The organism is Pseudomonas sp. SWRI50, assembly GCF_014269095.1.
Lineage (GTDB): Bacteria > Pseudomonadota > Gammaproteobacteria > Pseudomonadales > Pseudomonadaceae > Aquipseudomonas > Aquipseudomonas kermanshahensis.
The window spans coordinates 114,438-169,323 of record NZ_JABWRW010000002.1; the positions used below are offsets into that span (position 1 = coordinate 114,438).

The 54,886-nt window shown below is 63.3% G+C and carries 57 protein-coding genes and 1 pseudogene (2 of these 58 only partly in view); 28 read left to right on the top strand and 30 right to left on the bottom strand.

Annotated elements, in window-relative coordinates; translation table 11 throughout:
• The 11 genes from HU750_RS02650 to ureG form a co-directional block, all read left to right on the top strand.
• Positions 1–989, top strand: the 3' portion of a protein-coding gene (locus HU750_RS02650; protein ID WP_186676421.1) for a VRR-NUC domain-containing protein. Its footprint begins 661 nt before the window's first position; 989 of the gene's 1,650 nt are visible here — the last part of the coding sequence; its start codon lies beyond the left edge, outside the window; its stop codon occupies positions 987–989.
• On the top strand, positions 986–3,247 hold the full coding sequence (locus HU750_RS02655; RefSeq protein ID WP_186676423.1) for a helicase C-terminal domain-containing protein: 2,262 nt from the start codon (positions 986–988) through the stop codon (positions 3,245–3,247). The genes HU750_RS02650 and HU750_RS02655 overlap by 4 nt, the downstream gene beginning before the upstream one ends.
• A gap of 261 nt (positions 3,248–3,508) precedes the next feature.
• Positions 3,509–4,423, top strand: a complete 915-nt coding sequence (locus HU750_RS02660) for a site-specific integrase (RefSeq protein WP_027594757.1) — start codon at positions 3,509–3,511, stop codon at positions 4,421–4,423.
• A 369-nt stretch (positions 4,424–4,792) separates the two neighbouring features.
• Complete coding sequence (locus HU750_RS02665) at positions 4,793–5,626, top strand: urease accessory protein UreD (RefSeq protein WP_085273500.1); 834 nt, start codon at positions 4,793–4,795, stop codon at positions 5,624–5,626.
• A gap of 10 nt (positions 5,627–5,636) precedes the next feature.
• Positions 5,637–5,939 (top strand): urease subunit gamma, encoded by a 303-nt coding sequence (locus tag HU750_RS02670; protein ID WP_027594759.1) that lies wholly within the window; start codon positions 5,637–5,639, stop codon positions 5,937–5,939.
• Positions 5,940–5,958: 19 nt separating this feature from the next.
• Positions 5,959–6,276 (top strand): urease subunit beta, encoded by a 318-nt coding sequence (locus tag HU750_RS02675; RefSeq protein WP_085273499.1) that lies wholly within the window; start codon positions 5,959–5,961, stop codon positions 6,274–6,276.
• Positions 6,273–7,976 (top strand): urease subunit alpha, encoded by a 1,704-nt coding sequence (gene ureC, locus HU750_RS02680; protein ID WP_027594761.1) that lies wholly within the window; start codon positions 6,273–6,275, stop codon positions 7,974–7,976. Before HU750_RS02675 ends, ureC begins: the two co-directional genes overlap by 4 nt.
• Positions 7,977–7,986: 10 nt before the next feature.
• The gene (gene ureE, locus HU750_RS02685) at positions 7,987–8,484 is read left to right on the top strand and encodes an urease accessory protein UreE (RefSeq protein WP_085273497.1); all 498 of its coding nucleotides are present in this window, start codon (positions 7,987–7,989) and stop codon (positions 8,482–8,484) included.
• 18 nt (positions 8,485–8,502) lie between these two features.
• Complete coding sequence (locus HU750_RS02690; protein ID WP_099429542.1) at positions 8,503–9,048, top strand: HupE/UreJ family protein; 546 nt, start codon at positions 8,503–8,505, stop codon at positions 9,046–9,048.
• Positions 9,048–9,722, top strand: coding sequence for an urease accessory protein UreF (locus HU750_RS02695; RefSeq protein ID WP_186676425.1), 675 nt, complete (start codon positions 9,048–9,050; stop codon positions 9,720–9,722). Before HU750_RS02690 ends, HU750_RS02695 begins: the two co-directional genes overlap by 1 nt.
• Before the next feature lie 11 nt (positions 9,723–9,733).
• Positions 9,734–10,357, top strand: coding sequence for an urease accessory protein UreG (gene ureG / locus HU750_RS02700; RefSeq protein ID WP_010953755.1), 624 nt, complete (start codon positions 9,734–9,736; stop codon positions 10,355–10,357).
• 138 nt (positions 10,358–10,495) lie between these two features.
• Here the strand turns inward: ureG and HU750_RS02705 are convergent, their stop codons facing one another.
• The 11 genes from HU750_RS02705 to mcpP all read right to left on the bottom strand — a co-directional run bounded on the left by HU750_RS02705 (position 10,496) and on the right by mcpP (position 22,243).
• Positions 10,496–11,221: a DUF899 domain-containing protein gene (locus HU750_RS02705; protein ID WP_186676427.1), complete on the bottom strand. Its 726-nt coding sequence runs from the start codon at positions 11,219–11,221 to the stop codon at positions 10,496–10,498.
• Positions 11,222–11,317: 96 nt separating this feature from the next.
• Positions 11,318–13,519, bottom strand: a complete 2,202-nt coding sequence (locus tag HU750_RS02710; RefSeq protein WP_186676430.1) for a sulfatase-like hydrolase/transferase — start codon at positions 13,517–13,519, stop codon at positions 11,318–11,320.
• Between the two features lie 138 nt (positions 13,520–13,657).
• Complete coding sequence (gene fapF / locus HU750_RS02715) at positions 13,658–14,938, bottom strand: fibril amyloid transporter FapF (protein ID WP_027594767.1); 1,281 nt, start codon at positions 14,936–14,938, stop codon at positions 13,658–13,660.
• Positions 14,939–14,984: 46 nt separating this feature from the next.
• Entirely contained in the window at positions 14,985–15,743 is a 759-nt protein-coding gene (gene fapE, locus HU750_RS02720) for a fibril amyloid subunit FapE (RefSeq protein WP_186676433.1), read from the bottom strand.
• A gap of 44 nt (positions 15,744–15,787) precedes the next feature.
• Entirely contained in the window at positions 15,788–16,468 is a 681-nt protein-coding gene (gene fapD / locus HU750_RS02725) for a fibril amyloid maturation endopeptidase FapD (RefSeq protein ID WP_027594769.1), read from the bottom strand.
• Between the two features lie 64 nt (positions 16,469–16,532).
• Positions 16,533–18,032, bottom strand: a complete 1,500-nt coding sequence (gene fapC / locus HU750_RS02730; protein ID WP_186676434.1) for an amyloid-like fimbrin subunit FapC — start codon at positions 18,030–18,032, stop codon at positions 16,533–16,535.
• A 51-nt stretch (positions 18,033–18,083) separates the two neighbouring features.
• A complete protein-coding gene (gene fapB / locus HU750_RS02735) occupies positions 18,084–18,656 on the bottom strand; it encodes a fibril amyloid subunit FapB (RefSeq protein ID WP_027594771.1) in 573 nt (190 codons plus the stop codon).
• Position 18,657: 1 nt separating this feature from the next.
• Entirely contained in the window at positions 18,658–19,095 is a 438-nt protein-coding gene (fapA, locus tag HU750_RS02740) for a functional amyloid chaperone FapA (RefSeq protein ID WP_027594772.1), read from the bottom strand.
• A gap of 298 nt (positions 19,096–19,393) precedes the next feature.
• Positions 19,394–19,945 (bottom strand): ATP/GTP-binding protein, encoded by a 552-nt coding sequence (locus HU750_RS02745; RefSeq protein ID WP_186676436.1) that lies wholly within the window; start codon positions 19,943–19,945, stop codon positions 19,394–19,396.
• On the bottom strand, positions 19,942–20,508 hold the full coding sequence (gene pnuC, locus HU750_RS02750) for a nicotinamide riboside transporter PnuC (RefSeq protein WP_027594774.1): 567 nt from the start codon (positions 20,506–20,508) through the stop codon (positions 19,942–19,944). Before pnuC ends, HU750_RS02745 begins: the two co-directional genes overlap by 4 nt.
• A 100-nt stretch (positions 20,509–20,608) precedes the next feature.
• Complete coding sequence (mcpP, locus tag HU750_RS02755; RefSeq protein WP_027594775.1) at positions 20,609–22,243, bottom strand: methyl-accepting chemotaxis protein McpP; 1,635 nt, start codon at positions 22,241–22,243, stop codon at positions 20,609–20,611.
• A 296-nt stretch (positions 22,244–22,539) separates the two neighbouring features.
• Here mcpP and HU750_RS02760 point away from each other — a divergent pair, with 296 nt between their 5' ends.
• Positions 22,540–23,370: an undecaprenyl-diphosphate phosphatase gene (locus HU750_RS02760; RefSeq protein WP_099455835.1), complete on the top strand. Its 831-nt coding sequence runs from the start codon at positions 22,540–22,542 to the stop codon at positions 23,368–23,370.
• 1 nt (position 23,371) lies between these two features.
• Positions 23,372–23,776, top strand: a complete 405-nt coding sequence (locus HU750_RS02765; RefSeq protein WP_186676438.1) for a DUF1294 domain-containing protein — start codon at positions 23,372–23,374, stop codon at positions 23,774–23,776.
• Between the two features lie 3 nt (positions 23,777–23,779).
• Here the strand turns inward: HU750_RS02765 and HU750_RS27095 are convergent, their stop codons facing one another.
• Together HU750_RS27095 and HU750_RS02770 are read right to left on the bottom strand one after the other, a co-directional pair.
• Positions 23,780–24,139, bottom strand: a complete 360-nt coding sequence (locus tag HU750_RS27095) for an MmcQ/YjbR family DNA-binding protein (RefSeq protein WP_186702706.1) — start codon at positions 24,137–24,139, stop codon at positions 23,780–23,782.
• Positions 24,140–24,142: 3 nt separating this feature from the next.
• Positions 24,143–25,033 (bottom strand): annotated as a pseudogene (locus HU750_RS02770) (LysR substrate-binding domain-containing protein); the annotation flags it as partial.
• A 132-nt stretch (positions 25,034–25,165) separates the two neighbouring features.
• Here HU750_RS02770 and HU750_RS02775 point away from each other — a divergent pair.
• Positions 25,166–25,777 (top strand): FMN-dependent NADH-azoreductase, encoded by a 612-nt coding sequence (locus HU750_RS02775; RefSeq protein WP_027594780.1) that lies wholly within the window; start codon positions 25,166–25,168, stop codon positions 25,775–25,777.
• Between the two features lie 120 nt (positions 25,778–25,897).
• On the opposite strand, the gene HU750_RS02780 is transcribed toward HU750_RS02775, so the two are convergent.
• From HU750_RS02780 to HU750_RS02795, 4 genes are all read right to left on the bottom strand, one after another.
• Positions 25,898–27,103, bottom strand: coding sequence for an NAD(P)/FAD-dependent oxidoreductase (locus HU750_RS02780; protein WP_186676442.1), 1,206 nt, complete (start codon positions 27,101–27,103; stop codon positions 25,898–25,900).
• Between the two features lie 81 nt (positions 27,104–27,184).
• Positions 27,185–28,240 carry a GlxA family transcriptional regulator gene (locus HU750_RS02785; RefSeq protein WP_186676449.1) on the bottom strand — a complete coding sequence of 352 codons (1,056 nt, stop codon included), beginning with the start codon at positions 28,238–28,240 and terminating at the stop codon, positions 27,185–27,187.
• A 38-nt stretch (positions 28,241–28,278) separates the two neighbouring features.
• On the bottom strand, positions 28,279–28,881 hold the full coding sequence (locus HU750_RS02790) for a cupin domain-containing protein (RefSeq protein WP_186676452.1): 603 nt from the start codon (positions 28,879–28,881) through the stop codon (positions 28,279–28,281).
• A 38-nt stretch (positions 28,882–28,919) separates the two neighbouring features.
• On the bottom strand, positions 28,920–30,872 hold the full coding sequence (locus HU750_RS02795) for an oxidoreductase (protein WP_186676461.1): 1,953 nt from the start codon (positions 30,870–30,872) through the stop codon (positions 28,920–28,922).
• A gap of 177 nt (positions 30,873–31,049) precedes the next feature.
• On the opposite strand from HU750_RS02795, the gene HU750_RS02800 reads away from it, so the two are divergent.
• From HU750_RS02800 to HU750_RS02825, 6 genes are all read left to right on the top strand, one after another.
• Complete coding sequence (locus tag HU750_RS02800) at positions 31,050–32,093, top strand: ABC transporter substrate-binding protein (protein WP_186676464.1); 1,044 nt, start codon at positions 31,050–31,052, stop codon at positions 32,091–32,093.
• 41 nt (positions 32,094–32,134) lie between these two features.
• On the top strand, positions 32,135–32,890 hold the full coding sequence (locus tag HU750_RS02805; RefSeq protein WP_186676467.1) for a class II aldolase/adducin family protein: 756 nt from the start codon (positions 32,135–32,137) through the stop codon (positions 32,888–32,890).
• 141 nt (positions 32,891–33,031) lie between these two features.
• Positions 33,032–33,919: an EamA family transporter gene (locus tag HU750_RS02810; protein WP_085273494.1), complete on the top strand. Its 888-nt coding sequence runs from the start codon at positions 33,032–33,034 to the stop codon at positions 33,917–33,919.
• A 61-nt stretch (positions 33,920–33,980) separates the two neighbouring features.
• Positions 33,981–34,301 carry a YbjQ family protein gene (locus HU750_RS02815; protein WP_027594788.1) on the top strand — a complete coding sequence of 107 codons (321 nt, stop codon included), beginning with the start codon at positions 33,981–33,983 and terminating at the stop codon, positions 34,299–34,301.
• A 139-nt stretch (positions 34,302–34,440) separates the two neighbouring features.
• Positions 34,441–34,629, top strand: a complete 189-nt coding sequence (locus HU750_RS02820; protein WP_027594789.1) for a hypothetical protein — start codon at positions 34,441–34,443, stop codon at positions 34,627–34,629.
• A gap of 144 nt (positions 34,630–34,773) precedes the next feature.
• Positions 34,774–35,079 (top strand): hypothetical protein, encoded by a 306-nt coding sequence (locus HU750_RS02825; protein WP_186676470.1) that lies wholly within the window; start codon positions 34,774–34,776, stop codon positions 35,077–35,079.
• Positions 35,080–35,125: 46 nt separating this feature from the next.
• Here HU750_RS02825 and HU750_RS02830 read toward each other — a convergent pair whose 3' ends face one another.
• Together HU750_RS02830 and ampC are read right to left on the bottom strand one after the other, a co-directional pair.
• Complete coding sequence (locus tag HU750_RS02830; protein ID WP_027594791.1) at positions 35,126–35,458, bottom strand: hypothetical protein; 333 nt, start codon at positions 35,456–35,458, stop codon at positions 35,126–35,128.
• Positions 35,459–35,782: 324 nt separating this feature from the next.
• Positions 35,783–36,925, bottom strand: a complete 1,143-nt coding sequence (ampC, locus tag HU750_RS02835; RefSeq protein WP_186676473.1) for a class C beta-lactamase — start codon at positions 36,923–36,925, stop codon at positions 35,783–35,785.
• Between the two features lie 119 nt (positions 36,926–37,044).
• On the opposite strand from ampC, the gene HU750_RS02840 reads away from it, so the two are divergent.
• Complete coding sequence (locus tag HU750_RS02840; RefSeq protein ID WP_099429524.1) at positions 37,045–38,037, top strand: bile acid:sodium symporter family protein; 993 nt, start codon at positions 37,045–37,047, stop codon at positions 38,035–38,037.
• Between the two features lie 195 nt (positions 38,038–38,232).
• On the opposite strand, the gene HU750_RS02845 is transcribed toward HU750_RS02840, so the two are convergent.
• Positions 38,233–38,826: an eCIS core domain-containing protein gene (locus tag HU750_RS02845; protein WP_186676476.1), complete on the bottom strand. Its 594-nt coding sequence runs from the start codon at positions 38,824–38,826 to the stop codon at positions 38,233–38,235.
• Positions 38,813–39,376 carry a TetR/AcrR family transcriptional regulator gene (locus tag HU750_RS02850; protein WP_186676479.1) on the bottom strand — a complete coding sequence of 188 codons (564 nt, stop codon included), beginning with the start codon at positions 39,374–39,376 and terminating at the stop codon, positions 38,813–38,815. Before HU750_RS02850 ends, HU750_RS02845 begins: the two co-directional genes overlap by 14 nt.
• An 89-nt stretch (positions 39,377–39,465) precedes the next feature.
• Here HU750_RS02850 and HU750_RS02855 point away from each other — a divergent pair, with 89 nt between their 5' ends.
• Positions 39,466–40,197: an SDR family oxidoreductase gene (locus HU750_RS02855; RefSeq protein ID WP_186676482.1), complete on the top strand. Its 732-nt coding sequence runs from the start codon at positions 39,466–39,468 to the stop codon at positions 40,195–40,197.
• 26 nt (positions 40,198–40,223) lie between these two features.
• Positions 40,224–40,838: a 2-hydroxychromene-2-carboxylate isomerase gene (locus HU750_RS02860; RefSeq protein ID WP_186676485.1), complete on the top strand. Its 615-nt coding sequence runs from the start codon at positions 40,224–40,226 to the stop codon at positions 40,836–40,838.
• Here HU750_RS02860 and HU750_RS02865 read toward each other — a convergent pair.
• The 5 genes from HU750_RS02865 to HU750_RS02885 all read right to left on the bottom strand — a co-directional run bounded on the left by HU750_RS02865 (position 40,811) and on the right by HU750_RS02885 (position 44,610).
• Complete coding sequence (locus HU750_RS02865) at positions 40,811–41,110, bottom strand: DUF7693 family protein (protein WP_338109071.1); 300 nt, start codon at positions 41,108–41,110, stop codon at positions 40,811–40,813. The genes HU750_RS02860 and HU750_RS02865 overlap by 28 nt on opposite strands.
• A gap of 2 nt (positions 41,111–41,112) precedes the next feature.
• Complete coding sequence (gene relB / locus HU750_RS02870; protein WP_027594799.1) at positions 41,113–41,658, bottom strand: type II toxin-antitoxin system RelB family anti-toxin; 546 nt, start codon at positions 41,656–41,658, stop codon at positions 41,113–41,115.
• A 78-nt stretch (positions 41,659–41,736) separates the two neighbouring features.
• Positions 41,737–42,942: an MFS transporter gene (locus HU750_RS02875; RefSeq protein WP_186676488.1), complete on the bottom strand. Its 1,206-nt coding sequence runs from the start codon at positions 42,940–42,942 to the stop codon at positions 41,737–41,739.
• Positions 42,943–43,027: 85 nt separating this feature from the next.
• Positions 43,028–43,561: a cytochrome b gene (locus tag HU750_RS02880; RefSeq protein ID WP_186676491.1), complete on the bottom strand. Its 534-nt coding sequence runs from the start codon at positions 43,559–43,561 to the stop codon at positions 43,028–43,030.
• Positions 43,558–44,610, bottom strand: a complete 1,053-nt coding sequence (locus HU750_RS02885; RefSeq protein WP_186676494.1) for a catalase family peroxidase — start codon at positions 44,608–44,610, stop codon at positions 43,558–43,560. Before HU750_RS02885 ends, HU750_RS02880 begins: the two co-directional genes overlap by 4 nt.
• Positions 44,611–44,734: 124 nt before the next feature.
• Here HU750_RS02885 and HU750_RS02890 point away from each other — a divergent pair, with 124 nt between their 5' ends.
• Entirely contained in the window at positions 44,735–45,256 is a 522-nt protein-coding gene (locus HU750_RS02890; RefSeq protein ID WP_186676503.1) for a sigma-70 family RNA polymerase sigma factor, read from the top strand.
• Positions 45,253–46,005, top strand: a complete 753-nt coding sequence (locus HU750_RS02895; RefSeq protein ID WP_186676506.1) for an anti-sigma factor family protein — start codon at positions 45,253–45,255, stop codon at positions 46,003–46,005. The genes HU750_RS02890 and HU750_RS02895 overlap by 4 nt, the downstream gene beginning before the upstream one ends.
• A gap of 143 nt (positions 46,006–46,148) precedes the next feature.
• On the opposite strand, the gene xthA is transcribed toward HU750_RS02895, so the two are convergent.
• Positions 46,149–46,961 (bottom strand): exodeoxyribonuclease III, encoded by an 813-nt coding sequence (gene xthA / locus HU750_RS02900; protein WP_027594805.1) that lies wholly within the window; start codon positions 46,959–46,961, stop codon positions 46,149–46,151.
• A gap of 163 nt (positions 46,962–47,124) precedes the next feature.
• Here xthA and HU750_RS02905 point away from each other — a divergent pair, with 163 nt between their 5' ends.
• From HU750_RS02905 to HU750_RS02915, 3 genes are read left to right on the top strand one after another with little or no spacing between them, the layout of a single operon-like run.
• Positions 47,125–47,775, top strand: a complete 651-nt coding sequence (locus HU750_RS02905; protein WP_027594806.1) for a GNAT family N-acetyltransferase — start codon at positions 47,125–47,127, stop codon at positions 47,773–47,775.
• A gap of 51 nt (positions 47,776–47,826) precedes the next feature.
• Positions 47,827–49,569, top strand: a complete 1,743-nt coding sequence (locus HU750_RS02910; RefSeq protein WP_027594807.1) for an autotransporter assembly complex protein TamA — start codon at positions 47,827–47,829, stop codon at positions 49,567–49,569.
• A complete protein-coding gene (locus HU750_RS02915) occupies positions 49,566–53,240 on the top strand; it encodes a translocation/assembly module TamB domain-containing protein (RefSeq protein ID WP_186676509.1) in 3,675 nt (1,224 codons plus the stop codon). The genes HU750_RS02910 and HU750_RS02915 overlap by 4 nt, the downstream gene beginning before the upstream one ends.
• A gap of 9 nt (positions 53,241–53,249) precedes the next feature.
• On the opposite strand, the gene HU750_RS02920 is transcribed toward HU750_RS02915, so the two are convergent.
• The 3 genes in view from HU750_RS02920 to HU750_RS02930 are tightly spaced (at most 60 nt apart) and all read right to left on the bottom strand, a layout consistent with a single transcriptional unit that may run on beyond the window.
• Positions 53,250–53,810 (bottom strand): DUF2589 domain-containing protein, encoded by a 561-nt coding sequence (locus HU750_RS02920; protein WP_186676512.1) that lies wholly within the window; start codon positions 53,808–53,810, stop codon positions 53,250–53,252.
• Between the two features lie 60 nt (positions 53,811–53,870).
• The gene (locus HU750_RS02925; protein ID WP_186676516.1) at positions 53,871–54,569 is read right to left on the bottom strand and encodes a DUF2589 domain-containing protein; all 699 of its coding nucleotides are present in this window, start codon (positions 54,567–54,569) and stop codon (positions 53,871–53,873) included.
• Positions 54,570–54,609: 40 nt separating this feature from the next.
• Positions 54,610–54,886 carry the 3' portion of a Mor transcription activator family protein gene (locus HU750_RS02930; protein WP_186676518.1) on the bottom strand. The gene runs 131 nt beyond the window's last position, so 277 of the gene's 408 nt are visible here — the last part of the coding sequence; its start codon lies off the right edge, out of view — the gene reads right to left on this strand; its stop codon occupies positions 54,610–54,612.

Below are 54,886 nucleotides of genomic sequence, written 5' to 3' on the forward strand. Positions count from 1 at the left end.
TGGAGCAGGGCGATGATCCGCTGTCGATTCTGGGGGCGATGGCAGGGCTGCACAGTGACAACCCTTGGTTGGCCCGGCGCCATGCGCGCCTGCTGTTTGCCCTGGGCCAGCAATGCGAGCGCCAGGGCGACTGGGACCAGGCCATGGCTGTCTACGGCCAGTGCAGCCATGCGCAAGCGCGAATCCGTCAGGTGCGTGTACTGGAACGTAGCGAACAATGGCCGCAGGCCCATGCACTGGCACAGCAGCTGGCCGCGGCCCCGGCCAATGCGCTGGAGGTGCAGGCGCTCGAACGCATGCTGCCGCGCCTGGCCCGCAAACTTGGCGGCCCGCCACAACGTCGTCAGCGTGCTGCGCCGCTGCATTTGATCGAACTTGAGCTGCCGCGTGAACACGCAGCCCTGGGTGTGGAGGAGGCTGTGCGCCAGCACTTGGCCGAAGCCGGCGGGCAGGTTCATTACGTGGAAAACACACTGTTCAACAGCTTGTTCGGCCTGTTGTGCTGGGAGGCTATTTTCGCGCCGGTACCGGGTGCCTTTTTCAACCCGTTCCAGGCCGCGCCACAAGACCTGCACGACAGCGACTTCCAGCAACGGCGCAGTGCGTTGTTCGACCGCTGCCTGGGGCGGCTCGACGAGGGTAGCCACCGCCAGGCCATTCTCGATTGCTACGCCGCCAAGCACGGCCTGCAGTCGCCGTTCGTGTTCTGGCCGATGCTCAGCGAAGCCTTGCTCGAACAGGCACTGGCCTGCCTGCCGGCCGCGCACCTGAAGCAGTGCTTTCTGCGCCTGTTGCAGGACATCCGCAACAACCGCGCCGGGATGCCTGATCTGATCCAGTTCTGGCCCGAGCAGGGCGGCTACCGCATGGTCGAGGTCAAGGGGCCGGGCGACCGCCTGCAAGACAACCAATTACGCTGGCTAGAGTTTTGCCGTGCCCAAGGTTTGCCCGTTGCAGTGTGCCATGTGCGCTGGAGCGAGGCGGCGTGAGCTACAGCGTGGCGGTGCGTGCCCTGTGCGAGTTCAGTGCCAAGGTTGGCGACCTGGACCTGCGCTTTACCCCGTCGCCCACGGCCCAGGAAGGCATCGAGGGGCACCGTCGGGTAGTGGCGCAGCGTGCGGCCGATTACGAGTCGGAGGTGGCCCTTGAGGGGCAGTTCGAAAGCCTGCGGGTGCGAGGCCGAGCCGACGGTTACGACCCCAGTTGCAACCGCTTGGAAGAGATAAAGACCTACCGCGGCGACCTTACGCGCCAGCCGGCCAACCATCGCCAACTGCACTGGGCCCAGGCCAAGGTCTACGCCTGGTTGATGTGCCAAGCGCGGCAATTGCCGGCCATCGAAGTGGCCCTGGTCTACCTGGACGTGGACAGCGACGGCCAGACGCTGATCAGCGAGCACCACACGGCTGCCGCGCTGCAAGCGTTCTTCGATACCCAGTGCCGCTGCTTTCTGGCTTGGGCGCAGCGTCAGCAAGGCCGACTGGCCGAGCGTGACCGCGATCTGCAGGCGCTGGGGTTTCCCTATGCGCAATTCCGCCAGGGCCAGCGGCAATTGGCCGAGACCCTGTACAAGGCTGTCAGCACCGGCCGATGCCTGATGGCTCAGGCCAGTACCGGTATCGGCAAGACCCTGGGCACCTTGTTCCCGTTGCTCAAGGCGATGGTGCCGCAGCAGCTCGACAAAGTGTTCTTTCTGACGGCCAAGACGCCGGGCCGTGCGCTGGCCCTCGATGCCATGCGCCAGATCACCGATGCCACGCCGCAACCGGCCTTGCGCACCTTGGAGCTGATCGCCCGCGACAAGGCCTGCGAGTACCCCGACAAAGCCTGCCATGGCGAGTCCTGCCCGTTGGCGCAAGGCTTCTACGACCGCCTGCCCGCCGCGCGCGAGGCAGCAGCAGGGGTGCCGTTGCTGGACCGTGCCAGCCTGCGCGAGGTGGCCTTGGCGCATCAGGTTTGCCCTTATTACCTGGGCCAGGAAATGGCCCGCTGGGTCGACCTGGTGGTGGCCGACTACAACTATTACTTCGATGCCCATGCCTTGCTGTTCGGCTTGGCCCAGGCTAACCAATGGCGGGTGGCGGTGCTGGTGGACGAAGCGCACAACTTGGTCGAGCGCGGTCGCGGCATGTACAGCGCCAGCCTCGATCAAAGCCAGTTGCTCGCCTTGCGCCAGAGCAAACCGCAAGGGCTGACCCGTGCGCTGGACCGCCTCAACCGGCAGTGGAACGCGTTGTACAAAGAGCAGCGTGCACCGTATCAGGCCAGCGAGCAGTTGCCGGAGGCCTTCATACGCGCCCTGCAGCAGTGCATCGGGCTGATCCAGGAGCGCATGAATCAGGCACCAGCCGAGGTAGATGCGCAAGTGCTGCAGTTCTTCTACCAGGCGTTGCAGTTCAGCCGGGTGGCTGAATTGTTCGACGAGCATTTCATCTTCGACATCAGCCAGCGCGAAGGCCAGCGCAAGCGGCGCCTGGCCACCCTGTGCCTGCGCAATGTCACCCCGGCGCGGCTGCTGGCCCCACGCATGCAGGCGGCGCGCAGTGTGACGCTGTTTTCCGCCACGCTGAGCCCTCGGCATTTCTACAGCGACTTGCTCGGCATGCCGGCCGACACGGCCTGGTTGGAGGTGGCAGCGCCGTTTCGCGCCGAACAACTCGAAGTACGCATCGCCAGCCAGGTCTCGACCCGTTACCGAGAACGCCAGGCTTCGCTGGCGCCAATCGTCGAGCTGATCGCCGAGCAGTACCAGCGCATGCCCGGTAACTACCTGGCCTTTTTCAGCAGCTTCGAATACCTGCAGCAGGTGGCCGGCTTGCTGGCAGAGCGGCATGCCGACATTCCCCTGTGGGCGCAGGCGGCAGGCATGGATGAAGAGGCGCGTCAGGCATTTCTCGACCGCTTCGTAGCGGATGGCTGCGGGGTGGGTTTTGCGGTGCTGGGGGGCGCGTTCGGGGAAGGGGTCGATTTACCCGGCACGCGCTTGATCGGGGCGTTTGTCGCGACCCTCGGGCTGCCCCAGGTCAACCCCGTCAACGAGCAGTTCAAGCAGCGCCTGGGGCGCCAGTTTGGCGCAGGCTTTGATTACGCCTACCTCTACCCAGGCGTGCGCAAGGTCATTCAGGCGGCGGGCAGGGTCATTCGGGGGGACCAGGACCAAGGCGTGCTGGTGTTGATCGACGAACGCTTTGCCGAACCACGGGTTCAGCAAATGTTTCCCAGTTGGTGGCGGTCGGGCGGTGCGTGACGCTTGCCGCTGCCCTTGGCGCCGTTCACCGCTGGTCAAACTGTGGACGGGTAGGCGGGCTTGGGTTCGTTATGCGGGCGTCAGTTGGGGTAACATTACCCTCCGCGCCGTCTTCAAACCCCTTGAATATCAAGGTGATGGCACTGCTCCAAGCCCGAATGGCCATGCGTTGTCATTTGGGCTTGCTTTCATGTCGAATAGACTCGCTTCACGCTTTGGCTGTCCCCGTACCGGTCCAAGCGTCGCTACAGGATTCACGTTGTGACCGATCTCTCGAAAAATCCGCTGCTGCAGTACATGGCCCGCCTGGCGCCGTCGAGCCAGCAAACCATGCGCTACATCCTTCAGGACGCGGCCGACCGGCTGGGTTTCGTCGACTGCAACCTTGTCGATGTACCGTGGCACTTGCTCGAACCTGGGCATGTGATCGGCTTGGTAGCGGCATTGCGCGAGGATGGGTACGCCCCTAACAGTTCGTCGCTGTATGTGAATGCGGTGCGTGGGGTGATGAACGAGGCGTGGCGCCAGGGCCTGATCGACCATGAGCAGCTGTTGAGGATCCGCGAGGTCAAGCCGGCGACCGGTAGCCGCCTGCCACCGGGGCGCAACCTGCGGCGCAGCCTGATCCGTGAGTTGATGGACGTGTGCGCGGCCGACCCTCGGCCGCAAGGTGTGCGGGACGCGGCGATCATTGCCTTGCTGTACGGCACCGGCATGCGCAAGTCGGAGTCGGTCGACATCGACCTGGACCAGGTCGACTTCGACGCTCGCAGCCTGCAGGTACTGGGCAAGGGCAACCGGCAGTTGATCAAGTATGCGCCGCCTTGGGCGTTCGAAAAGCTGCAGGCGTGGCTGGACCTGCGTCGCAACGATTTGCCGGAGGGGGCAGCGGACGACCCGTTCCTGTTCAACCGCATTCGCCGGGGCAACCACATTACCCGCGCCCGCATCACCAAGCATGCGATCTACTACATTGCGCGCCAACGCGGTGCCCAGGTGGGTGTGAAGATCATGCCCCATGATTTTCGCCGTGCATTCATCACCCGGGTTATTGAAGAGCACGACCTGTCGATTGCCCAGAAGCTCGCGCACCATGCCAATATCCAGACCACGGCCAGTTACGATCGCCGGGATGACAACGAACGGCGGCGGGCGGTAGACCGCTTCGATTACTGAAGCCTCACTGCCTAGCTGTCTGTAGGAGCAGCCTTGTGCTGCGAAGAGGCCGTTGTAAGCAGTGGAGATTGCAGGTGCTTACACCGGCCTCTTCGCAGCACAAGGCTGCTCCTACAAAAAACAAAGCTGATTACATTCGGGCACCGAAACAGGGCCTTCGTGCGCCCTCGCTTTGTGCGCGCCACCCCTGTGTGCCCGATGCCAGAGCGGTCGCGCTGACGATTTCATTTTTGTTCACCTGCGTAGTTGGCCCGCAACCTGCTATATCCAGCCTGAGAATTTGATCGAGTGGTCAGGCTGGCAGCCCTCAAGCGCCGCCTGCCTGGCCCTCTAAACGGCCACCAGGCCACGGATATCAGGGGCCGCAGGATGTCGCTCGCGGAGCAGATCGAACAACAACAAGACGACGCAGGCTGGAGCGCCTTCCTGCAGTTGCGCTTTACCCATCGCGATGGTGTGACCCGCCTTGGTGCGCGGCGGCATTTTGGACCTCTTTTGGTGCAGCGGCCTTTCTATCCCGAGGGCGCGCCGTGCCATGTCTATGTGCTGCATCCGCCCGGCGGCATCGTTGCCGGTGACCGGCTGGAACTCGACATCCACCTTGAACCTGGCAGCCACGCCTTGCTGACCATGCCCGGCGCGAGCAAGTTCTACCGCAGCATTGGCCCCACCGCACGGCTGGCCCAGCGTTTTCACCTGGCCGCCGACAGCACCCTGGAATGGCTGCCTCAAGACAGCATTTTCTTCGCCGGTGCCCGTGCCAGCCTCGACAGCCGCTTCACCCTGGCGCCAGGCGCCCGGTTGCTGGCCTGGGAAACCCTGTGCCTGGGCCGCCCGGTGATGAATGAGCGCTTCGATCACGGCGCCCTCGACAGCCGCTTGCACATCGAAATGCCCGATGACCCAGGCCTGTACGAGCGCCTGCGCATCGAAGGCGGGCAATTAGGCAAGCTCGGTGGGCATCCCTTGGTCGCCACCTTTTGCGCCGCCCCGGCGGACCCTGCGCTGCTGGAGCACGTCCGGGCCTTGCTCGATGAGCTGGACAACCCCGCTGGCGCCACCCTGATCGGCTCGCTGCTGGTCATCCGCCTGCTCGACCACGACAACCAACACCTGCAACACACCTTGCAACGCCTCTGGCATGCCTTGCGCCCGGCCGTCCTCGGCCTGCCGGCATGCCCGCCGCGTATCTGGGCTACCTGAGAGAAGCGCCATGGAGCTGACCCCAAGAGAGAAAGACAAACTGCTGCTGTTCACCGCCGCGTTGCTGGCGGAGCGGCGCCTGGCCCGCGGCCTGAAACTCAACTACCCGGAAGCGGTGGCGCTGATCAGTGCCGCCGTGCTCGAGGGCGCCCGGGATGGCCGCACGGTGGCCGAGCTGATGAGCCTGGGCCGTGAAGTGTTGAGCCATGAGCAAGTTATGCCCGGCGTCGCTGAAATGATCCACGACGTGCAGGTCGAGGCGACCTTCCCCGATGGCACCAAACTGGTGACCGTGCATGACCCTATCGTCTGATACAGCCCAGGAGCCCAGCATGATCCCAGGTGAAATCCAGGTCGCCGCCGGCGACATCGAGCTCAACAGCGGCCGCGCGACGGTGAGCGTCAGCGTGGCCAACCACGGCGACCGGCCCGTGCAGGTCGGCTCGCACTACCACTTCTACGAGGTCAACGACGCACTGGTGTTCGAGCGTGCGCCTACCCTGGGCTTTCGCCTGGACATTCCAGCCGGCACCGCCGTGCGCTTCGAACCGGGCCAGGCCCGCACCGTGCAACTGGTTGCCTATGCCGGCAAGCGCGAGGTCTATGGCTTCCAGGGCAAGGTGATGGGCGCACTGGAGGGCAGGGCATGAGCCGTATTTCCCGCCAGGCCTATGCCGACATGTTCGGCCCCACCGTGGGCGACCGCGTGCGACTGGCCGATACCGCGCTGTGGGTGGAGGTCGAGAAAGACTTCACCGTGTATGGCGAAGAGGTCAAGTTCGGCGGTGGCAAGGTCATCCGCGATGGCATGGGGCAAGGCCAGATGCTGGCGGCCGAAGCCATGGACCTGGTGCTGACCAACGCGTTGATCATCGATCACTGGGGTATCGTCAAGGCAGACATTGGCGTCAAGCACGGCCGCATCGCTGCCATTGGCAAGGCCGGCAACCCCGATGTGCAACCAGGGGTCACCGTGCCAGTCGGCCCAGGCACCGAGGTGATCGCTGCGGAAGGCAAGATCGTCACCGCTGGCGGCATCGACTCGCACATCCACTTCATCTGCCCACAGCAGGTGGAGGAGGCCCTTACCAGCGGCGTCACCACCTTCATCGGTGGCGGCACGGGGCCGGCCACCGGTACCAACGCCACCACCTGCACCCCTGGCCCGTGGTACCTGGCGCGCATGCTCCAGGCCGCCGACAGCCTGCCCATCAATATCGGCCTGCTGGGCAAAGGCAATGCGTCGCGCCCCGAGGCATTGCGCGAGCAGATCGCGGCGGGCGCCGTCGGCCTGAAACTGCACGAGGACTGGGGCTCGACCCCGGCAGCCATCGACTGTTGCCTGGGCGTGGCCGAGGAAATGGACATCCAGGTGGCGATCCACACCGACACCCTCAACGAGTCCGGTTGCATCGAAGACACCCTGGCGGCCATTGGTGACCGCACCATCCACACCTTCCATACCGAGGGCGCAGGCGGTGGCCATGCGCCAGACATCATCCGCGCTGCAGGGCAGGCCAACGTGCTGCCGTCCTCGACCAACCCGACCTTGCCGTACACCGTCAACACTGTCGACGAGCACCTGGACATGCTCATGGTCTGCCACCACCTGGACCCGAGCATCGCCGAGGACGTGGCGTTCGCCGAGTCACGCATCCGCCGCGAGACCATCGCTGCCGAGGACATCCTGCATGACATGGGTGCGTTCGCCATGACCTCGTCCGACTCCCAGGCCATGGGCCGCGTGGGGGAAGTGGTGCTGCGCACCTGGCAGGTGGCGCACCAGATGAAGCTGCGCCGTGGGCCTTTGGCGCCGGACAACAGCTACAGCGACAACTTCCGAGTCAAGCGCTACATCGCCAAGTACACCCTCAACCCAGCGTTGACCCACGGCATTGCCCATGAAGTGGGTTCCGTGGAGGTGGGCAAGCTGGCTGACCTGGTGCTGTGGGCTCCGGCCTTTTTTGCGGTCAAGCCCGCCTTGGTGATCAAGGGCGGGATGATCGTCACCGCGCCCATGGGTGATATCAATGGCTCGATCCCGACGCCGCAACCCGTGCACTACCGGCCGATGTTCGGCGCCTTGGGCGCGGCGCGGCACGCCACGCGGATGACCTTTCTGTCGCAGGCCGCCATGGACAGCGGCCTGGCCGAAGCACTCAACCTGCGCAGCCTGATCGGTGTGGCCCACGGCTGCCGACGGGTGCGCAAGGCCGACATGGTCCACAACACCTTGCAGCCGGTCATCGAAGTCGATGCGCAGACCTACCAGGTGCGTGCCGACGGCGAGTTGCTGGTGTGCGAACCGGCCAGCGAACTGCCGCTCGCCCAGCGTTACTTCCTGTTCTGAAGGAGCACAGATGATAGTCCTGACTCGCCGGGTCACCGAACCCGGCTCGCTTGCCGAAACCGGCACCGTCACCCTGGATGTGGACAGCCGCATCAAGAGCCGCCTGCGGGTAACCCTCGACGACGGCCGCGACGCCGGGCTGATGCTCGCACGCGGCCACCTGCTGCGCGGCGGTGAACTGCTGGCCGATGCCGATGGCAGCCAGGTCATTCGCGTGCTGGCCGCACCAGAAACGGTGTCGACGGTACGTTGCGCCGACCCGCACTTGCTGGCACGGGCCGCCTACCACTTAGGCAACCGTCATGTGCCGCTGCAGATCGAACCTGGCCTGCTGCGCTACCAGCACGACTATGTGCTGGACGACATGCTGCGTGGCCTGGGCATGACGGTGGAAACCGAACTGGCACCGTTCGAACCCGAGGCGGGCGCCTACCAGAGCGCGCCGCACAGCCATAGCCACAGCCATGGCAACGACCACCCATTCGTGCGCCTGCCTGCCCATTCCTGAACTGCCCTGGAGCTACTGATGAAAAAGACGTTCGCCCTGTTTCTGCTGATGCTGGCGGTGCCGGCCTTCGCCCACCCCGGCCACGACAGTAACCCGTTGCAGGACGGCCTGCTGCACCCGCTGACTGGCCTGGACCACTTACTGATGCTGCTGGGTACTGGCGTGCTCGCAGCGCTGACCCGACGCAACCTGACCTTGCCTTTGGCAACCCTGGCGGCGATGTTTGGTGGCGCGGTGTGCGGCCATCTGTTTGGGGATGTGTTGGGCATGGAAACGATGATCAGCGTGTCGTTGCTGGTCGCCGCCGGGGCCCTGTTGCTGCCTAGCCGCCAACTGTTGCTGGCGCTGGCCATGCCGGTGTTCGCCCTGTTTCACGGCTGGGCGCATGGCGTTGAAGCCACGCCCAGCGCGTTCTGGCAGTTCAGTGCTGGCTTCGTGACCGTCAGCGGCCTGCTGCTGGTGGCCGGGTTCGCGGTGGGTTGCTTGCTGCGCCGCCACAGCGGCCTGCAAAAAGCCTTCGGTGGTGGCCTGCTGGCCGGCGCCGCACTGGTACTGGCCGGTTGATGGACAGCGACCTGGCGCTGTTGCGCTTGCTGCAACTGGCCAGCCCGGGTTTGCCAGTGGGTGGGTTCACCTACTCGCAAGGCCTGGAGTGGGCCGTCGAAGCGGGTTGGGTGCAGGATATCGCCAGCTTCAGTGCCTGGCAGCGCGAGCAGTTGCACGACACCCTGGTCTGCGTCGACTGGCCCGTGCTGGCACGCCTGTATCAGGCCTGCCTGGCCACGGATGCTCAAGCATTCAGCCAATGGAGCCGCTTTCTGCTGGCCAACCGGGAAACCGCGGAGTTGCGCCTGGAAGAACAACAGCGTGGCTCGGCGCTGGCACGCCTGCTCGATGGCTGGCAATTGGGGCAGGACCCCGCCTGGCGGGCCAGCCTTGAACTCAGCCAACTGGGCGGTATGGCCTGGCTCGGCGCCTACTGGTCGATCCCGCTGCGTCAGTTGGCGCTGGGCATTGGCTTCGCCTGGCTCGAAGGCGCAGTGATGGCCGGGGTCAAGCTGGTGCCGTTCGGCCAGCAGGCGGCGCAAACCTTGCTGCGCGACCTGGGCCAGGACTTACCCGCCGTACTCGACCAGGCGCTGGCCCTGGGCGATGACCAGCTCGGTGGCGGCCTGCCATTGCTGGCGATTGCTTCATCGCGACATGAAACCCAATACACCCGTTTGTTCCGCTCCTGAGGACTGCCTTCATGCAAAGCTATCAACAACCCCTGCGCGTCGGTGTCGGCGGCCCGGTAGGTTCTGGCAAGACCGCGCTGCTCGAAGCCTTGTGCAAGGCCATGCGCGATCATTATCAGATCGCCGTGGTGACCAACGACATCTACACCAAAGAGGACCAACGCATCCTCACCGAGGCCGGTGCACTGGAGCCTGAGCGCATTGTCGGCGTGGAAACCGGCGGCTGCCCACACACGGCGATCCGCGAAGACGCCTCGATGAACCTGGCGGCGGTGGAGGCCTTGGCGCGCAAGTTCGGTAACCTTGAAGTGATCTTCGTGGAGAGCGGGGGCGACAACCTCAGCGCCACGTTCAGCCCAGAGCTGGCCGACCTGACCATCTACGTCATCGATGTTGCCGAGGGTGAGAAGATCCCGCGCAAGGGCGGACCGGGGATTACCAAGTCTGACTTCCTGGTGATCAACAAGACTGACCTTGCGCCTTACGTCGGTGCATCGCTGGAGGTGATGGAGCGCGACACCCAGCGCATGCGCCCGCAGCGGCCATGGACATTCAGTAACCTGAAAAAGGGCGAAGGGCTGCAGGCGGTGATCGATTTCATCGTTGAGCGCGGGATGCTTGGTGTGCGCGGCTAGCCGGCATGCAATACGCGTGTAGGAGCAGCCTTGTGCTGCGAAGAGGCCGGAAGCTACACAGTGAAATGTCGCTGCTTTCACCGGCCTCTTCGCAGCACAAGGCTGCGCCTACAGGGCAACATTCAGGGCAGGCTTGCATCAGTCATGGCAACAATGCGCCTTGCCGGTCTGCCCTTCATAGCGGTCATGGTGCCGCACCCAGTCCATGGTTCCGGCCTCGTTACGCCCCAACGGCGCAATGTCGAGGAAGTTGTAGGTATTGACCAGAATGTCCAGCCCGCGGGCATAGGTTGAGTACGTGTGGTACACGCTGCCGTCCGCGTCAAGGTAGAACGCACTCAGCCCCGGCAACTCGCTTTCGCTGCCTTCATAAGGCTCATAGTTGTACTGCCGAGGCGCGTCGCTGCCCACGCTGACGCCAAAGTCTTCATTGAACCCGCTACCTGCGGACGAGTACCACGAAAACTGCCAGCCCATGCGCTGGCGAAATGCCTGGAACTCGGCGTAGGGCGCCCGGGAGACGGCCACCAGCGATACATCGTGGTGCGCCAGGTGCAGGTTCGCGCCGTCAAAATGGTCGGCCAGGAAAGAGCAGCCTGGGCAACCTTCACGCCAGCCCTCGGCGAACATGAAGTGATAGAGCAACAGCTGGCTGCGCCCGGCGAACAGTTGGGCCAGGCTCAGTTCGCCCTCCGGCCCCTGGAATCGATAGGGTTGTTCGACCTTCACCCAGGGCAAAGCGCGACGTGCTGCAGCCAGCTCGTCGCGTTGATGGGTGAAGGCTTTTTCGTGCAGCCATAGCTGTCGGCGTGCTGCCAGCCACTGGCTGCGGGAGACCACCTCATGCCTGTTTTCACTGCTCATGGTGCTGACTCCAGGGTAGGGATTCAGCACTGGTCGAGCGGGGCAGGGCCAGATCGACAGGCATCGAAGGCGGTGCGATGAACGGTGGGCTTGGCGTCAGCCCGAATGGGCGATAGGGTCGTCGGTCAGTTCATCCGACGCGTCGCTTTCCCCAGGTAATGCGGTAATCACACTGAAGTCGCTGACTTCGACCGCACCGCCGCCATACCCCAGCAGGTGGAAGGAAAACGCCTTGCGCTCGGTCGGGTTGTCAAAGCTGAACTCCATTTCCAGTGGCTGATCCGCCGTCACGCGGATTTCTTCTGGTAGCCCCAATGGCACATCTTGCTCCAGTTGCTTGGCCTTGAGCTGAATGTAGGCCGCACGACGTGGGTCCAGCGAGCGCACCTTGACCCGTACACGGGTGTGCGAGCCGCCGGGCATCTCCAGGTACTGCGCACCGATCAGGTTGTCGGCCCAGTCATCGTGAATGCGCTTGCGCAACTTTATCGGTGATGGGCCGCCGAACTGGTAGCGCAGGTTGAGCGGCGTTTGCAGCAGCGACTGGTCGAGGGTGCCGGCCAGGGTAACGACCTGCTGGCCGAGCATGTCGTCACCGGTGCCGAGGTAGCGCGCCTGGTCGGCGATGAAACCTTCACTGGCATAGCGTCGGCAGCGCTGCTGGAAGTCGCATTCGGTGAACACGCCTTGGCCGTTGTGGTAACGCAGCATGCCGTTGGTGTAGGCGATCATCTCGCGGCCAGTGTCGTAATCGCGGTACAGCGAGCGGCCACCCAGTGCGACGGGGATCGGCAAGGCGAAGTAGTCGAGCAGCGACGTGGTCAGGTCGATATGGCCATAGGTGCCGCGCTTGATAGTGGGTAGCTCCGCCTGCTCCGGCGCCAGGGTGAGGTTGAAACCCCACGAGGATGCCAGGCGCACGCCGTCTATGCCGTGGGACTCGTCGGAAGTGACTACCACCAGGGTGTCCTTGAGCACACCCTGGCGTTCGAGGTTATCGAGAAACGCGCCGATTGCATCGTCCAGGTAGGCGACGGCAGCCTGCTTGGGCGTGTCGTAGCGCTCGAGGTAAGCCGCCGGTGCCGAATAAGGCTGGTGAGTGCCCACGGTCAGCAGGGTCAGCATCCAGGGTTTGTCTTGTTTCCTCAGCTGGCCGACATAGTCCAGGGCACCTTCGAAGAAAGCGCGGTCGTCCTTGCCCCAAGGGAATTCCAGGTAGTTCTTGTTGCGGAACCACTCCAGGCCATGCACCGAATCGAAACCGATGTGCGGCATGATGCGGTCCTTGGCCATGAAGCGCAGCCCAGCACCCTGTAGGTAGTGGGTGGTGAACCCGGCCTGGCGCAACTGTGCCGGCAGGCAGGCCTGGTTACGGTCGTTCTGGGTCAGCAGTTCGACGCCCTTAGGCGTGCCGTTGGCCAGCTTGTCGTAATCACCGCACAGCATCGCGTACAGGCCACGGATGGTCTGGTGGGTGTGCAGCACATAATCCGGGGTGTTCATGCCGCGTTCGGCCCAACGGCTGAGCTTTGGCATCAGGTCTTCGTCGAAGCGGCTGTGCAGGGCCTGGCGGTTGGCGCGAATGTAGGCCCCGGGGATGCCTTCGACGGTGATGACCAACAGGTTGCGTGCACTGCCCGGTGCCTTGAGCAGCTTCTGGCCATGCAGGTCGGACTGGGTCAGGCCACTGCTGGGCAAGGGCGTGACCACCTGTTCCTGGCCGGCCCAGCCCAGGGCCTGGCGCTGCAGGCTACCGACGCCGGCCGACAGCACCTGATGCGAGAGGTTGTACTGCCGCCACTGCTCGGCATCGGAAGGCGCCAGGTGTTGGCTGCCCCAGTGCGCGCCAAACAGCAGCAGCGTAACTGCCCAGGCCTTGCGGGGCAGGGGGGCGACACGTTGGCCGCGGCTGCTCCAGACGCTGAGCAACCAGCCCAGCACGCCGGCCGCCAAGAGCCAGGGCAACCAGCCATGCGCGAGGCCGCCGCCGGTTGAGTTCTCCATGAATTGGGAGTCGGTCAGGTAGCCGAGGTCGGCGCTGGTGGGCAGCCTGCCCACCGCGCTCACCAGCTCGGCCGACACCACCCAGAGCGCCGCCCAGGCCAGCAGAACCGGCAACGCCAGCCACCACGGCCGGCGGTGCAGCAGCAAGACCAGCAGGCTGCCGAGGGCCAGGTCGGACAGATAACCGAGCGGGTTGGACCAACCCAGCATGGCGCGCGTACCCAGTGGGATCACCAGCACCAGGCCCGCCAAAGCGACGAGCCGGGTGCGTGGGTGGTCGAACAGGTTCTTCACAGAAAACTTCCCTTTTGCCATTAAATCGTCATGCAACTGTGCTGAATGATAACAGGCTGGGCCAGGGAATACGGCGGGCTACAAGGCTGGTAACCAAATGCCGGGCTGGCTTGCGCAGGCCCGGCAGGCGGCTGGGGGTCAGAAGTAGTAGGGGAATTTGAGGCTGAAGGAGAAGTCTGGCGCATCGTCGGTCAGGCCAATCGAGAGGTTGGGCACGATGGTCAGGTTGTCGCTGGCCGCAAAGGTCATGCCGATGTTGAAGTTGGCTGAGTTGTAATCGCTGTTGCTGATCGATTGCCAGTCGCCGCCATCCGGCTTGATCTTGCTCTTGCGGGCAAACTGGTCGGAAACCGAGAACGACATGCTCATCTTCTCGTTCAAGGCAAAGGCGATACCGGCCCCGACTTGCCAGGAGTCGCCGAGTTTCACGTCACCCGGCACCTTGCTGTTGACCTGGGGGCTGATGTCGCTGAACGAGTCTTCCATGTTGTAGGTGTAGGACAGGCTGCCGAACAGCACGGCGGGGTCGAAGGTCTTGACCAGCGAGATGCCCGGTGTAATCGCCCATACGCCGTTGCCGGTCGGCAGGCTTTCCGGCACCGACAGGTTGTCGTTGCCTGGTACCTCGCGCAGCTTGATGCCGTACGGGTCCTTGCCGGTGGGCGCTTTGACCCGCAGTGTTGCCACCGCATCGGGCCAGTTTTCGGACTCGTCCATGAACTTGTAGGCAACGCCGACGTTGATATCGCCGATTTCCGGGTCGCGGGTGACGGTTTCATCACTGGTGACCGGGGCTGCACCACCGGCGCCGCCAGACGAGTAGGTCGATTCGCGGTAGACCACTGGAACGTTAATGTCGAACTGCCAGCGCTGCGCCAGGTTGTAGCGGGCGGTCATGTCCAGGGTCCAGTTGTCTGCCTTGATGCGGTCCAGGTTGATGTTGCCGAGGAAAATCGAGTCCAGCGCAAGGAAGCCGTTGAGCACCAGTGCGCGGGTGTCGTAATGGGTGTAGGTCACGCCGGTTTCGAAGCTGAACTTGCCGCCACCGAAGAAGCCGCTGGCCTCGTCGTACAGGTTGGACACACTTTGCGCAGGTTCGGAATCGTCCTTGAGCGATTGGCCATAGGAGCTGCCGGTGGTGCCTGGCGCCCCGGCGGCGACAGTCTGGCCGCCTTTGACCGTTTCGGCCGGGGATTTGGTCAACCGTTTAGGCTGCGGCGCCGCCGGGGTCTCCTCCACCTGGCGAACCCGCTGTTCAAGGACCATCAACGCTTGCTGCTGCGCTTCGTAGCGCTGTTTCAACGCCATCAGTTCTTGTTTCAGGGCCTCAACCTGTGGGTCGACTGCTGCATAAAGGGCGGTGGATGGGGCCAGGGTAGTCAAACAGACAAAAGCTCTGAACGTTAACGATCGGTGCATGGATATGCCGTCCCTTCCGACTACTTTTGATGAGACTGAGCGTAGATCAGTATCCGAGAGTGCGAAGACCTTTGAGCTGGTCGAGGCTACCGTTCAGCGAAGCGGCCGTGGGTACGTTCTCGCGCATGACGACGTTGAGGGAGGTGAGGTTGCTGACCTGGTTGCCGTTGCCAAGCAACGTCGTGTTCTGCGTCAGGCCCCCTTGGGCCAGGCGTTGCACAGTGCTGCCCTGGTTGTTGGCGGCATTGATATTGAGCTGCACGCCCACGCCGGTGGACGAAACGCTCAGCGCGCCTGCGCCGTTTTCGCCGACCAGGGTCGAGCCTGCGGTCAGTGCCTGGCCCTGCGGTTGGGCCACGGGCGCCTGGTTGGCCTTGGTGACGTTGATGTCGACATTGTTATAGGCGGTGTTGTTGTCGCCCGCCGCACGCACCACCTGGGTCACCCCTTCGGTGGTGGTCAGCCCGCTGCCGCCGCTGACCGCACCGGTGCCGGGCGCAGGGCTGGCACTTTGCGAATGGGCCGCACTGGTGCCTTTTTCGTCGATCATCGACACATAGAACTGCGGTTTTATGGTGTTTTGCTGCACTTGCAGCGTCGACGATGCCCCGATCACGTCGCCCTTAGCGTTCTGCCAGGTGCTGGTCATGACGATGCCGAAGCTGACGATCCGCCCCGGCATCACATAGCGCCCGCGCAGGTTCGCCAACTCCTGATCCTTCAGTTCGATGGGGGTGAGCGGCTGTGCGTGGGTCGGAAGGCTGGCGGCCAGGCATGCCACGGCTAGCCAGAATGGAATCTTCATTGGATGCTCCCGGAGCGTCGTGCTCCCAATCGTTAGAAGAACCGTTAGAAAAAGTCGCTTTTGATGAAGCCGAAATCCAGCAGCTCTGCGTCCTGTACCGGGGTGAAGTTATTGACGCGGCCCTTGGCAGTCAGTGGCAGAGGCGGGTCGAGCAGGGCATTGCCCTTGTCATAACCCTGGCCGATCACGGCGAAGATGATGCCGTTCCAGCCTTTGAGGAAGTCCTCGACCTTGAAGCGTTTGTGGCCCAGCACAGGGTCACCGATGTACACCCAGCCGTTGTCGACCTTTTGCATGACCACAAAGTGCTTGTAGCCACGGATGTCCATCAGCACCACGACCGGGATACGCACGCTGGTCAGGGTTTCGGGTGCTACCCGGTACCCACGGGCGCGCATGCCCAGGCTTTCCACGTAGCGTTTCATGTCGAGCATGGAGAAGCCCTGCGTGCGCACCAGGTCTTGATCGGCGTGCGCCAGCATGCCTTCGATGATGTGTTGTTCGTCCACGTCGAGCCAGTAGGCCTGGCGCAGGATGGTGGCCAGCGCCGCGGCGCCACAACTGAAGTCGGTTTTTTGTTGCACCAGGTCGGCGAACTTGCGCTCGCGCACACTCTGGATGGGTTTGAACACCACCGCGCCACCGGGCAGCACGGACAACGGCATTTGTGCAGCTTCGCTCACGCTGGCCAGGCACAGCAAAAACGCCAAGGCGAAAATACGCATGATCGGGTGCCTTCTTGTTCTGGTTGAAAAAGGCCCCCCGCAGGGGGCCTCGAGGCTATAGCCGTTAGAACGAGGTGTTGGAGATGGCCAGCGAGTTGCTTTGCTGGTTGCCCACACCGGCTGCCACGTTGACGCCCAGGTTGCCGCTGCCACCATTCACCGAACCGCTCAGGGTTGCAGTGTTGGTCACAGGGTTGGCCCAGCCGGTTGGGGTCAGCACTTGGAAGGACACGGTGTTGCTCAGGTCATACGAGCTGCTTTCGCTGAAGCTTTTCGACACGTCGTTAGACGATTGATTGGCTTTTTCGCCCGATTTTTCGTACGCAGACTCCGAAGCGTTTGCGTAAGAAGAATCGTGGGCTTTCTCATACGAAGAGTCGCGGGACTTCTCGTACGAAGAGTCGCGAGACTTGTCGTACGAAGAGTTGCGGGTCTTGTCGTAGGAGGAGTCGAACGCTTTTTCGAACGACGAGTCGTAGGCGCTTTCATGCGACTTGTCGATCGAAGCATCGAGCGACGCATTGAGCGAAGCATCGAAGCTGTCGGTACGGGTGCGTTCACGACGGCCATCGTCGGTGGTCACAGTGCGCGTCGCATCGGCGGCAGCTGCCAGGGTAGCGTTCAGGCTGGCACTGCTGGACGAGCTGGCGTTAGCGCTGGCAGAGCCGCTGGCGTTCCAGCTATTGGAGCCGCTGGCAGTGGCGCTGTTCGACCCGCTGGCGTTGGAGCTGTTGGAGCCGCTGGCGTTCGAACTGGCCGAGCCACTGGAGTTCCAGGAGCTGGAGCCATTGTTGCTGGCGCTTTTGGCACCCGCCACGCTGAAGCTCGAGGACGAGCTGCGGTCATCGCTGGAGGTGAACGAGCCATCGCGAGAGCTCGAACCGCTGGCCGACGTGGTGAAGGTCAGCGTGTCCACACGGTAGGTGCGGTCGGCGTTGTTGTGCACGGTCAGGCCTGGGCCGTTCTGGTCGGCAGAGGCGGTTGCGGTGGCATTACCCAATGGCGCATTGGTGTTGGCGATCGCCATGGTGTTTTTCTGTTGGTTGAGGTCGCCACCCGCAATGTTGACGCCCACGTTACCGGAGGAGCCGTCACCCGAACCGCTCATCACCGCAGACGATTGGGTAGACCAGTTGTCGACCCGGTTGTTGTTGCTGAACTGGCGAACGTCCGCAGTGGCTTCGGCGGTTCCGAACACGAAGCTGTTGTCCAGGCTCGAGTCGGACGCTGCGTTGGCGATGGCGGCGGCGTTGTCTTGTTGGTTGCCGTTACCGGCCGCCACGTTGACCCCGACGTTGCCGCTGGCACCGGTGGCCGAGCTGCTCATCTCGGCTTCGTTGATGGTACCTTGGTTGGTGACGGTATTGCCGGTGCTGCGCTGGCTATCTATGGCGTTGGCGGTGGCGTACACCGGGATCCGGGTGGGAGGTGGGGTGTGTTGGCCGTTGTTATGGTGACCATTGTGGTGCCCACCACGCCGGTCGTTCTGATCAGCTTGTACAGCAACAGCCATGACCGCAGCAATTGCGAAAACCAGAGGCTTGATTGCCATCGAGGGTTTCATGGTGATTCTCCGTACTTTATTTAGGTTAAGTGTTGTTCTTAACTGTTTGGGTCAATCTGCGACCCGTATGCTCAAGGTGTTGGCCATTCGGTTTCCCACCCCGGCACTCTGATTCACCTGAATCACCCCACGGCTACCGGTGAATGCCTGGTCACTGGTCGTGACCTGGCGATGGCCGGGTGCGGTGTCAGCTGGATCGGAGTTGTTGAGCAGCGCCACGTTCTGTTGCATGAGGACGCTGTCGTCGATGCTTTGCGGTTGAGTACTGAGGCTGATGCGCAGTGCGTTGGCTTGCTGGGTGCTGGCACCGGCGCTCTGGTTGACGCCCAGGGCGCCGCTGCCTTGGCTGAAAGCATTGCCCTGGATGCTGGCGGTGGCATCCATGTTGCGGTCGACTGCGGTGCCGAGCCGCTGGCGTATCTGAGTGGTGGCGCTGGCCTCATGGCCCACGGCGATGGCGCGGGCGTTAGCCTGCTGCTGCAGGTCGCCGGCTGCCTGGTTGACCGTGAGGTTGCCCTGGTATTGGCTGCCCGAATCGTCGATGTTGGCGTTGTTGATCACGGGGGATTGGGCAAAGGCCGGCGCACTGCAGAGCGTGGCCAAAATCAGCAGCGTATGCCTCATCTCACTTGCCTCCCGTCAGGATTTGCAAGGGGGCCAGGCCGCGTTGCACGCTTGAGTTGACCATGTTGGAGATGCCGTTGCCTGAACCTGAGCCGCGCCCAGCGGCGAGGTTGGGCAGTTGCGTCTGGTTGGTGACGTTGCCGCCAATGGTGTTGGTCTGTTGCGTGACCAGGGCGCTGATGCCGGCACCGCTGCTGATGTTGGCAAAGTCGCCATCGCTCAGTTCATGGGTCTGCTTGAGAATCTGCGCCGACGGGTTAGCGTTGACGGTGGTCGGGCTGGGGTCGGGAATCAGCGGCGGGATGGTCGCGTTGCGCGTCTGCACATCGCGGGTAATGGTGATGATCCCATTCTCGGCCTGGGCAGGCAGGCTCAAACCCGATCCGACGATGCTACTGACCAGCAGGAGCCGATAAATGCCTTTATCAAGATTCCCCACGATGGCAATTCCTTCTTTTGAGCGCTGGCCCTATTCAGCGTTGCGAATAAGAGAGCAGAAGGTGTGCCGCTTTCAGTTAATGCTGTGCAATCAACAGGTTGGGAAGAAAAGCTGAAGAAGAGCGGCTTTTTTTGTTTCACCGCTGAAACAGAGCATTTGGCCAGCCACTGGCAAAGCCAGCACAGGCCGTGCCTGGAGGGATTTTTGCAGGGGTGTATCACGGGGTTGACACTGCCCCAGGAACAGGGGCAACCCCCGCATTTGCGGGGACTATCACCCACCAGGGTGTGTCAGTGGCTTAACACTCGGTGGGGCAGGCTGGCGCATCGCTATCAAGCAGCGTAGCGACTGCTTGCAAGGCTCGCAACTGGCGTTGCGGCCAATTGCCATCAATCACCAACAGTGCTTGTTGATGGCGTTGCAGCCACTGCAGGCTATCGTCGAAAAAGCGCTGACGGTCGTTCAGGTCGGGGTGGCAACGCTGGCCATCGGCAACCCAGTCCACGCCTTGAGGGCTCAGTAACAGGTGCAGGTCGTAGTGCCTAGCAAGCAAGGCCTGTTCCAGCCAGGCCGGGCAGTCGTCGAACAGGGCGCGGCTCCAGAGCATGTTGCTGAGCAGGTGGGTGTCGAGTATCAACAGTTCGGGCGCTTGCGCGCGGGCGCGGTCTTCCCACTCGAGTTGGCCACGGGCGATGGTGGGGATGTCTGCGTAGCAGGTGTCGCGGCATTCATGGTCGATGAAGTGGCGCACGTATTCAGCGACCACCACGCCACCGAAATGCGCCTGCAGCACGCCACTTAGCCAGCTCTTACCACTGGATTCCGGCCCGCACAGCACCAGCACCTTCATGCTTGCACCAGCGCGGGGTCACGGCGCCATTCCAGCCAGCCACGTATGGCGATCAGCGTGAGCACCGCGAAGAAGCCTGCGGTGAAATACAGTTGCTGATGCAGGTACTGGCCGACATAGACGATGTCCACCACAAACCACAATGGCCAGCATTGCAGGCGTTTCTGTGCCATCCACAGTTGCGCGACCAGGCTGAAGCCGGTCAGCGTAGCGTCCAGCCAGGGCAGGGCGGCATCGGTCCAGTTGGCCATGGCTGCACCCAGGGCCGTGCTGAGCAGTGCGCCGAGTGCGAGCCCGGTGCACAGCGCGCGCGTGTGCAGGCGTGTCACCTGGCGGGCATCGTGCGCACGGCCCGGGCGCTTCCATTGCCACCAGCCGTACAACTGCAACAGGGCGTAGGCCACTTGCAGCAACATGCCCGAGTACAGCTTTACCTCGAAGAACAGCCAGCCATAGATCAACACCATGACCAACCCGATCGGCCAGCACCAGGCGTTCTGCTTGACGGTGAGCCAGACAGCAGTGACGCCGAGTACGGCGGCGATGAGTTCAAGGCCGGACATCGGCGATCCTTGGAGAGGCGATAAGAGGGGCGCGATTGTAGCTTGTCGATAATGGAAGGAGTAGTGCAGGAGCGCCCCGGCAAGGCCGCTCCCACAGGGGCTATACGCGGAACTGCCGCAGTAGCTGCTCCAGTTCCTGACTCAACCGCCCCAGCGCTGCGCCTGCATCACTCGACTGGCGTGCCGCCTCGGCGGTCTGCTGGGACAAGCCGGCGGTATCCAGCACGTTGCGGTTGATCTCCTCGACCACATGCGATTGCTGCAAGGTGGCACTGGCGATGGACGCGTTGAGCGCGGTCAGGTTATGCAGCACCTGGCTGATGGCATCCAGGCTGGCACCGGCCTCGCGGGCCTGCTCGATAGTCTGGCGCGAGGCCTCGCTGCTGGTGTCGATAGCCCGTACTGCCGCGTCCGACTGGCCTTGCAGGTGCTCGATCATGGTATGGATTTCGGCCGTGGACTGAGCGGTGCGCTGGGCCAGCAGGCGAACCTCGTCGGCGACCACCGCAAAGCCACGGCCCTGTTCACCGGCGCGTGCCGCTTCGATGGCCGCGTTGAGGGCGAGCAGGTTGGTCTGCTCGGCGATGGAGCGAATCACGTCCAGCACACCCCCAATGCGCGTGCTGTGCCCGGCCAAGTCGCGAATCACCTGGACAGCCTGGTCGATGGTCGCCGACAGCCGATCGATCTGTTCCAGGCTGCCATGAATGGCCTGCTGGCCATGCTGCACTTGTTGCTGGGCCGCGCGCATTTCCCCGGCGGCCTGCTCGGCCGTCTTGGCCACATCCTGCACGGCGTAGGTGACTTCGTTGACGGCCGTGGCCACCTGCTCCATCTGTTGGGATTGCTGGGCACTGTGCTGTTGCGCTGCCCCGGCGTTGTCACCGACATGGCCGGCGGACCTGGCCAGGTCATGGGCGGCGCCCTGTAGCTGGCCGACCACGCCCTGAAGCTTGCCGTTGAAGCGGTTGAAGTGTTCACCCAAGTGCGTGATTTCATCCCGGCCGTGGGTGTCCAGGCGTCGGGTCAGGTCGCTTTCGCCACTGGCGATTGTGCCCATGGCCTGCACGGCCTCCTGCAAGGGGCGGGCGATACTGCGGGCAATCAGCATGACCACCAGCGCCATCAGCAGCGCAATGCCCAGTCCGACCAGCGAGGCGTCGCGCAATTGCCGGGCAAATTCGGCCTGCACGTCATCGATGTACACGCCTGAGCCGATGACCCAGCCCCACGGCTTGAACAGCTGTATATAAGAGGTTTTCGCGACCGGTTCACTGGCGCCGGGTTTGGGCCAGCGATAGTTGACCGGGCCGGCGCCCTGGCTGCGGGCGAGGTTGACCATTTCGTTGAACACGGCAAAGCCGTCGGGGTCGCGAATGGCAGACAGGTCCTGGCCGTCGAGCTTGGGGTTGGCCGGATGCATGATCATCTTCGGCCCCAGGTCGTTGATCCAGAAGTAGTCGTCGTGGTCGTAACGCAGCGCGCGCACCACTTGCAACGCCTGTTGCTGGGCGGCATCGCGGCTCAACGTGCCGGCCGCCTCCAGGCCTTGGTAATAGGCCAGCACACCGGCTGCGGTCTGCACCACGTGGCGGGTCTTTTCCGCCTTGGCGTGGTACAGGTCGCCATGGATCTGGCGCAGCATCAGCAGGCCCAGGACTACCAGCATGGCCACCGCCACCAGCAGAATCAGCCACAGACGACGGCTGATCGACATCGATCTCAGGGTTTTCATCCAGGCACTCCCGCCTTGTTCTTGTTATTCAGGTGCATCCAAGCATGCTTTGCGACAAGCCCCCACTCGACTAATGGCTAAGTGCTAGTCTGGTCGTAGTCTGCAGCAACGGAACAAGCCATTGCAAAGCGGCTTTGATAGGATTTCGGCCGCGCAAGATGAAACCTTTAGGGGGCGTGAACTTTTCCACTGGCGTTACGCCCAACAGTCGCTGTAAAACAGCCGGGCCGTGTGCGGCAACTTCAAGTAAATCAAGAACAAGGGGCCTGCAGCAGCAGCGCTCCATCGGGGGAATGATGGATTTTTGGACTGCCTTTCAGGCAATCATCTTAGGCGTGGTCGAAGGGTTGACGGAGTTCTTGCCGATCTCCAGCACCGGGCACCAGATCATCGTCGCCGACCTCATCGGCTTTGGTGGCGAACGGGCCATGGCGTTCAACATCATCATTCAGCTTGCCGCCATCCTGGCGGTGGTGTGGGAATTCCGACGCAAGATACTCGACGTGGTCTTTGGGCTCACCACCCAGCCTACGGCGCGGCGCTTCACCGGTAACCTGTTGCTGGCGTTCATGCCGGCGGTGGTGTTGGGCGTGCTGTTCGCCGACCTGATTCACGAATACCTGTTCAACCCGATCACCGTGGCTGCGGCCTTGGTGGTGGGCGGCGTGATCATGCTCTGGGCCGAGCGCCGTGAGCACCGCGTGGAGGTCGACCACGTTGATGAGATGCGCTGGAGCCATGCCTTGAAAATTGGTTTCGTCCAGTGCCTGGCCATGATCCCGGGCACCTCGCGTTCTGGCTCGACCATCATTGGCGGCCTGCTGTTCGGCCTGTCGCGCAAGGCCGCGACCGAGTTCTCGTTCTTCCTAGCGATGCCGACCATGGTCGGTGCAGCGGTGTACTCCGGCTACAAGTACCGTGACTTGTTCCAGCCAAGCGACTTGCCGGTGTTCGCCATTGGCTTCGTGACCTCGTTCATCTTTGCCATGATCGCTGTGCGCGCCCTGCTCAAGTTCATCGCCAACCATAGCTACGCGGCCTTCGCCTGGTACCGTATCGCCTTTGGCCTGTTTATCCTGGCCACTTGGCAGTTCGGTTGGGTGGATTGGTCGACGGCGCACGGCTGATATGGGCAGAGAGCAACGCGAGGAGGGCGTACGTAATGTACGCCTGAAACTACTGGTTTTGGGCGCGCTGTGCCTGCTACCGGGCCTGGGCGCGGCGCAGATGGCCTGGCACGATCAGTCCTGGTTGCCGTTGGCGCTCTACCCGGCGGTGAGCCTGATCAGCCTGCTGCTGTACTGGCAAGACAAACACCAGGCACGCAGCCAGGCCTGGCGCACGCCAGAAAAAGTGCTGCATGCCAGCGAGCTGTTTGGCGGCTGGCCGGGGGCGCTGGTTGCTCAGCAGATGTTCCGGCACAAGACGCGCAAGCTGTCGTATCAGCTGGTGTTCTGGGGGATTGTGTTGCTGCATCAGGTGTTTTGGGCGGACTACCTGTTTTTGGGGCGCCACCTGCTCTGGGTGTCCTGACGCTCAGATCAACAAGCCCACCTGCAACCGCTTCGCCAGCTTTCGCACCACCAATTGGTGCGAACGCTGCAGCAAGTCACACAGCTCGTCGCGCCCCATGGGGTAAGGCGGCGCCATGCTGACCCACCGCGCCCGCGCAAGGTAGGGCGCGGGCCGCACGCCGGGGCGGTCGCAGTAGCCCAGAAACAGCTCATCGGCGACCTTGAACGATAACCCTGCGCCCGCCAGGTCCAGCACCGCGAACATCTTGTTGCCCGCGACCGAAAACACCCGGATACCGCCCCACTTATAGTCCTCCCGCGCACCGGGCAGGCTCAGGCAAAAGTCCGCCACCTGGTCTTCGGTCATTTTCTGCTTAGACATAAGCTCCCCACAGGCCTCGAACGACGCTGCCAGATGATCAATCCATACCCGTACGGCCGGCAACACACCGCGCCGGTGAGGGTACACCGCCTGCAGATACCCACCCGGCAATGACCAGTCCGGCAGCAGCCGCACCAGCTCGCCACGTTCCAGTTCCTCTTCGCAGAACATACTGGGCAGCGCAGTGAAGCCCAACCCGGCGCGGACCGCCGCATTGCGCACCACGAAATCATCAATGGCCAGGCGTGGCTCCAGGGCGATGTCCTGTTGGCGACCATTCGGGCCGAGCAGGCGAAAGTGTACCAGCCGGTCAGCTTCGGCCGCGCCCAGCACCGGCAATGAGGCCAGCTCGGCGGGCTCGCGAATGTGGTCGGCAAAGCCTGGAGCGGCGACCAGTTGCATCTGCGCCTGGCGCAGCCGGCGGGTCACCAGGGCCGGGTCCTCGTCGCCCAGGTCACGCACGCGCAGGGCTACGTCGATGCCTTCGGAAATCAGGTCGACCCGGCGGTTGAGCAGGACCATGTCCAGCTGTACCAGTGGGTACTGTGCAAGAAAACGGCTGATCACGTCCGGCAGAAACGCATGTGCCAGTGCTACCGGGCAGGACACCCGCAGCCGCCCGCGTGGTTCGCTGCTCATGCTGGCGACGGCCTCATCGGCGGCTTCTGCCTCCAGCAGCATGGCCTGGCAGTGGTGCAGGTAGCGCTCGCCCACGGCAGTCAGCTTGAGTTGCCGTGTGGTGCGCTGCAACAGGCGTGTGCCCAGGCGCTCTTCCAGCTCGGCGATGCGCCGTGACAGGCGTGATTTAGGGATGCCCAGCTGGCGCCCGGCAGCGGCGAAACCGCCGGCTTCGACCACGCGTGCGAAGTAGAAGAGGTCGTTGAGGTCTTGCATGGGAATGTCTCACTGTTCCATCTGTGGGACAAACTAACGCATTTTTGCCTGCTTATCAGCTATTCGTCATCCCGGTAGGATTCTCCCCATCGTGATCGCCCAATGCCGCGGTCTTCATTACAGGAGAGTCCCATGAAACTGTTGCACATCGATTCGAGCATCCTGGGCGACAATTCCGCCTCCCGCCAGCTGAGCCGCGAAGTGGTCGAAGCCTGGAAAGCCACCGACCCAAGCCTGGAAGTGGTCTACCGCGACCTGGCTGCCGACGCCATCGCCCACTTCTCCGCTGCTACCTTGGTGGCCGCCGGTACCGCAGAAGACATGCGCGATGCGGCCCAGGCCTTCGAAGCCAAGCTGAGCGCCGAAACCCTGGAAGAATTCCTCGCCGCCGACGCCGTTGTGATCGGTGCGCCGATGTACAACTTCACCGTGCCGACCCAGCTCAAGGCCTGGATTGACCGCGTAGCCGTTGCCGGCAAGACCTTCCGCTACACCGAAGCCGGCCCTGAAGGCCTGTGCGGTAACAAGAAGGTGATCCTGGTATCCACCGCCGGTGGCCTGCACGCTGGCCAGCCGACGGGTGCCGGCCATGAAGACTTCCTCAAGGTGTTCCTGGGCTTTATCGGTGTCACCGACCTGGAAATCGTACGCGCCCATGGTCTGGCCTACGGCCCAGAGCACCGCAGCCAGGCCATCGATGCCGCACAGGCCCAGATTGCCAACGAGCTGTTCGCAGCTGCCTGATTGCAGTAAAAGGGGGCGCCTTGCGCCCCATCGCCGGCAAGCCGGCTCCCACAGAGATAGCGCCAACCTCAGTTCTGGCGCTGTACCTGTGGGAGCCGGCTTGCCGGCGATTCGGCTGTGTCAGGCGACCGGGATCGTCGGGTCAGCCGCGGCCAGCGCCGCCGCACGATCGTTCGCGGCCGGTGGGTAGATCCAGACCGTGTTGATCTGCGATTTGAGCACCTTCGCCTCTGCCTTGTCTTCCGGTGGCGACACCTTGCGCTCCCAACCTTCGGTATACACTGCGCCCCAGGCGCCCAGGTCGAGGCAGGTGACGTACTTGGGCTGGCTGTAGGTCATCGGTGCCACGCCGATCAATTCGGCCACGGCATTGTTGCCGGCGTAGCGGCCCAGCGGGATCGCATGCTGGCAAGACATTACCGCATAGTTGCCAGCCTCGTCGCAGGCGGCATATGCAACGTCACCTGCCGCGTAGACCGCGTCGTTACCCTTGACCTTGAGGTTGCCGTCCACGTGCAGCCGGCCTTGGCGGTCCCGGTCACCGCTGATCTGCTCGGTCAATGGGTTGGCCTTGAACCCCACCGTCCAGATCACGGTATTGGCATCGATACGCTGGCCGTTATCCAGCAGGACGCCGTCGGGGTCCACCGAGGCCACGGTTGCGCCGCAGATCCATTCCACCCCCAAAGCCTCGGATGCCTGCTCGATCGCGGGGCGAATGCCATCACCCAAGGCTGCGCCGATCCTGGCGCCACGGTCGACGACCAGCACACGCAGTGTGGCCTGCTCACCGAGGATGTTGCGCAAGCGCGCCGGCAACTCGGTGGCAGTCTCGATGCCGGTGAAGCCACCCCCGGCCACCACCACGGTGTTGCGGGCAGGTGTGTCCGGCAGGCTAGCCAGGGACTTGAGGTGCGCCTCCAGGCGCGCCGCGCTGTCGATCTTGTCGACATCGAAAACATGCTCGATGCCGACCATGTCCGGCCGGTTGAGCACACTGCCGCAGGCCATGATCAGGCGGTCATAACCCAGCTCGCACTCGGTACCGCTTTGCGTGCGATAGCGTACGCGCCTGGCAGCTTCATCGATGTGGAAGGCCGTGCCTTGCACAAAGCGCACGTTCACCGCCTCAAACAGCGCCTCCAGCGGCGCGGCCATGGTGTGTACATCGGGCTCGTAGAAGCGCGGGCGTACATGCAGTTCGGCCTGGGGCGCGAGCAGCGTCACCTCGACATCATTGCGACCGTTCAAGTCCAGCTGGCGAACAGCGCTCAGGGCGCTCCAGAGGCCGGCAAAGCCCGCGCCAATGATCAGGATATTCTTCATCGTTGTGCTCCTGGAATGTCCGGGTACTCAAGGTAGCCCGTGTTTGAGGAGACCGATGTTACGAGCGACGAGCGTCACACCCTAGGCCAAAGAACCCTGAATTTCGGCCAACGAAACAGGCCGTGCAAAGCGGGCGCGGTAGTCACGCGGCGTTACTGCCAGATGACGCTGGAATGCCAGGCGCATGCGTTCTTCGTTGCCGAAACCGCACTGGCGCGCGACCTGCTCGATAGGGCTTTCGACGCTTTCCAGCAGGCGCCGCGCGGCTTCCAGGCGGAACACTTCGATAGCTTTGGCCGGTGTGCGGCCGGTCTTGAGCTTGTACACCCGGGTGAAGTTACGCAGGCTCATGTGCGCCTGTTCGGCCAGGTGTTCGACGCTCAGCCGCGGGTCGCCAAGGTGTTCGTTGAGCCACAGGTGCAGGGCTTCGAACTCGCTGCAATCGCGCCCCTGCAGCTTGAGCAGTTCACTGAATTGCGCCTGGCCGCCGGGCCGCTTGAGAAAGACCACCAACTCGCGTGCCACCTGCATCGCCACTTCACGGCCGCAGTCCAGTTCGACCAGGGCGAGGGCCATGTCGATGCCGGCGCTGACCCCGGCCGAGGTCCACACCGCGCCTTGCTGAACGAAGATCGACTCGTGGTCTACCTGCACCGCTGGGAAGTCGCGGCGCAGTACCTCGCACATGGCCCAGTGGGTGGCGGCGCGGCGCCCATCGAGCAAACCGGCGCTGGCCAGCAGAAATGTGCCGCTGCACACCGAGGCTGTGCGCCTGGCCTGCACGGCGGCGCGGCGCAGCCAGGCCACCAGCGGCGCGTGGTCGGGGAGGGTGCGGATGATGTCCGGGGCGCCGGGTACGATCAGCGTGTCGACTACCTGTGCCATCACGGTGTCCAAGGTTTCTGTCGCCACCACCAGGCCTTCAGCGGTTTGCTGCAGGCCGCCGTCAAGGCTGGCGGTGTGTACCCGATAGCCTGGTCGGCCGCGTTCGGCCATGGCCTTGGTGGCGGCCCAGAACACCGTCTGGGCGCCCGTGAGGTCGAGCAGGCCCATGTGCGGATAGGCGACGAAGACCACGACGCGAGGGTGGTCGACCGGTTGCAGCGCAGGCTCAAGCTGGTGGGCGTGTTCAGTCATTGGCGGATGGCCTGATCAAAAGTGACCGCTTGGCGGGCTCAAAAGGTCGGTGGCGTGATCACCCAGATCACCACGGCATCCACATCCCCAGGGTTGCCATAGCGATGCGGCTCCTGGCTGGAATAGCTGAAACTATCGCCTTCGCCCAGCTGAAAGTAGCGCTCGCCCACCCACAGTTCAAAACTGCCGCTGAGAATATACCCTGCCTCTTCGCCGTCATGGCTGTAGCTCTGCTGGCTGTAGGTGCCCGGTGGAAAGCGCGAGTGAAGCATTTCCAGCTGGCGGTTGGGCTGGGGTGTAAGCAGTTGGTCGACGATGCCGTCCTCATAATGCACGCTGAGGCGGCTGTTACGGCGTACCACGTAGCCCTGGTCCTCCGGTGCAGTGCTGGCCTCGCTGGCAAAGAACCACTGGATGGTCACACCCAGGCTGCGGGCAATGTTGAACAGTGCCGGGATCGACGGGTAAGAGAGGTTGCGCTCCAACTGGCTGATGTAGCCGGCCGTCAGCTCGCTCTGTGTGGCCAACTCCGCCAGGGTCATGCCGCGGCGCTTACGCAGGCCGCGAATGCGGGTTCCCAGAAACTGCGGCGCGGCGTTGCCGTCGTCGGTGGCGGAGGGGGGCTGCGGGAGTTGGCTCATGCACGTCGGTCCGTCGGAAAACGGCAGTATGTACAGCCTCAGAGTGCCCAGGCAACCGTCAGCCCATCGTGAATCGCCTCCTCGGCGGTACGCGGTGCCAGGCAGTCGCCGATGCGCCGAACGTTGACCAGGCCGGCCAGCTCCGAAGCCAAGGTGTCGTTTGGCTGGTGGCCCAGGCACAGCACCAAGGTGTCGATGCCTTCGAAGATCATCGGTTCGCCGCTGGCCGTGTGCTGCAAGTACACGCTGTTGTCATCGCAGCCATAGAGGCGGGCGTAGGGCGTGATGGGAATACCCAGGCGGTGCAGCTCGCCAGCCAGTTGATCGCGCACGTACAGCGGCAGGTTCTCGCCGCAATGGGTGCCGTTCACCGCCAATTGCACCTGATGCCCTTCGCGCGTCAGTCGCTCGGCGATACCCGGGCCGATCCAGTCGCAACGCCAGTCGATGACCAGGACCGAGCGCCCCGGGGTGACCGCGTTGCGCAGGATTTGCCAGGCATCCACTACCTGCAGTTCGCCGGCGCGTTCGAATGCCGGCCAGTAGGGCGTGGCGCCGGTGGCGGCAATCACCAGGTCGGGTCGCTCGCGCTCGACCAGTGCGCGGTCGACCCGCGTGTTGCGCACCACCTCCACGCCGGCCAAGGCCATTTCCCGTTGCAGGTTGGTGCTGGCGCCGCCGAATTCGCTGCGCCGGGGCAGCAGTTGCGCCAGCAGCACCTGGCCACCCAGTTGCGGGCCGGCCTCATACAGGGTGACGTGGTGGCCGCGCGCGGCGGCGACGGCGGCCGCCTTCATGCCTGCGGGGCCGCCGCCTGCAACCAGGATGCGCTTGGGGGCTGGGGTGGGGGTCATCTGGCCGTACTGCAGTTCGCGGCCGGTTTCTGGGCGCTGAATGCAGGAAATCGCCAGGCCGCGGTGAAAATGCCCGATGCATGCCTGGTTACAGGCAATGCAGGCGCGCACGTCCTCAACCCGGCCATGCTCGGTCTTGGTCGGCATCAGCGGGTCGCAGATCAGTGCGCGGGTCATGCCACACACGTCGGCCTGGCCACGCGCCAGGATCAGCTCGGCCTCTTGGGGTTGGTTGATGCGCCCAGTAACGAACAACGGAATGGCCAGGCGCTGCTTGAACGTACCGGCTTCGCGCGCCAGGTAGGCTGGCTCGATGGCCATGGGCGGGACGATATGCACCGCGCCCCCCTGGGACGCCGAGGTGCCAGCGACGATGTGCAGGTAGTCGAGCTGGCCTTGCAACGCTTCGGCGGCCGCCAGCGACTCGTCTTCGCTCAGGCCTTCACTGTCACGCTCGTCGGCGCTGATGCGCAGGCCGACGATGAAGTGTTCGTCGGTCGCGGCGCGCACCGCCGCCAACACTTCGCGCAGAAACCTCAGGCGCTGCTCCAGGCCGCCGTTGTAACCATCGGTGCGCAGGTTGACCCGCGGATTGAGAAACTGCGCAGGCAGGTAACCATGGCTGGCGACCACTTCGACGCCATCCAGCCCCGCCTGGTGCAGGCGGCGGGCGGCGCTGGCATAGCCCTGGATGATTTCATCGATCATCGGCTGGTCCAGCGCGCGCGGCATCACCCGGAAGCGCTCGTTGGGCACCGACGAGGCCGAATAGGCCACTGCCAGCAAGCCGTCGGCAGATTCCATGATCTCCCGCCCCGGATGAAACAGCTGCGACAGCACCACGGTGCCGTGTTCATGGCAGGCCTCGGCCAGGCGCCGGTAGCCGTCGATGCAGGCATCGTCGGTGGCCATCAGCACGTGGGAGGTGTAGCGGGCGCTGTCATGCACACCGGCCACCTGCAGCACGATCAGGCCAACCCCACCGGCGGCGCGGTCTCGCTGGTAAGCGATGAGCTTGTCGTTGACCAGGTTGTCGGTGGGCAGGCACGTGTCGTGGCCCGTGGACATGATGCGGTTCTTCAGCCGTTTGCCGCGAATCTGCAAGGCTTCGAACAGGTGGGGAAAGGCAGTTTGCATACGGGCGGCTCCGGTGCGGTGTTGTTCTTGTTTTGTTTATGAAAGTGTACCGACAGTAAAAAATCAACTTGTTTTTTTACTGGTGCGCGGCTAGGTTTTCTTCACCCTCACTGGTGAGGGCGTGACCTCACAACAACAAGAAATCGGGCCCTTGGGCACCGGCAGGAGGCAACCTCGATGCATGCATTCCCTCGCACAACCCACCTTTGCGCAGCGCTTCTGGCCCTTGGCTTGGGCAGTGCGCACGCTGCGCCGCAGATGGTCGTGGTCGGCTATGGCGGCGCCGGTCAGAAAGCCCAGGACGAGGCGATCTTCAAGCCTTTCAGTGCCCAGGACGGCAGCAAGTTGATCCAGAGCGAATACAACGGCGAAATGGCCCGTATCCAGGTCATGGCCGATACCGGCAACGTCGATTGGGACGTGGTGCAGATCGAGGGGCCCGACCTGATGCGCGGCTGTGAGGAGGGCATCTATGAGCGGCTGGACTGGCAGCGCCTGGGCCATGCCGCCGAGCTGATACCGGATGCCGCGCAGGACTGCGGTTCTGCCGCCCTGGTGTGGAGCGTGGCGATTGCCTACGACCGCAACAAGCTGGCTCAAGCCCCGGCTTCATGGGCCGACTTCTGGGACGTCAGCAAGTACCCAGGCAAACGTGGCCTGCGCAAGCGTGCGGTGTACAACCTGGAGTTCGCCTTGCTGGCTGATGGGGTCAAGATCGAGGACGTGTACACGGTGCTGTCAACGCCAGCCGGGGTCGACCGCGCGTTTGCCAAACTCACTGAGCTCAAGCCCTATATCCAGTGGTGGGACGCGGGTGCCCAGCCGGCCCAGTGGCTGACTGCCGGCGATGTGGTGATGACGTCTACCTACAGCGGCCGCATCGCGGTGGCAGCGCAGCAGGGCAGCCCGCTGGCATTGGTCTGGCCGGGCAGCCTGTATGGCATGGACTATTGGGCGATCATCAAGGGCTCGCGGCATGTCGACCAGGCCAAGCGGCTGATCGCCTATGCCAACCAGCCTGATACCCAGGTGCGTTACGTCGAGCAGATCCCCTATGGGCCCACCAACACCCAGGCAGCGGCCAGGCTCGCCCCGGCGCTGGCCGGCTGGGTGCCAACCTCGCCACAGAACCTGCAGGGGGCGCTGGCGATGAACGTGGCGTTCTGGGTCGACCATGGCGAAGAGCTGGAGCAGCGATTCAATGCTTGGGCTACCAAATAGCCTAGTGTTCACAGCTGCCTTTCTAACAGGACGAACGAGAAATGACCCTTACCGAACAGACCCTGCGTCAGGAGCTGGCGGCCTGCTACCGCCTGGTCGCTCACTTTCGCATGAGCGACCTGATCTTCACGCACATCTCGCTGCGCGTGCCTGGGCCGGAGCACCACTTTCTGATCAACCCCTACGGCTTGCTGTTCGACGAGATCACAGCCTCCAGCCTGGTGAAGATCGACTTGCATGGGCAGCCAGTCGAGGCGACCCCACACCCGGTCAACCCGGCCGGGTTCGTCATCCACAGTGCTATTCATGCGGCTCGCGAAGACGCCCACTGCGTGCTGCACACCCACACCCGGGCCGGGTGTGCGGTGGCGGCACTGGAATGTGGCCTGCTGCCGGTAAACCAGATGTCCATGGAGTTTCATGGCAAGGTTGCCTACCACGATTACGAAGGCATCGCCCTGGACCTGGATGAGCAACAGCGCTTGGTGGCCGACCTGGGTGACCGGCCGGTGATGATCCTGCGTAATCATGGGTTGCTGACCACCGGGCGTTCTGTGGCCGAAGCCTTCCTGCGCATGTACTACCTGGAAAAAGCCTGCGAGATCCAGTTGGCGGCGCAGAGTGCCGGGCAATTGATCCTGCCGCCGGCCGCCGTGTGTGAGCGTACCGAGCAGCAGTTCAATGCGCCACTGAAGGGCTTGAAGCAGGGCGAACTGTCGGACCCGGATGCAGTGGGGCTGGCGTGGGGCGCGCTGCTGCGGATGCTGGAGCGGGTGGCGCCGGGTTACCGCGACTGATGGTTGAATGCCACGGCGTATGAAGACTGCAACAGTGACACTGTTGCGCAACCCTGCGCCCTAACTGTGCTGGTCCCTGGAAAAGGAATAGCCTTATGCTGTAACGAAATATGTCTAGAAAGCCTGAAGAAGGATGTCGCAATGCCGCTCAAGGACCTGCTGATCGCCCTGGTGGTGATTGTTGCGTGGGGAGTCAACTTCGTGGTCATCAAGGTCGGCCTGGATGGCCTGCCGCCGATGCTGCTGGGGGCGTTGCGCTTCTTGTTGGTGGCCTTCCCGGCGGTGTTGCTGGTAAAGCGGCCCAAGCTGCCCTGGCGCTGGCTGATCGCTTATGGCGCGACGATCTCCTTGGGGCAGTTCGCCTTCTTGTTCCAGGCCATGTACAGCGGTATGCCGCCGGGGTTGGCGTCGTTGATCCTGCAATCCCAGGCATTCTTCACTTTGGGTTTCGCTGCGTTGTTCCTGGGTGAGCGGTTGCGCCTTGCCAGCCTGCTGGGGCTGCTGGTGGCGGCCAGCGGGTTGGCCTTGATCGGCAGTGAAGACGGCGGCCATGTGCCGATGCTTGCGCTGTTGCTGACCCTGTGCGCGGGCGCGATGTGGGGCGTGGGCAACATCATCACGCGGCGTTTCGGGTCGGTCGACCTGGTGGCACTGGTGATCTGGGGCGGGCTGATTCCACCGTTGCCATTCTTGGCTTTGTCGTGGTGGCTGGAAGGGCCTGAGCGCATCGGCCATGCCTTGGCCAACATCGGTTGGAACTCGGTACTGGCGTTGGCCTACCTGGCATTCGTCGCCACCATGCTCGGCTACAGCCTGTGGAGCAAGCTGTTGTCGCGCCACCCGGCGGGCAAGGTCGCGCCATTCTCGCTGCTGGTCCCCGTGATTGGCTTGAGCTCCTCGGCCTGGTTGCTGGGGGAACGCCTGACCATGTTGCAGGGGTGGGGTGCGTTGCTGGTGATGGTCGGGCTGCTGGTGAATGTGTTTGGCGCGAAGATCGGCCAGCGGTTACGTGCGGCCAGCGTCTCCTGACGCCGGGCTGCCAGTGCTCTGTTAGAATTGGCGCTTTTCGCCAGGCCAACGGAGCACTTTCATGATCATCTCCACCACCAGCCAGCTCGAAGGCCGTCCGATTGCCGACTACCTGGGCGTCGTCAGTTCTGAGTCCGTGCAGGGCATCAACTTTGTGCGGGATTTCTTCGCGCGTTTCCGCGACTTCTTCGGTGGCCGCTCACAAACCCTGGAGAGCGCACTACGCGAGGCCCGCGAACAGGCTACCGAAGAGTTGAAAGCGCGCGCACGGCAGTTGAATGCTGATGCCGTAGTCGGTGTGGATTTCGAAATCAGCATGCCATCGGTGCAGGGCGGCATGGTGGTGGTGTTCGCCACTGGCACGGCAGTCCGCCTGAAGTAAGGCCATGTGCCACTGGTCGGGGGTAAAGCGTTTGGCCGGGCAGTCTGCAAATGACCAGCTAGTCTCACTTTTACCGGCCGCGTTCACCTAGGCAATACATCTGCTTGCCGGCGCGACCACCACTGGAGGGAGACTGGGCATGAGCGAATCCTTTTTTGAAGACCTGAACGACGCATTCCCGATCAACAGCCAGGTGCGTTGCGGCCAGTCGGCATTCCGTCTGGGCTTCGCCAACATGACGCTGGATGATTCGGAACAGCTTCAGCCTGCACATCTGCAGCGCACCAAGAAGGGCCGCTTCATGCCGCGGGTTCCGCTGAAAAAGTGATCCCGCTCCAGCAACCCCGCCAAACGGCGGGGTTTTTATTGCCATTCGTTGACGCCGCTCATGGCATCGCTGGGTTGCGCTCGCAGGGCTTGCGAAGATGTGGTTTTCTGGCGCGGCATTTCAGCAAACGGAGATTGAACGCTCATGCGAGTCAGGGAAGAGACCTATTGGCAGTGGGCCGACGCTCAACTGCACAGCCGCAGCCACGATGAAGCACTCAGTGACGGCACCACGCTGGATGTGCAGGTGCGGTTGTCGCGCCTCGGCGCCACCCAGTTGTTCCTCGGTGTGTACGCCGGCAATGGCCGGGCAGTGCTGGAAGAGTATTACCCCTCGCGCCCTGGCGAGACCATGACCCGTGCGCTGGTCTGGGGCGTCGAGCGGGCCCGCGCACTGGCTACCGGCGCCTTGCCGCTGCCAACCGTGGCGCAACCGCGCAAGCGCGCATGAAAAAACCCGGCCTTTTGGGGCCGGGCTTGAGGGTGCGGGTAGCCACTCAGTTGAGCGGTTCGATCACCTTGACTGCCTGCCGCTCACGGGCGGCGGGCCATTCTTGTTGCAGGGTCTGCAGCACGCGGCCAACGAACTCGGTGTCGGCAGCGGCCTTCTTGCCGACGTAGCCTTGGCCACGGCGGTAGACCTTGAAGCGTGCACGCATGCTGGGCAGGTGCTCTTCGAATTCAGCTTCGATGGTGTTCGGTGGCAGGCGGTCGAGACGCACCTCACCGGTCTGGCTGACCCACAGCAGATGGTCGTCGAGGCTGTCCTTGCGCACGGCGAACAGCTGGGCCAATTGGTCGATTGTGGGATTGTTGTTCAAGTTCATCATAAAGCCCCCATTACCCATTCGTAGGTGATTTTCACAGTTGGCGCTACCACGGTGTAGCGCACTACCAAGGCTGCTACAGCAGCATCGCAACAGGGGCTTTCACACGCTGCCTTTTGGACAGTTCCCTCTCCACGGACGGCCTGCGTTACCGCGCAAGCCGTCTGGAACACCCTTGCCACCGCTCCCGATCGGGGAGACGACTCAATCATGCCCAAGCGCGATGAACGGCGTCAACAGTTTTGTAGTGAATATTTTTACTCACTACATTTTTGTCATGTTGTTCGACAATCCAAGCGCTGGCCGGCGTAAAACCGGCCGCAGCCTTCAAAGCCCCTCAAGAATCTGGAAGGCCGCACGCACGCGGGCTTCGTTCGGATAATTACGGTTGGCCAGCAACACCACGGCCATGTTTTTGGCAGGAATAAAAGCGGCGTACGCGCCAAAACCGCTGGTTGCGCCGGTCTTGTTGTACCAGGCCTCACGCGGGGCAGGGCTGGCAGGGACGAGGCGGGTGGTGGCCTGAGGTTCACGGATCAGGCGAGGGCTGTTGCCATCGATCAGGGTGCCTAGCGCAACCGGATAAGGGTAATGCTCCCAGCCAAGGCCTTGGGTCATGGCGCCGACCTGGAAGTAGCCCTTATGGGTGATCGCGATAGCGTTTTGCAGTGCAGCGCGCAGGCCGTCTGGCTGCATCTGCAGGCGCACGTAGCGCAGCATGTCGCTGGCGCTGGTCTTGATGCCATAGGCTTCATCGGCATAAGGGCCTGGGCTGACGCGTACCGGGCGGTCTTGTGCGTCGTAGCCTTGGGCATAGAGCCCTTGGGCGCTGGCGGGCACTTGCAGGTAGGTGTGTTTCAGGCCCAGTTGCACCAGCAGGCCCTGGCTCATCAGCTCCGCGAAGGGGCGCTGTTGCGCGCGTGCCGCCAAATCGCCGAACAGGCCCAGGCTCGGGTTGGAATAGCAGCGCTGGGTGCCCGGCGCGGCGCGAGGCTTCCAGTGGCGGAAGAAGTCCACGACCTGTTGCGGCGTCTGCACTTCATCGGGGAACTGCAACGGTAGGCAATCGGCGCTGTAGGCCCCCAGTTCCAGCACGCTGGCGTCCCCCAGTGGCACCCCAGCCAGTGCGGGCTGATAGCGTTTTGCCGGGGCCTGAAGGTCCAGTTTGCCTTCGGCGCTGGCCAGGGCAGCGAGGGTAGCCGTGTAGGTCTTGCTCAACGAGCCGACCTCGAACAGGGTGTCTTGGGTAACCGGCGTGCCCTCGGCCTTGCTGGCCACGCCATAGTTGAAATAGTGCGCCTGGCCGTGGGCGTACACCGCCACGGCCATGCCGGCGATGCCTTGTTCCTGCATCAGTGTGCGAATGAGGGGGTCGACGCGTGCTTGCAGCGTGTCGTCAGCCTGAGCGGCTGCGTGGCCCATGGCGAATGTGATGACAGCAGCCAGTGCGGCCAGGCGAGGGAGCAACATGGGCAGGTCCTTTGTGGGGTTGTGTCCGTTCATCGACACCTGTGGGGGTTCCGGCGTTAGCGAAGAAAAGCCGCAGACCTTATCGTCTGCCCTTGCACAATGACAAGACGGAACCTGTGATGAAGTATTTGCGGATGTTATTCGACAATTTCACCCTGGCGCTGCTCGGGGTGGTGCTGATCGCCACCGTGCTGCCCTGCTCAGGTGACGGTGCAGTGTATTTTGGCTGGCTGACCAACCTGGCCATCGGCCTGCTGTTCTTCCTGCACGGCGCCAAGTTGTCGCGCGAAGCGATCATCGCCGGGGCCGGGCACTGGCGCCTGCACGCGTTAGTGTTCTCCTGCACCTTTGTACTGTTCCCCTTGCTGGGGTTGGCGTTCAAGCCGCTGTTCGTGCCGCTGGTTGGCAACGAGCTGTACTTGGGCGTGCTGTACCTGTGTGCGTTGCCGGCCACTGTGCAGTCAGCCATCGCGTTCACCTCCCTGGCCCGCGGTAACGTGCCGGCCGCCATTTGCAGCGCTGCCGCTTCGAGCCTGCTGGGCATCTTCCTCACGCCGCTGCTGGTGATGATGTTGTTGGGCGCCAGCGGTGACACTGGGTCGGGGCTGGATGCCGTACTGAAAATCACCCTGCAGCTGCTAGTGCCCTTCGTGGCCGGGCAGATAGCACGCCGCTGGATCGGCGCATGGGTCAAGCGCAACGCGCGCTGGCTCAAGGTCGTGGACCAGGGATCGATCCTGCTGGTGGTGTACACCGCGTTCAGTGAAGCGGTGGTGACGGGCCTGTGGCACACGGTATCGCCACAGCACCTGGCGGGGCTGTTCGTGGTCTGCGGGATTTTGTTGGCGGTGGTGCTGTATGGCACCCGTTTCCTTGGCAAGGTGCTGGGCTTTGACCTTGAAGACCGCATCACCATTCTGTTCGCCGGTTCGAAAAAGAGCCTGGCGACCGGCGTGCCGATGGCTCAGGTGCTGTTTGTGGGCAGTGGCATTGGCGCGATGATTTTGCCGCTGATGCTGTTCCATCAGATCCAGCTGATGGTGTGCGCGGTGCTGGCACAGCGTTATGCCAGCCGTGAGGATGTGGGTGAGAAGGCCCCTGTATCGTCCTGATAGACAAGGGGTATACCTACTGCTGACTGTGTGAGAGCAACTGTCTTGTGGTGCGTGTTCCGGCCTCTTCGCGGGCAAGTCGGACCGCCGCACCGCCGCTCCCACAGGTAATTGCGCAGGCTCGGACCTTGTGATCTCCAACAAATACCTACTGAGTCAGGTAGTTATGTGTTGTTCTTGAGGTTGTTTGTCACATCACCGGGCCTGGCCGGAGCTGCGCGCTCTTAACGCCTTGGCAACCTCCGCCTCTATCTTGTAGGCCGGGCCTTCCAGCTCATTGAAGTCACGCGTGTAGCGCCGGGCGAACTCATCGATGCCTAATGCCTGGTACTGCTGCACGTGCTTGAGCTCGTGCGCCCACAGCGCCACATTGTCTTCAGCATCGCTGGCATGGCGGAAGATGATCGTGTCGATCAGTGTCACGGCATTCACATCGGGGTTTTGCAGCATCGCGTTGGCTGCGCTCATCTGCTGTTCATCACCAACCCTGAAGCGCGCGGCATCGAGCACGGCAAAGTCATACCAGGGTTCGAGTTGGGCGCGGATGTGTAGCGGGATCGGCTCACTGCCGCTGGCGCTGGCTTCGTCACGGGCCTGGCGCAACGCGTAGGCCAGGCTGGTTGAGGCCATGGTTTCGACGTCCTTGAGGATCTGCCCGGCCTGGCCTGGGTCGACCGGCGCACAGAAACAGCCCATCAGGCAGACTTGGTACTGGCCCGGAGGGCAGGTCTGTTCAGCAAACACGGGCACGCTCAAAAACAAGCCAAGCAACAGGTTAACGGCTTTCATTCAAGGCCTTTTCGACGAAGCTGCGGCTGGCATCGAGTACTTCGGACTGCACGGCTTCGCTGGCGAGCATGCGCCCGATCAGCAACGCACCGACGCATTGGCTGATCAACACCCAGGCCAGTTGTTCATCCTCCAGTGTTGCGCTCCAGGCGTTGTGCAGCTCGACCAGCCAATGTTCGGCCACCTCACGCACCGGTTGATCTGCCCGGGCGATTTCCACCCCGAGCGGCGGCAAAGGGCAGCCCCCTTCGGCATTGTGCAGGTGGGCCAGGCTCAGGTACTGCTGCAGGCAACGGCCAAGGCGCTCGCGGCTGGCACCTTGGTTGGCCAGGCGCGCCAGCGGGCTGTTGCAAAGTTCCTGGCGAACGACTTCGGTGAACAGGTCATCTTTGGAAGGGAAGTGATTGTAAAAGGCACCGCCGGTCAGCCCGATGGCTTTCATCAGCCCAGCTACGCCAGTGCTGGTAAAACCGCCGCGTTTGGCCAGTGCACCGCTGGTGGCCAGCAGCTTTTCGCGGGTTTGTTGCTTGTGGTCGCTGGTATAGCGCATTCCATAGCCTCTGCACGCTTGGCTTGACGATGGGGGCGATCATAACATAGCGTTCGTTTACTAAACGATCATTCACCAAAGGGGCGCACATGACTCAACCACAAAAAGTAGTGCTGGTGATCGGCGCGGGGGATGCCACAGGGGGCGAGATCGCCAAACGTTTCGCGCGGGAAGGCTACGTGGCCTGCGTCACTCGCCGTCAGGCGGACAAGCTGCAACCGCTGCTGGACGAGATCCGCGCCGCAGGCGGCCAGGCTCATGGCTTTGGCTCCGATGCGCGTAAGGAGGAAGAGGTGGCCGCGCTGGTTGAGACTATCGAGCGTGATATCGGCCCGATCGAGGCGTTTGTCTTCAATATCGGCGCCAATGTGCCTTGCAGTATTCTCGACGAAACGCCGCGCAAATACTTCAAGATTTGGGAGATGGCCTGTTTTGCCGGGTTTCTGACGGCGCAGGCGGTCGCACGGCGGATGGCGGTGCGTGAGCGCGGCACGATTCTGTTCACAGGCGCTACTGCAGGTACCCGTGGCGCTGCTGGCTTTGCCGCATTCGCCGGTGCCAAGCATGGCCTGCGGGCGCTGGCCCAGAGCATGGCGCGTGAGCTGGGGCCGCGCAATATCCATGTCGCCCATGTAGTGGTGGATGGGGCAATCGATACCGCGTTCATCCGCGACAGTTTCCCCGAGCGCTACGCCCTCAAGGACCAGGATGGCATCCTCGCTCCGGCCCATATTGCCGACAGCTACTGGTTCCTCCACGCCCAACCGCGAGATGCCTGGACATTCGAACTGGACCTGCGCCCCTGGATGGAACGCTGGTAAGCCCCCTCGTCGAAAGGACCCTATCCATGACCAAGACCGTCGAATTTTTCTTTGACCTCGGCAGCCCCGCCAGTTACCTGGCGTGGACCCAACTGCCGGGTATCTGTGACCGCCATGGCGCGGCGCTGCATTATCGGCCCATGCTGTTGGGTGGGGTATTCCAGGCCACCGGCAATGCCTCGCCGGCAATGATCCCAGCCAAGGGCCGCTACATGTTTACCGACCTTGCACGCTTCGCAGCGCGCTACGGTGTGCCGTTTGGGCTACCACCGGGCTTCCCGATGAATACCCTGATGCTGATGCGCGGTGTAATCGGCACACAGTTGCAAGCACCGGAGCGCTTCGAGGCACTGTTGCGGGCATTGTTCAACGGCCTGTGGGCCGAGCGACGCAACCTGGGGGACGCGGCTGTGTTGCAGCAGACGCTGGAACAGGCCGGCTTTGACCTTGCCGCGCTCACTGCCCTGGCGGGCGACGCGCAGGTGAAGGCGGCCCTGAAGCAGGCCACCGAGGAAGCCGTTGCGCGCGGTGTATTTGGTGCGCCGACCTGCTTTGTCGGTGATGAGATGTTCTTTGGGCAAGACCGCCTGGATTTTGTCGAGGACGCGGTGCGTCAACCGGCCAGGCGTGCTTCCAGCTGAGTGCGTTCCCACAGGCTGAGCAGGTCGGTGGGGTTGGTGCCGTAGCGGTGCCAGTCTTCAAGGCCGGCCTGATCACCGTTGGGGGCCACGCACTGGACGCATTGAGCAAGGCCTTCGGCATCCACGGCCAGGGTCAACTGCCAGCCTTCGATCAGCACATCGACCAGCCCTTCGGCCCGCTGGGCGGTGATGTGCAAGGGGTGGACGCCCAGGGCTGCGTCACGCAAGCGCTGATACGCGGCCCGTGTGTTCACGGTGCCTGGGCGGTTCACGGTCAGAAGTTCGCCGGGGTGTTGGCGCTGATGATTTCGGCCTCATCCTGGCCAATGTTCTTGAAGCTGTGCGGCAGGGTAGTGGGGATGTAGTAGCCATCACCCGAATTGAGCACGCTGACCTGGCCATCGACCCACAGTTCGACGGTGCCGCGGGTGACCAGGCCGCACTCTTCGCCTTCTGCATGCACGATCGGCTCGCCCGAATCGGCGCCCGGTGCGTACAGTTCACGCAGCATGCGCATTTGACGGGCCTCGACACTGGCACCCACCAACAGCATGCGCAGGCCGTTACGGCCCAAGTCTGGCTGCTCGCTGGCGCGGAACACGAAGCGCTCTTCCCGCACCGGCTCGTCGAAGCTGAAAAACTCCGCCAAGCTCATCGGGATCCCTTCGAGCAGTTTTTTCAGGGAGCTGACCGAAGGGCTGACGCGATTCTGTTCGATCTGCGAGATCGTCGAGTTGGTCAGCCCGCTGCGGCGGGCCAGTTCCCGTTGGGAGAGGTTGTTGCGTTCACGCACCAGTTTGAGTCGCGTCCCCGTGTCCATAGCCGCCTTTAATCAGAGGTGTCAAAAATTATGAGCGACGCATTAAAACACACTCTGCACGCTTGCGCGCTGTGCTTATCAGGCACGCGGTTCGCGTGGCATCGGCCATAGCCCGACCAGCAGCAACAGCGCGGCTACCGCCATGAACGGCAAGCGTGGGTCAAGGGCATACACCAGGGTGCCGGCCAGTGGCCCGATCACCGCGCCCATGCCCTGGGCGGCGCCGATCGAGCCCGCTGTGGCGCCTTGTTCCGAGGCTTGCATGGCATTGGCTGCCAGCGCCGAAAACGCCGGGAACACAAAGCCCATGCCGGCCGCAGCGACGAAGAAGCACGCCCACAGCCAGGGTGCGGTGGTCGCCAGTGCACCGCAGGCAAAGCCCACGGCCGACACGCTGGCGCCCACCCGGATCATCTTCAGCGGCGGCCATTCCAGCTGGCGCAGCACAACTTGGGCCAGGATCAGCGCCACACCGACCGTGGTCAGGGCAATGCCGGCGACCTGAGCCGCGTCAGCCGGGCCCAACTGCAAGCGGTCCAGGGCGAAGAAACCGACGATGATCTGTGACACGGTGACGCTGAGCATGGCACTGAAGGCCACCAGCAAAGGCCGGCGCAGCCGCGGATCGCTCAGTTGCACCGGGCTGGGCGCATGGGTGTGCGCCAACGCTTGTGGCTTGAGTGTGAACAGCAACGCGAAGAACGCGGTGGCCGGCAGCAGCGACATGAGGTGGAACGGCAGGCTCAGGCTGTACCGCGCGAGCAGGGCGGCCAGCGCCGGGCCCAGCACGAGGCCGACCGCGTTTGCCGCGCCCAGTGAGGCCATGGCGCGGGCTCGGCGCTGCGGTTCGACATGGTCGGCGATCAGTGCATTGCAAGCCACTGGGATGGCGGCGTAGAAGGCGCCGATGCAGCCGCGTGCGAGCATGAGGCCGATAAAGGCCAGGGTTGCACCCGGCATCCAGCGCAGCGCGCCTTCGACGAATACGCACAACAGCCAGTAGGCCACGGTAAAGCCTGCGCTGCCCAACAGCAGCACGCGGCGGCGGCCGAGCCGGTCAGCCGCGCGGCCCCACGGGCGTGCCAGCAACACCCAGACCACCCCGGCGACGGTAACAGCGGCACCGGCCTGCCAGGTGGCCATGCCGAGTTGGCGGGCAATTGGGCCTATCAGGGCAACGAAGGCCATCATCGACATGGTGCAAGCCATGTTGGCCAGCAGCAATGGGCGTAAGTCGAGCGTGCCGGCAGGCACGAGAGTGGCAGGATCCTTTGCGACGTTCATGGGCAGTCCAGAGAAGTTCAGCGATAAGTGCGCCGATGGTAATAAGCATTATTATCGATTGTCGACCGCCCTGAACCGCACCGGCTTATTCGCTGCGACGCAGAGGGCCAGGCCACATGCTACGCAAGACGCCGTCGCGGCGCACCAAAGCGTGCATCAGCGCTGCGCCTAGGTGCACCAGGATCGTCGCGAACAGCAGGTAGCCAGCCCAACCGTGGGCTTGTCGCAGCACGGCATACAGCTGCAGGTCGTGGGGGGCGATTGCCGGTAATTGCAGGGGCCGCGGGTAGCCACCGGCCGACAGCATGGCCCACCCCAGCAGCGGCATGGCCAGCATCAGGCCATAGAGCAGTACATGCGAGGCCCCGGCGGCGAACCGCTGCAGCGGTGGCAGGTCGCGTGGCAGCGGTGGGTGTGGCAAGGCCAGACGCAGGCCGATACGCAACACCACCAGTACCAGCAAAGCCAGGCCCGTGGCCTTGTGCAGGCTGATCAATACGGGGTGGCGCGGTGACAGGTCGCTGACCATGCTCACACCGATGAACAGCATGGCCACAATCAGCACCGCCATCAGCCAGTGCAGCAGCCGGGCGAGGGGGTGGAAGGCTTCAGGTTTCATGGGCGGGCTCCAGTGTCGAGCGATTCACGGCTGCGGCGGTTGAACGATTCTGAATAGGCGGCGGATCGGGCGGCCAGAATCGGGTCGGCAGAGGCTTCGATGCCGTGGGGCAGGATCAGTGGGTCGAAATTAATGTCGCGACAAGCACCTTGCTCAGGCGCGTCGACCTGTTCGAGCACAAGCGTGCCGGCGTCTACACTGCGCCGTTGCGCAGGCCATGGGCTTGCCGGGTTGTCCACGGCGTCGCCAGGCTCGGCCAGGACCAGGCGCAGGGTCCAGCGCAGCGGCCCTTGAGCCAGGCGCTGTTGCAGGTCGTGCTGCAGGTATTGTTTGTCGTCCACCTGGCCTGGCAGGGCGGTAAACGGGGTTTGCGGCTCCAGTTGCCAACGTACCGGCTGTGCCGCCCCAGCGGCGTCGATGAGGCGGAAGGCATTGATGCTGTGATACTGGGTACTGGCGAAGCTGTTGCTTGGCTTGTAGCTCGCCGCCCATTGGCGGAACGCCGCGCTTTCGGGGTGGGCGGCAAAAAACGCTTGTTGCCTGGCCGGGTTTGGTTTGCCGGTGGCCGGGTCTGGCGTACTGGCCAGGACCTGTTCATAGAAAGCCTGCGGCGTACCCACCGCCAGCACCGGCGGGTTGTTCATGCCGGTACGCCAGACTTGCCCGTCGTCAGTGCTGAGCTGAAGCGCCAGGCTGCGCACCGGGATTGCGGTGTCCGGCGCGAACGGGTTGGCGCCGCCAATGGCAAAACGGCCGATAACCGGCACGCGTGCCTGGCTGAACACGCGGGCCGTGGACAGGCTGGCAGCCTGGCCGCTGGCCTGGAAGTAGCCCGAGACACAGAGGCCTTTTGCGTGGTTCTTGCGGTAGCCTGGGTAGTGCCCAGCCTGGGCCTCGAAGGTGTCGATGATGCGCTTTGGCGTCAGTTCAGGTGCGCCGATCCAGCCGGCGGCATAGGCAAAGCCTGCGCCGGCAGCCAGCATGACAGCGCCGATGGCCGCCAGGCGCAGGGCCTTGGCGGGGCCGTGCAAAGGTGAGTTCATGATCATCGTCCGGTTCTGTGAAGGTGCCGGTACGACGCTGCAGGGAAAAACTTATTCCCTCGGCGGGAATAGATTTTGTTACCGGGCGTCTGCCTCTTACACTGACAACCCCAGAGGCCGGGACATAGCCATGCACGATCTGGACGAACACCAGTGGCGCGAGCTGCTGGCACGTTTGCGCCGCTTTGCCTTGTGGTTGACGCGAGAACCGGGCAGCGCCGACGACCTGGTGCAGGCCACCGTCGAGCGAGCCTTGAGCCGCCAGGGCCAGCAACGTGAAGCTGAGGCGCTGCGCGCCTGGCTGTTCACCATCCTTTATCGGCTGTTTCTTGACGGCAAACGCCGCGACCGTCTGCATGCCCGTTGGCTGTCCTGGTTCGGCCGAGCCGAGGTAGAAAACGAGCCCGTTGGCGGCAATATCGAAGACATCGTGCTGGCCCAGGCCGACCTGCGTGCCTTTGCTCGGCTGTCGGCGGAGCAGCGTGCTTTGCTGCTGCTGGTGAGCATCGAAGGTTTGAGTTACAAAGAGGCCGCCCAGGCCTTGGGCATCCCTATCGGTACCGTGATGTCGCGCTTGTCGCGCGCCCGCAATGCCTTGCGCGAGCTGACCGAGGGCAACCCTCAACCCCCGGCCTTGCGGAGACTGAAATGACACGCCTGATCCCCACTGAAGATGAGTTGCATGCCTACATCGATGAGCGCTTGGCGCCTGCTCGCCGGGCAGAGGTAAAGGCCTGGCTGGCGGCCAACCCGCAGGAGGCGGCGCGGGTCGAGGGCTGGCGCAGCGATGCGCGGCGGCTGCGTGTGGCACTTGCCGGCCTGGGTGAACAGCCGGGGGCTGCGCAGCTGGATCTGGGCCAATTAAAGCAGCGGCTGCGCCAGCGACGTCAACGGCGTTGGGCATCGGCGGCAGTGCTCGTGCTGGCGATTGGTGTGGGTGGTTTGGGCGGTTGGCAGGCACGGGATGCGATGTTGGCCCGGGTCGACCTGCCCATGGCCGATGCGGTCCAGGCTCATCGGCTGTTTGCCGGTAGCGAGGCGCTGGATATCCAAGCCAGCGACCCGACTCAATTGCGTGACTGGTTGGGGCGTCATTTCAGCCGGGTAGGCCAGCTGCCGGACCTGGCGGGTTACGGTTTCAGGCCGGTGGGCGCGCGGTTGCTCAGCAACGAACAAGGGCCTGCGGCGCTCCTGGTGTTTCAGGATGGCAAAGGGGAACGCATCAGCCTGTTTCTGCGCTCGCCGGGTGAGCGTTATGAACGCATGCCCGAGGGGCAGCGGGTTGATGGGCAACTGGAGGCACGGTACTGGTCGCATGGGGCGTATAACTTTGCGTTGGTCAGTGCGGCGGACGATACGCGTGGGGCGGGGGTAGGGGAGGCGTTGCGGTTGGGGTTGTAGGGTGATGGTGATGATTTGGTTGAGTGGGTGTGGGCAGCCAGGCGTAGGGCATTGGATTTTTATCGCCCGTGAGATCGAGCGCCGCGCGGGCGGCGCTCGATCTCACGGGCGCTGCAACTCAAATGCCTTACACCAGACCCGCGTCAGCTCAACTCCAGCCAGATCGGTGCATGGTCCGACGGCTTTTCCATCCCGCGCAACTCATAGTCCACACCCGCCGCCTTGATCCGTGGCACCAGGTGCTGCGACGCCATGATCAGGTCGATGCGCAGGCCACGCTTGGGTTCGTCCTCGAAACCGCGGCTGCGGTAGTCGAACCAGCTGAAGCGGTCGGCCACGTCCGGGTGCAGGTGGCGGAAACTGTCGACCAGGCCCCAGCCTTTAAGGCGCTCCATCCATTCGCGCTCTTCCGGCAGGAAGCTGCATTTACCGGTCTTGAGCCAACGTTTGGCGTTGTCCGGGCCGATGCCGATGTCACAGTCCTGGGGCGAGATGTTCATATCGCCCATCACCAGCACCGGCTGGTCGTTGCGGAACTGGTTTTCGAGCAGGGCTTGCAGGTCGCTGTAGAAGCGCTGCTTGGCCGGGAATTTGGTGGGGTGGTCGCGGCTTTCACCTTGGGGGAAGTAGCCGTTCATGATGGTGATCGGGTTGCCGTCGGCATCGGCGAAGGTGCCCCAGATGAAGCGGCGCTGGGCGTCTTCCTCATCGGTGGCAAAACCCTTGTGCAGGCTCAGCGGTGCCTGGCGCGACAGCAAGGCGACGCCATAGTGGCCTTTCTGGCCGTGGTAATGCACGTGGTAGCCCAGTGCCTGGACATCGGCCAGAGGGAACTGATCGTCGCTGACCTTGGTTTCCTGCAGGCCGATCACGTCAGGCTGATGCTTGTCGATCAGCGCCGCCAGCTGATGCGGGCGCGCTCGCAGGCCGTTGATGTTGAAACAGACGATCTTCATGGAAAGACAATCCCGGTAAAAGCCGCGATGCTAGCCGACATCGCGCGGCATCACCAGCATGGCGGGTTCGGGGTGCTGCTGCTAACGTGCTGTAGGGGCTGAACGATGCGCGGTGGAGCACACTCCAAGGCATTGCAAGCCCATTCCAGGAGGACTGCCCGCAATGCCCGAAACCACTGCCACGCCGGCGCGTATCTGCCAGCTCGACGACGGCTACAGCCGTGAGGCGCGTTCGCTGCTGTACAACGCCTACCGCCATGAACCTACCTTTGCTTACATTTTCGAGGCGCAGCGCCCAGGCTATGAGCGCCGCCTGCGCGTGATGGTGCGTGAATGGGTGCGCCAGCACTTTTACCTGCAACTGCCGGCCATTGGCCTGTTGCTGGATGACCGCTTGATTGCCCTGGCCCTGATCGTGCCGCCGCTGCGCAGGCTGGGGGTGGCCGACAGCTGGGCCTGGCGTTTGCGCATGATGCTGGGTACCGGCCTGCGCTGCACGCGACGCTACATGGACTACCAGGCGGCATTGGCCAGTTGCTTGCCTACAGACCAGGTACACGTCCTGCCTCTACTGGGCGTGCACCCGCAATTTCAGGGGCGCCAGTACGGTGAGCAATTGTTACAAGCTGTGCATGACTGGTGCGCGGAAGACCCCAGCACTCAGGGCGTCGTGCTGGATACCGGCAATGAACACTACCTGGCGTTCTACCAGCGTCAGGGCTATGAGGAAATTGGCGAGGTTGCCGTAGGGCCGATCCGAGAAAGGGTGTTCTTCCATCCCAACCCCGTGTCTTCAACGTCCGCTTTTGCCTGACAAGCCGCCAGACGGCTCCCTTGAGCGCCCGGCTCTGGTAGCATGCCCCGCATGACGTATTCAGGAAGATTAACCTGGGGCCTGGTTTTCTGGGTCGCCAGTTTCGCAGCATGGGGCCAGAGCGAGTTGCTGGTGAAGGTAAAGCCAGCCAACAAAGCGCTCAAGGCCAATGTCGAAGGCTATATCGGCAACTTGGGTGACCGCGATGAAGAAGCGCTGCTGCGCTTCAGTCGCGGGGCTCAGGAGCAGGCGCGCAAAGCCGCGCAGGCACTTGGCTACTATCAAGCCCAGATCGATACCGAGGTCAAGCCTCCCGCCAAAGCCGACCAAGCCCCGCAATTGATAATCCAGATCGCCCCCGGTGAGCCTGTGCGCCTGCGCAACGTGACGGTGCGCATCGAAGGGCCTGCCAGTGAGATGAAGGCGTTTCGAGTGCCCGACAGCAAGGCACTGCGCGCTGGCGAGCAGCTTAACCATGGGCTTTACGAAGATGCCAAACGGCTGATCCAGAACCAGGCTTCACGCTATGGCTTCTTCGCCGGCCGCTTCAGCCGCCAACGCCTGGCAGTCGACCCCCAGGCCGGCGTGGCCGACATCGAACTGGTCTACCAAAGCGGCCCTCGCTACCGCCTGGGCGCGGTCAAGTTTGGCGGTGACACACCGCTGGATGAAGACCTGCTGCAACGCATGGTCTCGTTCAAGCCAGGCACGCCCTATGACTCCGAGCTGATTGCCGAACTCAACAACGACCTGCAATCGAGTGGCTACTTTGAAGGTGTGCGGGTAGATGCTGCGCCGACTGCCGCCGTGGGCGAGGACATCCCGGTGGAGGTCCGCCTGGAAACCCGCAAACCACGCACCATGGGCCTGGGCCTGGGCTTCTCGACTGACGTCGGCCCCCGTGGCAAGGCCAACTGGACGCGACACTGGGTCAACCCTCAGGGCCACAGCTACGGCTGGGAAACCGAACTGTCGGCACCTCGGCAGAACGTCGGCCTGTGGTATGACGTGCCGCTCGACCCGCCGCTGACCGACAAACTGCGCTTTGCCGGTGGTTACCAGAACGAGGAACTCGCCGGTACCGACACCCTCAGCAAGCTGCTCACCGTCGGGCCAGAATGGCACAGCAAGTTGCCCAGTGGCTGGCAGCGGGTTATCTCGCTCAAGTACCAGCGTGAAGAGTACCGCCTGGGCGATGACTCGGGGCTGAGCAACTTGCTGATGCCGGGCGTCAGCTTCTCGTACCTGCGCAGCGACAACCGCATTGACCCGCACAATGGCTACCGCCTGCAGTTCGATACCCAGGTGGCGAAGGAAGGCCTGGTCTCCGACACCAACCTGCTGCACGGCAACGTGCTGCTCAAGGGCCTGACCACGCTTGGCCATAACCATCGCTTCCTCGGCCGGGTGCAATTTGGCGGCAGCGCCACCAACGGCTACAAGAACAACATCCCGCCATCGCTGCGCTTCTTCGCCGGTGGCGACCAGAGCGTGCGTGGCTATGACTACCAGACCTTGTCGCCGAAAAACAGCGACGGCGACCGCATCGGTGGCCGCTACCTGGTGGCTGGCAGCGTCGAGTACCAGTACTCACTGACTGAAAAGTGGCGCGTGGCAACCTTTGTCGATCAGGGCAACTCGTTCAACACCTTCGAGCTGCCAAGCCTCAAGACCGGGGTGGGCATTGGTGTGCGTTGGGTTTCACCGGTTGGGCCATTGCGCCTGGACCTGGCCAAGGCCCTCGATGACGAGGGCGGTATTCGCCTGCACTTCTCCATGGGGCCTGAGCTGTGACACGTGTGTTCAAATTCGTACTGCTGGGCGTGCTCGGCGGGGTGGTGGCCGTGGGCCTGGCGCTGGGCGTGCTGGTGGGGACCGAAAGCGGGAGCCGCTGGGCACTGGCCAGGGTGCCGGGGTTGCAGGTCGCTGACTTCCAAGGGCGCCTGGCGGGCAGTTGGCAAGCCAGCCAGCTGAGCTGGGTCGAGGGCGGTAACCGGGTCGAGGTGCAGGCCCCGCTGTTGACGTGGTCGCCCGGGTGCCTGCTGCGTGCCACCTTGTGTATCGATCAACTGCAGGCGCAGCGCATCGACATGGCGTTTGCACCCAGCGATGCACCGGCTGAAAGCGGCCCGCTGCAACTCCCGGCCCTGCGTTTGCCGGTCGCCATCGAGCTGGGTGAGGTCAAGATCGGCCAACTGCGACTCGACGGCAGCGACCTGCTGGGTGATGTGCAACTGGCCGCCCACTGGACCCAAACGGGCATGCGCATCGACCGCCTGCATCTGCAGCGCGATGACCTGCGCGTGGACCTGCAAGGCGACCTGCAACCTGAGGGCGATTGGCCGCTGCAGTTGCAAGGGCAAGTTGAGCTGCCTTCGGTAGAGGGTGAAAGCTGGCAACTGGCGTTGACCGCGCACGGCGAGTTGCAGAAAACCCTCACACTCGAAGGCACCAGCTCGGGTTACCTCGATGCACGGCTGAACGGTGAGCTACAAGCGCTGGCTGAAAACCTGCCAGCAACGCTGCAGATCCGTTCCGACGCTTTCAAACCAACCGGGTCGCTGCCGGACACCCTGCAGTTCAATCAGCTTGAGCTCAATGCCAAAGGTGATTTGCTCAAAGGCTATAAATTATCGGGCTCAGCCAGTTTGCCGGCTGAGCAGTCGCCGATTACCTTGGTCCTGTCTGGGCGGGTGGATAGCAAAGGGGCCAAGGTCGATGCCCTGGACCTCAACGCCAGCGATAACCAGCGGCTGAAGCTGCAGGCCAGTGCCGACTGGCAACAGGGCCTGACTGCCGATGCCCAGCTCGATTGGCTGGACTTCCCATGGTTGCGCCTGTACCCGCTGGAGACGCCGCCTGACGTCACGCTCAAGCAATTCAATGCCCAGGTGCACTACCGCGATGGCAATTATCAAGGCACCTTCAAGGGTGATCTTGACGGCCCGGCGGGGGCGTTTTCCCTGGCCAGCCCGTTCGAAGGTGATTTGAACCAGGTGAAACTGCCGCAGCTGGCGCTCAGCGCTGGGCAAGGCAAGGCCGAAGGCAGCGTCGCGGTGCGCTTCGCCGATACGCTGGCGTGGGATGTCGACCTGCAGCTCTCGGCGCTCGACCCCGCGTATTGGCTTGCCGAACTGCCCGGCACCCTGGCCGGGCCGCTGCGCAGCAAAGGTGAAATGAAGGGGGATGCACTCAAGCTCGATGCCCAGCTAGACCTTAAAGGCCGCCTGCGCGGGCAGCCGGCAGTGCTCAAGGTCGAAGCCCAAGGGGCAGGGGAAAGTTGGACACTCGGAGCCCTGGCTATCCAGCTGGGTGACAACCGCATCAATGGCAGTGGCAGCCTGCAACAGCGGCTGGCCGGGCGCGTGGATCTCGACTTGCCGCGTTTGGGGCAGCTATGGCCGAGGCTGCAAGGGCAGGTCAAGGGCCGGCTGGACGTCGCCGGGACCTTGAAGGCGCCCCAAGGTACGCTCACTTTGCAGGGCCAACAGCTGGCGCAGGCCGAAAACCGTATTCAGCGCCTGGACCTGGACGCACGCCTGGACAGCGCCCAGCGTGGTGTGATCGACCTCAAGGCCGGCGGCATTCACCTCGGTGACACGGCACTGGGCACCTTGCAGGCCAATGGCAAAGGCGACATTCGCCAGCAAGCCCTGACCCTGGCGCTCGACGGCCCGCAGCTCAAGCTGGACCTGGGTCTGGACGGCCAGTTGAACAAAGGCGACTGGCGTGGTCGCCTGGCCAGTGGCCGAATCCAGGCCGGAGGCCAGGATTGGCAGTTGCAGGCGCCGGCACGCCTGCAGCGGTTAGCCAGTGGCCAGCTGGATTTTGGCGCCCATTGCTGGCGTTCCGGCCAGGCCAGCCTGTGTGGTGATGACCAGCGCCTGGCACCTGAGCCGCGCTTGCGCTACCACCTTAAACAGTTCCCGCTGGACAGCCTGGCCCAGTGGCTGCCAAAGGACTTTGCCTGGCAGGGCCTGCTGAATGCCGACGTCAACTTGGATATCCCGGCCAGCGGCCCCAAGGGCAGCATTGTTGTGGACGCCAGTGGCGGCACCTTGCGCGTGCGCGACAAGGGGCGTTGGATCGATTTCCCTTATCAGGCGCTGCGCCTGGACAGCACCCTGGCACCTCGGCGCATCGACACCCGCTTGAATTTCCGGGGTGAGCGCCTGGGCGAACTGAGCCTGAATGCCCGCCTCGACCCCTTGGGCAAGAACAAGCCATTGTCGGGCGATTTCCGCCTGGCGGGCCTGGACCTTTCCGTCGCCCGACCGTTCGTGCCCATGGTCGAACGCCTGGCCGGGCAGTTGAATGGCAGCGGAAATTTATCGGGTACGCTGCTTGCACCGCAGGTCAACGGCAACCTGGTACTGAGCCAGGGCGAGGTCAGTGGTGCCGAGCTGCCGGTGAGCCTGCAAGACCTGTCGTTGCAGGCTACGATCGCCGGTGAACAGGTCCAGCTCAACGGCGGTTGGCGCAGTGGCGAAGCGGGGCGCGGCCAACTGTCCGGTAACCTGACCTGGGGGCAGGCCTTAGGCATGGACCTGCGTTTGCAGGGGCAACAATTGCCGGTGACGGTCGAGCCCTATGCGACGCTGGAAGTCGCACCGGACCTGAACCTGCGCCTGGTCGACGACAAGCTGGCGATAACCGGCAAGGTGCAGGTGCCAAAAGGCAAGATCACGGTACGCGAGCTGCCGCCCTCCACGGTGAAGGTGTCTGATGACACCGTTATCGTTGGCCATCAGACCGAAGAGGGCAAGCCGCCCATGGCGATGGCCATGGACATCGATGTCGATGTCGGGCGCGAAAAGCTGTCGTTCAAAGGCTTTGGCCTCACGGCCAACCTGTTGGGCCACGTGCATATCGGTGACAACCTCGATACCCGCGGTGAGCTGAGCCTGGCCGATGGTCGTTACCGCGCCTACGGGCAGCGCCTGACCATACGCCGGGCGCGCTTGCTGTTCGCCGGCCCGCTCGACCAGCCGTACCTGGACATCGAAGCGATTCGCAAAGTCGATGACGTGATTGCCGGTATTCGCTTGAGCGGCAGTGCCGAGCAGCCCACCACGCAGGTGTTCTCCGAACCTGCCATGAGCCAGGAACAGGCGCTGTCGTACCTGGTGCTGGGTCGCCCTTTGGGGACGTCGGGTGAGGACAACAACATGCTCGCCGAGGCCGCGTTGGGCTTGGGCTTGGCAGGCAGTGCCGGCATTACCGGAAGCCTGGCATCGAGCTTGGGTATCGATGACTTCCAGTTGGATACCGAGGGTTCGGGTAACACCACGAGTGTGGTCGCCAGCGGCAACCTGACCGAGAAGCTGAGCTTGCGCTACGGGGTTGGAGTGTTTGAACCGGCCAACACCATCGCGTTGCGCTACAAGTTGAGCCGGATGGTGTACCTGGAGGCGGCCAGCGGGTTGGCGAGCTCGCTGGATATCTTCTACAAACGGGACTTCTGATCGCCGCGGTCAACGGACCGTGGCAGCCTCGACGAACTCATTGGTATCGGGTGTGGGCGGGGGTGTGGGTTTGGCTATGCGCACCGGTGTGATCAGGCTGGTGTACTCCTCGATCAGCCGGTTAAGCGCTTCAGGCGGCTCACTGGCCTGGAACTGCATGCGGATCTGCACCTCGTCAGGGTCACGACTGTCGCCCTGGCGGCCCTGGCCACCAATGGTCACCTTGAAACTGGCGGCGTTCGTCTCGCTGGCCGCCAGCAGTGCTTGCTGCGCCTCGGTGCCCTTCACGCGGACCGACAGGTCAACCTGCATGCGCTCAAGTGCCAGGCCCTTGGGCGACACTAGCGCAAACAAGGGCACACGCATGATGTGCTGCTCATCCATGGCAATTTCGACCATCTTGGCCTTCATGGGCGCACCCAGTGCTTCGGTGTCGCAGTCGAAGAATTGATCGAACAGATTGATGTACTGCTGAGCTATCAGGCTGTTGGTGGCGCTGGCGGCTTCTTGCAGGCCGCGTGTGATCTCGCGCAGGTCGATGGATGTCATGGGGGCGGGGGACTTGTCCAAACGTTCGGCTCCTGGGTCCAGGGGGTGCCCCCTGTTGCGAGGGGGCGATCATTACCGACCTCAGTTGGCAGCAAGTGCCCCAGGCGTTGCTTTACTGCCCGGCGCATTCTGAGCAGCGGGCGCTGGTTTGCTGCCGTTCGCGAGGCCGTTGAGCGTGTCGGCTTGCGAGATCACGTCCGGGCTATTCAGCTTCGCGGACTTGACGACAGTGGGTTTGGTGGCGGCCTCGGTCAGGAAATCGATGACCCTCATCATCGCTTCAGGCGGGTCTTGGCGCTTCAGGGTCGTGCTGAAAGCGTAGCGGGCGCGGGTATCGGTCTTGCGGGTTTGCGTGGACTTGTGGCTGATGCTGCCCTTGACGTTGAGCTTGAACGGCCCCCAACCCAGCGACCCGGTTGCAGATGCGGCCAGGTTCTTGTCGGTCACGTCTTCCGACATCTGGTTGATGGTCAGTTCGAACTCGACATTACCTTCCTCGATGGCGATGTTCGGGTGGGTGATCGCCGCTACCAGCGGCACTTTCATGGTTTTGCTGACGACGCCTTGGTATTCACCCTGTTCATCGACGATGGTTTCGTCGTAGTCGAACTGGATGGCGACGGCCTTGCCTTCCTGAACGCACACTTGCATCAGAAAGTCGGCGTACGACTTGCTCGCGGTAACTTGTGCCTGAACCATGGCTTGCAGGGGGCCTGCGATCATGCGATCCATCGGCAAGGCATTGATGACGGACCCGATGAGGCTGTTGTCTAGGGACATAGCTGGATTCTCTTTTTAATGGGTGCAGCAAACGTGGCCGTCAGTGGCGACCATTAGGGTTATCGCCTAGCGAACATAGGGGGTCCTGTCGGCGGATATTGCCGATCTGCCGCAGGCTCAGGCCGTATTTGTCGGCCAGCAGGCTGCGTGACAAGCCCTCGGCGCTTTCCTGCTGGATCTGTAGGTTGCGCAACTGGCGCATGAAGTGGTCGGCTTTGGGGATTTCCAGGGCCACACCAGCGAAGCGCTTGATCAGCGCATCGAGCGCCTCGGCCGGGAGCACATTCGCGAGCTTGGTGCGCTCGCGGTGCTTGGGG

What these genes read in the sequence shown, in the direction of transcription:
- HU750_RS02665 (WP_085273500.1), top strand. Translation starts at nt 4,793, where the DNA reads ATGTCGCTCGCGGAGCAGATCGAACAACAACAAGACGACGCAGGCTGG.
- HU750_RS02670 (WP_027594759.1), top strand. Translation starts at nt 5,637, where the DNA reads ATGGAGCTGACCCCAAGAGAGAAAGACAAACTGCTGCTGTTCACCGCC.
- HU750_RS02675 (WP_085273499.1), top strand. Translation starts at nt 5,959, where the DNA reads ATGATCCCAGGTGAAATCCAGGTCGCCGCCGGCGACATCGAGCTCAAC.
- ureC (WP_027594761.1), top strand. Translation starts at nt 6,273, where the DNA reads ATGAGCCGTATTTCCCGCCAGGCCTATGCCGACATGTTCGGCCCCACC.
- ureE (WP_085273497.1), top strand. Translation starts at nt 7,987, where the DNA reads ATGATAGTCCTGACTCGCCGGGTCACCGAACCCGGCTCGCTTGCCGAA.
- HU750_RS02690 (WP_099429542.1), top strand. Translation starts at nt 8,503, where the DNA reads ATGAAAAAGACGTTCGCCCTGTTTCTGCTGATGCTGGCGGTGCCGGCC.
- HU750_RS02695 (WP_186676425.1), top strand. Translation starts at nt 9,048, where the DNA reads ATGGACAGCGACCTGGCGCTGTTGCGCTTGCTGCAACTGGCCAGCCCG.
- ureG (WP_010953755.1), top strand. Translation starts at nt 9,734, where the DNA reads ATGCAAAGCTATCAACAACCCCTGCGCGTCGGTGTCGGCGGCCCGGTA.
- HU750_RS02705 (WP_186676427.1), bottom strand. Translation starts at nt 11,221, where the DNA reads ATGAGCAGTGAAAACAGGCATGAGGTGGTCTCCCGCAGCCAGTGGCTG.
- fapF (WP_027594767.1), bottom strand. Translation starts at nt 14,938, where the DNA reads ATGCACCGATCGTTAACGTTCAGAGCTTTTGTCTGTTTGACTACCCTG.
- fapE (WP_186676433.1), bottom strand. Translation starts at nt 15,743, where the DNA reads ATGAAGATTCCATTCTGGCTAGCCGTGGCATGCCTGGCCGCCAGCCTT.
- fapD (WP_027594769.1), bottom strand. Translation starts at nt 16,468, where the DNA reads ATGCGTATTTTCGCCTTGGCGTTTTTGCTGTGCCTGGCCAGCGTGAGC.
- fapC (WP_186676434.1), bottom strand. Translation starts at nt 18,032, where the DNA reads ATGAAACCCTCGATGGCAATCAAGCCTCTGGTTTTCGCAATTGCTGCG.
- fapB (WP_027594771.1), bottom strand. Translation starts at nt 18,656, where the DNA reads ATGAGGCATACGCTGCTGATTTTGGCCACGCTCTGCAGTGCGCCGGCC.
- HU750_RS02745 (WP_186676436.1), bottom strand. Translation starts at nt 19,945, where the DNA reads ATGAAGGTGCTGGTGCTGTGCGGGCCGGAATCCAGTGGTAAGAGCTGG.
- pnuC (WP_027594774.1), bottom strand. Translation starts at nt 20,508, where the DNA reads ATGTCCGGCCTTGAACTCATCGCCGCCGTACTCGGCGTCACTGCTGTC.
- mcpP (WP_027594775.1), bottom strand. Translation starts at nt 22,243, where the DNA reads ATGAAAACCCTGAGATCGATGTCGATCAGCCGTCGTCTGTGGCTGATT.
- HU750_RS02760 (WP_099455835.1), top strand. Translation starts at nt 22,540, where the DNA reads ATGGATTTTTGGACTGCCTTTCAGGCAATCATCTTAGGCGTGGTCGAA.
- HU750_RS02765 (WP_186676438.1), top strand. Translation starts at nt 23,372, where the DNA reads ATGGGCAGAGAGCAACGCGAGGAGGGCGTACGTAATGTACGCCTGAAA.
- HU750_RS27095 (WP_186702706.1), bottom strand. Translation starts at nt 24,139, where the DNA reads ATGTCTAAGCAGAAAATGACCGAAGACCAGGTGGCGGACTTTTGCCTG.
- HU750_RS02775 (WP_027594780.1), top strand. Translation starts at nt 25,166, where the DNA reads ATGAAACTGTTGCACATCGATTCGAGCATCCTGGGCGACAATTCCGCC.
- HU750_RS02780 (WP_186676442.1), bottom strand. Translation starts at nt 27,103, where the DNA reads ATGAAGAATATCCTGATCATTGGCGCGGGCTTTGCCGGCCTCTGGAGC.
- HU750_RS02785 (WP_186676449.1), bottom strand. Translation starts at nt 28,240, where the DNA reads ATGACTGAACACGCCCACCAGCTTGAGCCTGCGCTGCAACCGGTCGAC.
- HU750_RS02790 (WP_186676452.1), bottom strand. Translation starts at nt 28,881, where the DNA reads ATGAGCCAACTCCCGCAGCCCCCCTCCGCCACCGACGACGGCAACGCC.
- HU750_RS02795 (WP_186676461.1), bottom strand. Translation starts at nt 30,872, where the DNA reads ATGCAAACTGCCTTTCCCCACCTGTTCGAAGCCTTGCAGATTCGCGGC.
- HU750_RS02800 (WP_186676464.1), top strand. Translation starts at nt 31,050, where the DNA reads ATGCATGCATTCCCTCGCACAACCCACCTTTGCGCAGCGCTTCTGGCC.
- HU750_RS02805 (WP_186676467.1), top strand. Translation starts at nt 32,135, where the DNA reads ATGACCCTTACCGAACAGACCCTGCGTCAGGAGCTGGCGGCCTGCTAC.
- HU750_RS02810 (WP_085273494.1), top strand. Translation starts at nt 33,032, where the DNA reads ATGCCGCTCAAGGACCTGCTGATCGCCCTGGTGGTGATTGTTGCGTGG.
- HU750_RS02815 (WP_027594788.1), top strand. Translation starts at nt 33,981, where the DNA reads ATGATCATCTCCACCACCAGCCAGCTCGAAGGCCGTCCGATTGCCGAC.
- HU750_RS02820 (WP_027594789.1), top strand. Translation starts at nt 34,441, where the DNA reads ATGAGCGAATCCTTTTTTGAAGACCTGAACGACGCATTCCCGATCAAC.
- HU750_RS02825 (WP_186676470.1), top strand. Translation starts at nt 34,774, where the DNA reads ATGCGAGTCAGGGAAGAGACCTATTGGCAGTGGGCCGACGCTCAACTG.
- HU750_RS02830 (WP_027594791.1), bottom strand. Translation starts at nt 35,458, where the DNA reads ATGATGAACTTGAACAACAATCCCACAATCGACCAATTGGCCCAGCTG.
- ampC (WP_186676473.1), bottom strand. Translation starts at nt 36,925, where the DNA reads ATGTTGCTCCCTCGCCTGGCCGCACTGGCTGCTGTCATCACATTCGCC.
- HU750_RS02840 (WP_099429524.1), top strand. Translation starts at nt 37,045, where the DNA reads ATGAAGTATTTGCGGATGTTATTCGACAATTTCACCCTGGCGCTGCTC.
- HU750_RS02845 (WP_186676476.1), bottom strand. Translation starts at nt 38,826, where the DNA reads ATGAAAGCCGTTAACCTGTTGCTTGGCTTGTTTTTGAGCGTGCCCGTG.
- HU750_RS02850 (WP_186676479.1), bottom strand. Translation starts at nt 39,376, where the DNA reads ATGCGCTATACCAGCGACCACAAGCAACAAACCCGCGAAAAGCTGCTG.
- HU750_RS02855 (WP_186676482.1), top strand. Translation starts at nt 39,466, where the DNA reads ATGACTCAACCACAAAAAGTAGTGCTGGTGATCGGCGCGGGGGATGCC.
- HU750_RS02860 (WP_186676485.1), top strand. Translation starts at nt 40,224, where the DNA reads ATGACCAAGACCGTCGAATTTTTCTTTGACCTCGGCAGCCCCGCCAGT.
- relB (WP_027594799.1), bottom strand. Translation starts at nt 41,658, where the DNA reads ATGGACACGGGGACGCGACTCAAACTGGTGCGTGAACGCAACAACCTC.
- HU750_RS02875 (WP_186676488.1), bottom strand. Translation starts at nt 42,942, where the DNA reads ATGAACGTCGCAAAGGATCCTGCCACTCTCGTGCCTGCCGGCACGCTC.
- HU750_RS02880 (WP_186676491.1), bottom strand. Translation starts at nt 43,561, where the DNA reads ATGAAACCTGAAGCCTTCCACCCCCTCGCCCGGCTGCTGCACTGGCTG.
- HU750_RS02885 (WP_186676494.1), bottom strand. Translation starts at nt 44,610, where the DNA reads ATGATCATGAACTCACCTTTGCACGGCCCCGCCAAGGCCCTGCGCCTG.
- HU750_RS02890 (WP_186676503.1), top strand. Translation starts at nt 44,735, where the DNA reads ATGCACGATCTGGACGAACACCAGTGGCGCGAGCTGCTGGCACGTTTG.
- HU750_RS02895 (WP_186676506.1), top strand. Translation starts at nt 45,253, where the DNA reads ATGACACGCCTGATCCCCACTGAAGATGAGTTGCATGCCTACATCGAT.
- xthA (WP_027594805.1), bottom strand. Translation starts at nt 46,961, where the DNA reads ATGAAGATCGTCTGTTTCAACATCAACGGCCTGCGAGCGCGCCCGCAT.
- HU750_RS02905 (WP_027594806.1), top strand. Translation starts at nt 47,125, where the DNA reads ATGCCCGAAACCACTGCCACGCCGGCGCGTATCTGCCAGCTCGACGAC.
- HU750_RS02910 (WP_027594807.1), top strand. Translation starts at nt 47,827, where the DNA reads ATGACGTATTCAGGAAGATTAACCTGGGGCCTGGTTTTCTGGGTCGCC.
- HU750_RS02925 (WP_186676516.1), bottom strand. Translation starts at nt 54,569, where the DNA reads ATGTCCCTAGACAACAGCCTCATCGGGTCCGTCATCAATGCCTTGCCG.